Genomic DNA, 48653 nt, shown 5'->3' with positions numbered 1-48653 from the left:
CACCGACGACGCCACTCCACACTCGGCTACCTCAGCCCCGCCGACTACGAACAAACCCTCACACCAGCTACCCTGCACCAGATCGCGGCATAACCCGGTGTCCACATCCCGGGGGGAACCTCAAGTCACCGTCTCCCCACCAACGCATCCCCATTCGCGGATGGCACTGGGGCTCCGCCTGTCAATCCGCAGTTCAGAACCGCTCTGTCAGCGATCAGTCAGATGATCGTCGTTACCGCTGACGCGTCCGGTCCTCTCCGCGAGAGCGGCCAGCCACGGCGAAGCAGGAGACCGGCGCGGGAGCCGCGCTGTCAAAGGCGATCTGTCCATCAGGAGGCAATCGATGTCACAACACCCCTGCCAGTAACACGAGCGCCAGGTCGCTGACGGTCCTGGCGAGCTTAAGCTGTGACACGGGTGCGGTGCGACGCACGAATCGACCCCTGCCATCGTCGCTGCCCACTCGGCACGGGACGACAGCGCGTCCATGTCGGGGTAGGGGAGTTCACCACCAGCGACGCCTGACCCTGATCCCGCGTACGGGTATCTCGAGGGGCGTAGAGGGCATTCGACGACGGGGCGCATCGTGAGAGGTGTGATGCGGTCGCGTTCGTGCTCCTCGGCCAACCGGGCGGCCTGCTCGTGTTCGCCAAGGTTGTCCAGGGTCTTTGATGACCTTGGTGCTACTAGCGGCGTCGGATGTTCTCTCGGACACCTTCAAGCTCGCCAGGGAGCGAACCTTCACCGCCACGACGGTCGCTGAGCAACTGCGCAACAGCGCCCCAGACGCGAACAACCGACCAAAACGGCTCGTCGCGGCGAGAGCGCTCGTCCGACGGCACCGGGTCGCCGAGCGCGGTGGCAAGGAATTCACCGACTCGGCACCCGAATCTTGATTGTCTGGCGTTAGGTTCCCCTTCGCGGCCCAGCAACGCACGTGCTCCGCTTGGGTCATACCGCCGGTGACATGTCGACAACAAGGTCATTCGGTCTGCCGCTGTCCATGGTCGTCCAGATCAGCCGCTTGCCGGCTCCACCGGTGCTTAGCGGGGTAATGGCCCGGAACCCGATCGTGACCAGTTCCGGATCGACCACGTCGCCTCGTACTCCCGTCAACGTCTTCGGCCTGACCGAGGGATACAGGGTGAGTACCGCTGTGCAAGGTGCCGCCAGCGCGTCGGCGGCTGGGTCGCGGTCCGCTTTGAGACCCGCGATCCGGGCTGCGGCGTTGCGGTGGCGGCTTTCGCTGATGGCGCTGAGCGTGCCCGTATCGCTCCGCTTCCTGCCGAAGATGCTGAACGGTCCGTGCCCGAGGATCATGCGGCCGGTTGAGGGGTCCACCTGTTGGGGTAGTAGCACGACCCACTGCCGGAGCTGGGTCGGGGCGAGAGAGTTCAGCCAGGTACGTTCCGGAACGAAGATGTCATCGCGGAGCCACTGCAGACGGTTCAGCACCTCCATCATCTCGCCATGCGGCACCACCGCGTGGTACGCCGCATACGTTTTCTTCGATCCGGTTTCCCTGAAGGAGACCGCGCCGGTCGCCTCAGCGGCGGCAAGGACCGGCTTCCAGAGCCTGAGGTTCTGCAGAGCCGGCTTGCCCTTCTCCGGGTGCGCGACCGGCTCCATCGGTTCACCTGGTGCGCTGCGCGAGACCAGTCGGGCGTTCCACATCTTGTTACGTCCGGTCGGTCGCAGGTCAGGACGATGTTGTTCGACCAGCGGAGGAATGCGGCTCGGGGTCAACCGCGACTCCGGAGCGGTCTCGGACGAGTACTTGCGGAGGTCATCGCGTAGGGCCTGTTCGTCCTGACAGGCGGCACCGAACAGCGCGTGCAGATCCTGGGTCGTGTACAGGCGGACCAGGTCCCGGTAGCCGGACCGGAAGCCGAACCACCGGCCCATCTGCATCAGGGTGTCGACCTGTTTGGTCGCGCGGCGGTAGTAGGTCACGGTGAGGCCCTCGACGGTGAAGCCACGGGCGAGCTTGTTGCCCCCGACGAGGATCCGCCACACACCGCGTTGGTCGAAGTCGAGGTCCTCCTGGTGCCTTTCCAGGTCGGGGTCGCTGTTGACGATGATGACCGGAGTGCCGTGGCGGTCGGCCGGCTGGATCAGCCCGATCGCGGCGGCGATGTCCTCGTGCATTTCTTCGAAGCTGCCCGGCATGGCCGCCCCGGGTGCCTGCGCGGTGGTGACGGGGAGGATGTCGGATTCGTACAGCTCCCTGAGCCGCTGAAGACCTGCCGGGCCGTGGTAGCCGGCCGTCGCCCAGAGCTTCTCGATGACCCCTGCGGTCTCGCGGTGGGACTCGCGGCCCATCGCTTCGTGAACGAGCATGGTGTGGTGCCGGTAGCTACCGGCACCGGCCCGTTGGCGGTAGACCTTGAGTGCGCCGGTAAGTACGTACATGTCCAGGGCGGCTCGCAGCTCGTGATCGGTGGGCTCGTCGCTGAGCCAGCGGACGTGGGCCCGTTCCTTCGACGTCTCCAACGGCCGCTGTCCGACCGGGCGGTCGTCGTCGAAGTCGTGGAAGTCGTCGGCACCCATGTAGCCGAGCGGTCGGGGCAGCGAGACGATGAAGTCCTTGGGGAAGATGTCCTCGACGTCGGACGGATCGATGAAGACGTTGGCGTACGGGGTGGCGGTGTAGCCGACGTACTGGGCGCGGGGCAGCATCGTCAGGAGCTGGGCGATGAGCCGGTTGATCGCCGTGCGTTTCTTGCTGTCCTCCTTCCACTTGGCGGGGCTGGTGGTGTTGACGGACGCCTGGTCGGACTCGTCGTCGATGATGAGTACGGGGATCTCGCCGAGCCGTGCGCTGACCTTCTTCAGGTCGGCGACGAGGTTGGTGAGGACGGACGCGTTCTTCTTCGCCACGACCAGGCGGGCGTCGCTGGTGTAGAGGTTGGCGGGGTGGAAGAACTCCTTGGTGGAATCGTGCCTTTTGAACCGTAGCGCCGAGATGCCCTGTTTGAGGCGCTGGTAGTCGCCCGCGTAGTTGCTGAGCCGTTCGATGTCGGGGTGCCCGGAGTCGGACGGTCTGCCACCGTGGTTGATGAACTTGTGGCGTTTCCAGTCGTCGTCGTAGCGGTACTCGTGTGCGGTGGGATCGTGGTCCGGCTCGATGTTCTCGCGACCGCACAGTTCCATGTCGAGTCGTCGCTGGGTCTGGGCTCTGAGCATGTTGGTGGTGCCCGTCAGGACGATGACCATCCGGTAGCCGGCGTCGATGGCCTTGGCGATCACGCCGGTGAAGTTGGCGGTCTTCCCGCTCTGCACGTATCCGACGACGAGGCCCTTGGCCTGGTAGGCGACTTTGCGGGTGGGGTCGGAGATGCGGCGGACAACTTCTTCCGTGGCCTCGTCGATGCCGGCGACGGCGGTCGGGTCCCAGCCGTTGGCCAGCAGGTTGGCGCTGTAGTGGGCCCAGTAGAAGTCACGTTCGGTGCGCCGCTGCGGGGTGCGCCACTCCTCGAAGTGTTCGGCGATGACGATGGGAGCGTCGGTCGCGGCCCAGGGGATGATCTCGGAGAGGAGCTCCTCGGTGGCCCGGTCGAGGCCGAGTGCACGGCAGGCGGCGGCCCGCCGCTCGGCCGTGTGGGGCGCGGTGCCGGCGGCCCACGGTCCGTCGTCCGTGTGGTCCCAGGACGACAGCTGGTAGGCGAGGCGTTGGCGTAGGGCGTCGTCCGGACCGGCGTTCTGCAGATGCGCGAGTAGTGCCGCTCCGTCGGCCAGCGAGGTGTCCCTGGCGAAGAGCGCCGCGAACTGGTGCAACGGGCCGGGGCCGGCGGTCTTCATGCCGTCGAGGGCGGAGCTGTAGCCGGTGGTGACGGTGTCGCTCATGGCAGCTCCTGTTGTCCGGCGGTGAGGGCGGTGCGCAGCAGGTCCGGCGGGTTGTCCTCGGTCCGGCCGGTGAGGTCGGTGCGGTAGCGGACGTCGGTGACCCGGGCGAGGTCTGTCTGCGGTTGCAGCATGGCCGGTGTGATGCGGGGGAAACCGGCGCCGACGATGAAGGTCGCCGGTGATGTCCTGAGCCGCCAACGGGTGCCGCAGGAGGTGGCGTGGCGGTCCGCCCAGCCTGCCGCGTGGAGCAGGTCGTCGAACCGGATCCGGTCGGCTCCGGCGCTGAGCAGGGCGCGGCTCCGACCGATAAGTTCCGGCAGGGTGGCGCCGTCGTGGCCCGCGACGGTGACCTGGACGGAGACCAGCCACAGTGGCCGCGCGCCGGTCGGTACGAGCTGGGTGAGTGATTCGATGGTGTGCCGGCGCTGTTCGTAGGTGGTGGTCTTGACCTCCACGTCGTAGCCGGGGAAGCCGAAGTCGTGTTCCTCCGACAGGGCCCCGCGCCACGCCTGCAGTGCCACTGCCGGTCCCGCGGTCAGGGCGACGCCGTTGAACAGGCACAGCTCGCCGAGCATGCCGGTCTCGGTGGAACGCCGCAGGGTGGCTTCGGGCTGGAGAAGGTGGCCCAGCTGGCGGAGGGTGTCGCGGACCGCGGAGGTCATCGGCTGGTGGCCGAGCTGGATCCGGTCGGCGACGGCCCGCAGCAGGGGGTAGGCGTCGAGGAAGACCCGGGGGTCCGTGATGACCAGCTCGATCATCCGTCGCCCGCCATGGTGGACGGTGCGGACGGTGACATGTTCCAGACCGGTGGGTGCCGGTCGCTCCCCCGGGCGGGCCGGCCCGCGCAGGCCGACCCGGTCACCTGGAACGGTGAACAGCACCAGCCGGGGCTCACCGGGTACCGGGTGGTCCATCGGTGCCGTGTGACGCAGATGTCCGGCGAAGGTCTCGGTACTGAGATGGCGCTCGCTGGACGTGCTCACCTTCGCTCCTCGTAGGCGGCGCGTTCTGCGCGGGCGGCGGTGGTGAGCAGGTCCTGCCAGAGTTCGATGTTGTCCTTGTCCCTGGGGCCGAGGTGGGCTCCCTGGAACGTGTTCTCGGCGAGCAGGTACAGCAGCGTCTTGAGCACAGGCAGGTCGTTGAGCCCGCCGCGTCGGCCGCCGAGCAGCGCGGCACGGTAGTTCCTGTTCAGCCAGAGGGTGTTCGCCTCCCGGTCGACCTCGATGAACTGGCTGTCCGGCAGCGCCTTCCACAGGATGTTGACAGGCTCATCGGAGAGCTGCGGGAGTTCGTCGCGGATCTCGCGGGTGACCTTCGGGTGCAGACCGCGGCCGGGCGGGACGACCGGCCGGCGTCGGGCGGTGGTGCGCTGGTTCGTGCTCGTCCAGACGGCTTCGGCAGCCTGCAGGTAGGTGGTGATGTCGGTGCCGTCGTCGGCGCGGGCGCGGGCGACGGTTCCGGCGAACCGTGGACCGGCTGTCACCCGGGTCTTCTCCGGGTTCATGGTGAACAGTCCGGGGATGTCGCCATCGATGTCGATCTCCACGCGGGCGAGCTGGAGCCTGCGGTCCGCGGCGTGGACACCCTCCCATCCGCCGGCGTGCAGGAGCCGGTCGTGGCGGTACACGTAGAGGCCCTGGCGCTGCTCCGCACCGCCGGGGAGCCGGTACTGCGGCAGGCTCGACCGGCCGGGCCAGATGTGGCAGCGCAGGACGACGGGGTTGCCGTCGAGGTCGGCTCGTAGCTCCTTGGGCCAGCCGGGTGGTGTCCCGGGGTAGGCGAAGGGGTCCAGGGCGTTGACGGTGCTGGCGATGCCGGCACCGAGTCCGGTGTCCTCGACGTCGATGCTGATGCGGATGTTCCTCCGCGTGATGATGCGGTGGAAGGTGAGGCCGAGGTGTCCCTGCAGGTGGGAGATGGTACGGGTGAGGAACTCCTCGACCTGGGCCGGGTCGTCGGTCGAGGGGAATCCGGCCACGTCGTCCCAGCGCACTACGGTTCCGCTGGGCGTGGTGGGCACCGGCCAGTTGCGGTCGAGTTCCGCGGCGGCGAAGTCGCTGGCGACGATGTCGCACCGGTGGTCGCGGCGGCTGCCGTTCAGCAACCAACGGCGTCCGACGGGTGGGTGGCCCGCGGCGCGCGACATGACGGTGAGGCTGGCGGCCTGACTGAAGGACGCGGCCTTGAGGCCGACACCGAACCGTCCGAGGTCGGTTCCGGAGTAGTTCCGGCGTCCACCGACCGTCATCGCAGCGTCGATGGTGTCAGGTCTGATGCCAGTACCGTTGTCGACGACGTAGAGACCGACGAGCCTGGTGCGGTGCCGGATGAAGCGGATCCGGATGCGGTCGGCGTCAGCGTCTATGGAGTTGTCGACGAGGTCGGCGAGAGCGGTCTCGAGGGAGTGGTTGCGGCCGAGGGCGTCGAGGGCACGCGGGTCCGGTGGGAGTTCGGTCGTTCCCTCGACGGGTACGTCCCGGGTCCACACGGACATGGTGGCGCCACCTCTCGGTTATGGTTCGTGGCTCAGAATCCGGCAACGGGCCGGAAGCCGGTCCGGCGCGCGCGGCGCATGAGCGGTACCGCAGCGAGGACGTCTCTGCCGGCGGGTGTCCACCGCTCGCGCAGCGCCTCCGCGACGTTGGCGGCGGTGCGCTGCTCGGCTCCGTCGAGTGTGCCGGTGGAGCGCCCCCAGTCGACCAGGTCCGACCAGTCCTGCGCGGCGGTCGCCTGGATGAGCTGAAGGTCCTCGACGTAGGTGTCGACGTCGGCCAGCTCCGCCTCGAGCACCGGTGAGGGTTGCCAGTCCAGTTCACGGACCGTGTCCCAGCACTCCGGCCGTTTCGCCCACTCCCCGACGTGGACGCGCCCGTCGGGTGGGGAGGTGATCACCTTCTGGGCGAGCACCGACACTTCGGCGATGGCCTCCCTCAGCGCCGGCGAGAGGTCCTGGTCGCGCCAGATCCTGTCGAGGTCGATGCGGCCCCGGGTGGCGTGGACGAGGAACGCGATGGTGTACGCCACGATATTGATCTTGTATCCGCCGAAGTTCTGATCACGCACGATCCGGTCAGTGCGGCGGAACAGGATCGCCTTGGCGACGAGCCTGCGGCAGTAGGCCTTGTCCACAGCGACCGGCTCGTCCTTGAGGCGCCCCTGGAAGAGCACGAAGTTCTTCTCGCCGCCGCGGCTGACCAGGTGGGGGTAGCGTGCCCACGCCTGCTCGAACCTGGCCAGGTCCGCCTTGTCGAACTTCTGGTCGGGCGGGTTCGACGCGCGGAAGGTGGCCCGGCGTGCCGGTGTCGTCTCCCTGGCGATGGCGTCGGCGTACTGGCCGCGGGCCCGTTCGTAGTACCAGTGGGTGTCCACGCGGTGCACCGGCCCGGGTGGGGCGAGGAGCGTTCGCATGATCCGCTCCACGTCGATGTGGAAGCCGCTGTTGGCGCGGAGATCGGATGCGGTGACCTTGTTCTGGGTGTTCGAGTACTGGGAGATGCGGGGGACGATCTCCTCGAGCCGGTCCGGGGACACGACGGTGAGTTTCATCTGTACGTGCACGTTGTCGACCGGGATCCCGTTGCGGCGCGCGTGGTGGATCGAGGCGGTGGTCTGGCCTCCGTTGACGATCTGCAGGCCGTGGATCCGCCGGATGACGCTCTGGCCGTTGGTCCCCCGGTCCAGGTCCACCCGGGACGCCGTGGCCGCGATGCCGTTGTTGTAGGCGAGGAACCGGTCCGGTGTGGTCCGCAGCGTCTCCTGGATGCCCCGGTTGACCGCACCCTTCGTCTGCAGGAAGGACCGCACATTGAGCTCGAGAAGCCGGCCACCGTGCTCGGCGTACAACGCGGCCAGGTCCGCGCCGGGCACGATGGCCAGGAATACCGAGTAGTCCCCGGCCGTCAGTGGCGCGGTCAGACACGGCAGGCCGTCGGGAAACTCGGCGATGATCGGTTCCGCCTGGGTCCCGGACACCGACCATGCGGCAAGGCGACGCAGGTCCCACAGTTCCCGGACGACCTTGCGGCCTTCGATCTCCGTCGTCATGGCGGGTTCCCGCACGACGCTGCGCGCGTTGGTGACGATGATGAAGCGGATCCGGTCGACCTGGTGGAACTTCTCCGCAACCGCCCGTTCCATACCGAGCACCTCGGAGGAGGGGTTCCTGCGTCGTGGGGTGCCCGGAACGGCCCTCAGCAGAAAGTTCTGCAACCGCCGGGTCACCGCCTCCAGCTCAGGGCGGTTGATCTTGTGTGCCTCGTCCGCCCTGGGGCTGTACACCGTCGCGAACAGATCCAGGCACCGGTCATCGGAGGAGAGCCCGTAACCGCTGATCTCCACCCCGTGGTCGCGGTACATGACCACGGTCGCGTCCTCGGTGTAGCCGTCCAGGCTGAACCGGTCCAGCATCATCCGCGCGAACGCTTCCGCCAGGTCGCAGCCGTCGGCGTCCGCCTGCGCCCGGACGTCCTCGATGAGGGTGTGCGCGAATGCGCTCACGTCCACGTCAGGCATGATTCGACTCCAGCAGGGCGCACGCGACCGCCGTCACGGATAGGACCGCCAGGGGTGAGCATTCAGACATCGCGCAGTCTTCCGGGACGAGGGGCGGTTGCCGGGCGGGGCATGGGGGTGGTCGACATAAGTGGCAGGGCTCTTCAGCATATTCGTCCGACGGCTGAATGTGAGAAGCCCCGGAGCCCGGTGTTACGGCGACTTTCAACGTACCGGATCGCCCCCTGCTACATAGGCCGGCGGTCGCCGCGCCGGTACCGGCACCGGTCCGGCCATGGTCCGGGCCGCGCCACCGGTGAATCCGCCGGTTGTGCCACCGCGCCCCGGCCCGGGCCTTCGGTCCGTTCGGCTGACATCGATGTGTACGCAGATGCCGTCGCCCACTGGGCGGTTGGCCGGTCACGACCGGCGTGGTGCCACCGGATCCGTCCGGACGGCCGGAAGGCACCTCACCCACGACGGAGGGCGCTTTGACATCCACCGGTCGTCGACCGGCACCCCTCAACGCGCTGGTGTCGGCGCAGATGAGTCGGATGCCACGCTCCTCCACGCGCCCGGAACTCCTCATCCGTCGTGAACTTCACCGCCGGGGGATGCGCTACAGGGTCAACCTCAAACCGCTGCCCGGCCGGCCCGACATCGCCTTCACCAGAGCGAAGATCGCCGTATTCATCGACGGATGCTTCTGGCATCTGTGTCCGTTGCACGGCACGATCCCCAAGAACAACTCGGCTTGGTGGACCGCCAAACTGCAGCGCAACGTTCAACGTGACCGCGAGAAGGACCACCAGCTCTCCGCAATCGGCTGGACGGTGGCGCACTTCTGGGAACACGAGGACCCCGTGGACGTCGCGGACAGCATCGAAGCACTCTGGCACCGGAGACGGGGAGCACCGGAACGCGGTACAAGATCACCACGTGATGTGTGACATCCTGGTCCTGAAGCTGTCGTCGTACACCGGGGAGGAAGCCGATGCCGGCCGGATCATGGTTCCAGGTGCCACCCTCGGCCGCGAGACTGACCGGCTCCCTGCGCGACATCGGCTACGAGTTCCCCACCGCGGTGGCCGACATCGTCGACAACAGCATCGCCGCGGGAGCGACCCACGTCGACATCAGCATCGAGTTCGACGGCGCGGACTCGCGGGTCTTCATCACCGACGACGGTTCGGGCATGGCACCGAACGCGCTCCTCGAGGCCCTCCGGCTCGGGTCACGACGCGGCTACGCCGACGGCGACCTCGGTCGGTACGGGCTCGGACTGAAGACCGCGTCACTGTCGCAGTGCCGGTCCGTCACCGTGATCACCCGGAGCACGCCGAAGGTCTTCCGCACCCACGCCCGCAGCCTCGATCTCGACATCGTCGAGGAATGGGACGAGTGGGTCATCGTCGACCCCGGTGCCGATCCCGACGTCGTCCGTGCCCGGAAATGGCTCGCCGAGGGCACCGGCACGGTGGTGCTCTGGCGCAGCCTGGACAGGGTTCTCCCGGAGCGCCGGCCCGAAGGCGGCTGGGCGAAACGCCGCATCGAGACGCTCGCCACCCGCACCGCCGAACACCTCGGGATGGTGTTCCACCGATTCATTGAGGGCACCGCCGGGGACCGGCAGGTCGTGATCTCCGTCAACGGGCAGAAGGTCCGCGCCTGGAACCCGTTCGCACCGGACGAAGCAGCCCGGCAGGAACTACCGCCCCAACGCTTCGAGGTCACACTCGGCAACGCCGGGGGCCACGTGACCCTACGCCGCTATATCCTGCCCTCACGCGACGGCTTCAGCAGCCCGGGCGAGTTCGAACGGCACTCCGGACCGCTCAACTGGAACCGTCAGCAGGGCCTGTACATCTACCGGGCCGACCGCCTCGTCCAGTGGGGCGGTTGGGGCGGCATCCGCGGCATCGATGAACACACGAAGCTCGCCCGGGCCTCCGTCGACTTCGGCACCAGCCTCGACTCCGCGTTCAACATCAACGTCGCCAAGATGCGGGTGGCGATCCCCGCCCAGCTCCGCCAGATGCTCGAAGCACCGATCAACGAGCTGTGCATCTACGCCAATGACGCCTACCGCAAGACCCCCCGCACCACCGCGACGCGGCGGCCGGTCCCCGCCGGTCTAGGTGCCCCGCCCGAGGTCCGCGCCGCCACGCATGCCACCGCCGCTGCCGGCCTCGCCCTGCGGGCCGCAGCTATGCAGGCCGGGGAATGGACCGCCTGGCAACACATCACCGCCGTACTCCGGGAACAGTCGCCGGACGTGCTGAAGGCCCTCGGTCTGGACACCTGAAGCCGTCCGCAGAAGGACGGGCCGACTACCGGTCAGAAGAGCCGGAGGCTTCCGGCCTGGCTGCTGCGGCACACCTTCTGCAACGGGCACGCGTCACATGTCGGCTCAACCGGCCGGCACAGTGTGTTGGCCAGCTCGATGAGACCCAGATGCGCCCTGCGGGCCTCGCTGTCGTCACCGATCATGCGGGCCACCGCCAGCCGGCCGTCCGTGAGCCGATTCCTCCGGTCGACCGGCTCACCGAGGTAACGGGCAGCCACCCGCAGCACACCCTTGGTGGAAAGCACCGGTTCCTCCGAATCGTCCTCGCCCGCACTGGGCACGACCAGGATCGCCAGGTCCGCCAACGCCTCGTGCACCCCGGGGATGTTGCGTACCGCGGCGTCGTCATCGAGGACCGCCGGGTTGTCGGCCAGCCGCCCGGCCAGCTCGACGATCCGCCCCGCACGGACCTCCTTGCCCGTCCAACGCCCGATCTCGCCCAGCTCCGACTCCGCGAGCACCGTCGCCTGCGGGGACGTCCACCTCGCGATCAGCGGCCAGAGCGGACGTACGACGTCCACGGAGGCGCGGTCCAGCAGCATCTCCGCCTGGATAACCTGCCACCTCGTGGTCGCCCGCAGCCAGGGGAGGCCACGGACCTCAGCGCTGTCGAACCATCCGGCGAGCAACGCCGCGACCTCCCGCGTGGAGATCTCCGCCGGCCGCGCGGCGACGACGCTCCGGCGCACCGCGCCCGCCAGGTGCTCGGCGAACAACGGTGGCACCGCGTTGCCGATCTGGCGGAAGGCCGCCGAGGGGGGTCCGGCGAACCTGAACCAGTCGGGGAAGGTCTGCAACCTGGCCGCCTCCCGCACGGTCAGGGTCCGACCCTGCCGCGGATGGATGTACCAGTAGCCGTCCTTCGCGATGTGCGCAGTGATCGTCCGGGAGAGGCCGTCCTCGTCGAGGCGCTTGTACTTGTCGTCGAAGATGTCGTCGCGGTACCGCCTCATCTCCTCGGGCAGGTCCGAGTAACGGGTGGTGGCGTCCATCAACTCGAACGCACGGGCGTCGTCCTCACGGACAGGTCGGGTGACGTGATCGAACACCTTGCGCCTGTCAGCGTCCGTCACGTCGGCCCGCATGCTGCGCTGATACTCCGTCACCGGCTCCGCGTAATCGGTCCACCCCTCGGCGCCGCCCTCAGGGCGCCAGCCACCCTCCACCGGCGGAAGATCCCCGATTGCGTTCCATACGGTCACCCGCTCGAGCGCATGCGGCGGCCACTCGAACAGCGCGCCGTCGGCAAGAGCGACGACGATCAGGCGCTGCCGGAACTGCGGGACCCCGTACCGCCACGTGTCGACCACCTGAGCCTGAACGGCGTAGCCCATCGACTCCAGCTCATGGACCATCGTCCGGAAGATGAACATTTCCTTGTCCAAGGCCATGTCCGGAACGTTCTCCATCAGCACCGCCGGCGGCCTGGCGAGCCGGATCACCTCGATGAACGAGCGCCACAGGTCCCGACGCTCGTCGTACGGGTCGCGCTCCGCATAGCGGACCCGGTGACGGATCATCGACCGACCGGCTTTCGAGAACGGCTGGCAAGGAGGACCACCGGCGAGCAGCTCGATCCGGCAGTCCCGCACGAGATCAGCAACCGTGCGGATCACCGCGGGATCGCCCAGGTCCCAGTTGACGCTGAGGCCCCCATGGTGATGCCGGTGCGTCTCGACCGCCTCCGCATCGTGATCAACACTGAGCACGACCTCGTAGCCTGCCTTCTGCAGACCGAGGCTCAACCCGCCAGCACCGCTGAAGAGGTCAGCGGCCAGAGGTCTCCCTGTACGACGGACACCAGCGGCATAGGCGGGGAGATCGGCAGCGTCCTCGCAGCTGTCCGGATGGGGGGAGAGCCGCACGAACGGGCCCCTGACCAACTTCACGCCGTACCCTTCGCGCTTCCTGGGCTTACGGGTGCGGGCAGGTTCAGCGGCGGTCACGGTCACGCACGCTACCGTCGTCGGGGTGCCCAAAGCCAGCGCCGAGCCGAGCCCCGCGTAGGGTCGCGACCACCGCCCGCTTGCATGGGCAGAACACCAGGATGTGGGGCCGGCACCGGTCCGAACCTCACCATAGAGATGTGCCGCATCCTCGGCCTCTTGACCACCCGCCTACCGATGGTTGGGTAATCCGCTTCGACGAGTTCGGGCCCCTGAACCTGCAACCCCGACCCGGCCGCCTGGCGACCCGCCGGACACCCGGTGCGGCTGGGCAGGCCAGCGACGGTGCAGGATCTTGATTGCGGACTACCGAGCTGGCCAGATCGGATTGACCGCGAACTGGCAGGAATATGTCAAATGGTTCCTCGCATGCCATATCTGGCTGCGGATGGCGGTGTCGGACGTGTTCGGGTTCCTGCCCGGGACGGAGCGGTAATGGCACCGCGACCTGCCGACCGAAGCACCTACATCGACGGCCGGCAGGTCACTGAGCGAGAGCGAGGGCTGACAGATGGGAGGCCGACCCTGGATCATCCGCCACAAGCCAGCTTTCACAAGCGGTGGTGTCGAGCGTGAACCCAACGTCGGTGATTCCGGCGGGTAGGCCTTCGGGGAAAGACGCGGAGGTCAGTCGTGGAAACCCCTCGCTGACCTCGTAGAGAGCCTGGTGGAGCAGCCGCCACGGTCTGTCATAGCTACCGAGATCGGCCGGTGTCCACCCGGCTGAGGCAAGGCGCTGGTCGAGCTCATCGGCGAGGAGGTCGTCGTGCTCGGCCATCGCCCGGGCCTGCCGGATCAGGTCGTCGAGGGTGATCTCGCCCATGGGATCACCTGCCAATCGGAGCGACATCAGGTACAGGACGCCGGACACGGGCGGAGCCAGCTGATCGAGCGACCTGATCCGGTGGATGGTGGGTCCGGTCAGAGATCCGCTCGTCTTCACCTCGACCGACAGGCGGGAGCCGACGAAGTCGTGCCTACCGCCGAGCGGCCCTTGCCACGATCGGACCGCAGCTCGGGTGAGCGACGGCAACCACCGGGTAAGCAACCAGAGTTCACCGATCAGTCCGACCTGGAAATCGACGCTGAGGCCGTCAGTGGAAACGGACCAGAACTTGTGCCAGCGCTCCGCTGCTTCTGTAATCGGATCCGGGTTGGCTGACGCGCCGGCAACGAGCGTGCTGACGACCTCCTCCACAAAGGATGTGAACAGCCTCTGCAGGGCGGGCTCGGGGCAACTGAGGTCTATCCAGGTGTTCTCGTCAGCTCGGTGGACCTTCAGCCGGCGGACCTCAGCACGAAGACCGCGACTGGGTCTGGGTGCACGGAAGGCGTCGGCTGCAGGGAGCGCGATCAGCAGATGCCGGCGCCCTGCTGCATCGACCGCGGCCAGCAACGGTCCGCCCGGCCAGTCAGCGACGCGCTGCGCCTCCAAGAGCAGCCCGGCCGGAGTCGGCAGTGAGCGCCACAGGATTTCCAGACCATCCGGGTCCCTTGGGCGTTGCTCGGCATTGCCGGTCATCCGGTGACCGGACCGGGTGACCCGACGACGTACCGGATGGTGGCCGGGCTCTCCGAGGCCGGAAAGCTGATCGCCATTCCTATGACTGTCTCGCCATGCTCGTCGGGGTTGTCGAACAGGGGCCGCTTGGGCGGCCCCTTGCGCTCGACGGACGACGTCGATTCCTTTGGCTTGCTGTAGGCGCTGATCGGGTAGAGCAGGAGCAGTCCCTCCGTGGACGGCCGCCGGTGGCGCAGGGCGACGGGATAGCTCACATCGCTGCCCTCTGCGGCTGCCGCCGCCCATTTACGGTCCTCGTCGCCGAGGCCGATGTCCTCGTCACCGGCGCCAGGGTTGCCGCGGCTGACCGGGTTAACGAGCGTGCCGATGCTGGTCTCCGAGAGTCCATCGCGGGCGCGGCTGATGCAGGCCACCGGTCCGTAGCCCTGGATGTGCAGGTCCTCGCTGCCCAGGTCGGTGTCAATGTTCTGCCGGCCACGGACCGCCACCCTCCACCGGAAAAGTTCGCGGTGCTTGGCCTGTACCGCAATGTACTCGCGGAGGGCCAAGCTTGAGCGCTGGGAGCCGGGAGCTGTCCGGTACCCCGCGTCGCCGAGGAACTCCTCGATCTCCCGCCAGTCCACGTCCTTCCACGCGGGCAGGTCGTCAGGGCCCACTGCGTTCGGCGGTCCGAGCCTGCTCAGCAACCGGCGTGTCGCATCGACGTTATGCCGCAACCAGTCCTGGTCGTCGAGTCGGAAGAGGATCGTCTGAAACAACGTTCCCGAGAAGTCGTAACTAATCTCCCGCGCGCTGCCCATCCTGTTAGGCGCGGTGATGCGCATCGTCTCGTGCGCCCGGATCCGGGGACCGAAGTCGCGAGGGGTCTTTCCGAGAATCTCGTACAGCCGGATCTCGCGTCTGAGGTCTTCCTCTGCGGTGGCCAGGTCTCGGAAGCGCTGGTTGAGATCGGCCGTGGTCCACAGTCGGGTCAGGTCGACGTAGTCCTCGCGGTAGCCGAACCACCTGCCCATCTGCAGCAGAGTGTCGAAGTAATTGGCATTGCGGACGTAGTACGAAACGAGGAGGCCTTCGATAGTCAGGCCACGCGACAGTTTGTTGCCGCCGACGACCACCGCACGCAGATCCGGGTTGCGTTCGTAATCCAGTTCGTCCGTCGATCTGTTGTGCAGGACTAGGACGGGAAACTCCCCACGGAAAAGACGGGCAATTGCCGGCTCAATCTCGGAGAACTTGAGGTACCGGTCCGGCGCGATGGCACCGGTGACGGGGACGAACTGCTCCTCCCAACGGCGCTGAAACTCGGGTGCGGCGTGCTCGTTGTCGTAGCGCCAACGCTGCCGCAGCACGGACAGCCGTTCGCGGACCAGTGCCGCGATGGCGTCCTGCTGGTAGGTGTACTGGGAGCCGTGGATAAGCATCGCGGAGGCCGGTGAGCCGCCGGCACGAGTGTCGCGAGCCGCCATGGCGAGGATGAAGTCTGCGAGCGCGTCGTCGAAACTCTGCGGTAGGGCGTTCACCGGAGGTGCTCCCCGGGCCGGCGTGAGCAGGCGGGCCTCATGGTCACGTACCTTACGGATGACGTCGATCCCCTCGACGTTCTCGCCGCCCTCGCCGGCCAGCGCCTCACGTCCGAAGAGGCGTTCTGGGCCGTAGTAGCCGTGGGGCGGGGGGAGAGAGACGATGAAGTCCCGCGGATACAGATCCTCGGCGACCTCTCGGTCCATCGCCTCGTGATTGATCAGAACGTTGGCAAACGGGGTGGCCGTGTATCCGATATAGCTGACCCGCCTGAGGCGGTGCAGCAGCTGCCGGACAAGTCCGTTGATGACCGAGGGGTTGATCTCTTCGGCCTGGGTATGGGCCGACACCAGGTCCAGACCGTCTGCGGCGGCATCGACGTCTTCAGCGACCAGGTCGACAACCTCCTCGAGGAGTTGCCGGTTCCCGCCGGTGTTGATGCTGGCCTGGTCGGCCTCGTCGTCGATGACGAGCACCGGTGTGCTGACCGGTTGCCGCTCCTCAAGCCAGCCGACCAGGCGACGCAGCACGCTCGCGTTCTTCTTGATCACGAAGATCAGCGGGACGTTGCCCTGTAGGAGACTGGCATCGGCCGTGCCCGGGTGGAAGTCCTGCCAGACTTCCGCACCGGTCATGCGGATAATCTGGCGCCCGTGTTCGGGGGCGCCGACTCCCCGACGGCCGGTCTCGTCGGGGGCAAGGCCCAGTTCGTCCTCCAGCCTCAACTGCGTCTGCCGACGTAGCGAGTTGTGGATTCCGGAGAGCACGATGACGATGCGGTAGCCCGCGTCGTACGCCTTGGCGATCAGCGCGGTGAAGTTGGCGGTCTTTCCGCTCTGTACGTAGCCGACGACCAGGCCCCGGATCTGGAAGCTGCCGGACCCGCCGGGCCGGGGGTCTTCGAGCATCGACAGGATCTTGTCGGTGGCCGTGTCGATCGCGTCGATGGCGCTCTCAGTTCGTCCCTTCTCGACCAGCAGCCATTCGCGAATTCTCGGCCAGTAGTAGCCGGCAGCCGGGTCGTAGCTGTCGAACCATGCGCGCGGCCTGTCCTTGGACAGCACCGCGACCGGTTCAAGCGTCACCCGATCGGCATTCCAACGACGGCTGACCTCGTCCCGCAGCTCCTCCGGCACAAAGCCGGCCAATGCCTGCTCCAGTGTCAGACCGGTACTCATGACGGCGCGGATGGCCCGCAGGTAGGTTTCCGGCGAGTGTTGCCCCGTCCGTTCAGAGGCCGAGTTCACGAGCCACCTCCGGGTCATCTCGTCGTAGCTGGTCGAGAATCAGTTCCAGTGCGTCCGAGTGTCCGGCGCGCTCAGCCGCCCGTTGCAAGGCGGCGACGGCGGTCGGTCGCGCCAACGTCACCAGCGGCCCTTGGCCGCCGGATCCGCCCGAAGGCGGGCTCACGGCTCCACTGCCGTTGCCGCCGCCACCTGCCGGGAGCGTCGCGGACCGGGCTTCCTCAGCTCCGGCGCCCCGCCGCTCTCCGTCGACCGAGGCCGGAACGGCACCACTCCTAAAGGGCGGTGGCGGGGGTGGCGGCCCTGAGGGCGGCCGAGGGCGAGGGGACCTCTTGTCGCCCCCGCGGTAACGCTCCTGCGCTCTCTTAACCAGCTCGGCGACCGGTCGGTCCAGCTGTTCCCTGAGATCCTCTGGTAGCCGTACCCGCATCTTCGAGATGTTGATCTCGAAAGCCTCGTCCAGATCAGGCCAGAACTCCAGGGATGCGCGGGCCAGTTTGGTGTGTTCATCCTGTGTGCGCATCCGCGACCAGCCACCGGACTGGATCATACGGTCCGCCCGGTAGACGTAGAAGCCCTGCTGACGGTTCCAGTTCCGCGGACCGCTGGCCCGCCGCCAGGCAGCATCGCTAGTGAACTCACGCTGCGCTGGGACAACAAACGGACTGAACCTCACCAGTCCGCCGGCCACCGGAAACTCCTTTACCGGGAGCGATTCGGTCCTGGGTTCAGCCCGCACGAACGGATCCCACGCTTCGACCGGCGTGCCGTTGATGGTGATGTGGAGCCGCCTGCGCCACCGCGCCTGTCCGGACAGGAAGCGTCCAAAAACCATCCCGAGGTGGAGTTCGAGCTGTTCGGCCAGCGCCATCAGGTGCCGCTGCGCCCACCCACCCCAGGGGTCGCGGAAATTCAGGATGCGGTCGAGGTTCTCCCACATCACTACCGTCCCCGTCGCCTCCCTGAGCGGCGCGATCAGCGGCTCAGGGCGCTCGGTCCCAGTGAGGTGCAGGATCTCCCAGCGGTCCGTCTCCGTCACGTGGCCAAGATCGAGCCGCCGCGCCTCGATCCTCCGGCGGTTCGGAGCAGTACGGCTGGCTACGCTGATAACCCGGCATTGGGACAAGCTGGCAGTCTTGAGGCCGAGTCCAAACTTGCCAAGGTCACCCTCGCCGTAGTCCCGCGCGGCTCCTAGCCGCATCGCCTCCGAGATGCTCGCACCGGTCATGCCGGCACCGTCGTCGGCAACCCGGATCCAAGAGTCCGGGCCGTCGAAATGGATCGTGATGCTGACCCTGCCGGCTCCGGCGGCGACGCTGTTGTCAATGAGGTCTGCGACCGCACTAGAGAACTCGTACCCGAGGTCCCGAAGCGAGTTGGTCAACCTCGCCGCGCTCGGGATTATCTCTTCGCGTCTCATCCTGGCACTCCCTACACGCCGGCTTGTCGGGCTTGCCCGCGAAGTCGCCCAACCGCTGCCCGCCGCTGGGGTTCGCGCGATCGCCGGAACGTCGACCACCCCGATCTTCGACAGCACCGTCAGTATATGGACGGGCTACGACACGCGGCTGAGTCAAGGATCTATGCCGCGACTCGCCGTGCGCGCGTAGCCAGAGGATCGGGAAACCCGAGGATGCAAATCAGCTGGTCAAGCTGTCCCTCACGGCCATTCCGAAGTCGTGAGCATGGTTGAGTCACGGTTTGGCACCCTCGGCGTGTCACGCAAAGACGGCAAAGGCAGTTCTGGACGCCATCGGGCTCAGTCGCAGCGGTTGGAAGCCCTCGTCTTGTCGCCCCTGCCGATGCGGCAAACATCAGCGCCTTGCTGTCAAGCTCAGTGGGTGTTCTGAATGGCCGCCTGTCAACTACGCAACACGTCCAAAATGGACAACAAGTCGCACACCATGACGCAGCGGGCGTCGACCTCGTTGCCAGCGGTGCAGAATCCAGGATCAGGGCTGCAGCCAGCGCCACTGCGAGGGCTGGACTCGGCCTGGCGAGCGATCACCCGCTGAACTGGCACCAGCGCCGCCAAGGGCGTGTCCACACAGGCATTGCGATTGCGGACGGCATCTTGCAGGCCGTAGCCTCCCGAAACCCGTCCCCGTCATCGGCAGGTGATTCGATGGTTCGCGCTGCAGCGGCAGCCCCTGACGAACGGACCGCTCGTGCTGCTACCGCGGCCCTACGGTCGATCGATCCGGCATCCTGGCGTGCCCTTGCACCTTGCGGATGGGCGACGGACCGCATTTCGGTGACGGCTGCCCAATGGCAGACAGTACTCGAGGACTCCGAGCTACTCGCCCACGTCCGACGCGCCGTTCGTGCGACCGTTGACGTCCGCACCGCCGTGGGCGGGGATACCCGCGCCGTGGGTCGCAGGCTTGCACCTGCCACCGCCAGACTTATCGACAGCATTGACGTGCTCCGCCGGCACGCCTCCGACGTCCTATGGTTCGAACCACCTGACGCGGAATCACACACGGCGATCGCACTCTCCGTCGACGCCGCCTGTAACGGGACGGTCTATCTGCTGGACAGCATGGCTGCTGGACACGGAGCCGGCGATCGTGACGGCGGACCGGCACTCGCTGACGCGGAGGCCAGTCTCGTGGCGGCGTTGGAGGCTGATCCCGGCGACGAGGACCGAGTCGCCAGGGTGTACGGGGTGCCGGCCCGCGAGATCGTTGCCACGAGGATCAGGGCCAGCACGGCGCTGAGGGCCGCGTTCCACGGCCACCACGACCAGCTCCGCCAGATCACGATGCGGCTGCTCGGGTTCGCTTGCCGGGACCGTCGGGTCATTGATGAACTGGACGGAGGGCTACATCCTCTCGCCCTCGCCACGGACGCCCGCCCCCTCGTGGCTCACCGTGCCGCCCGATACGCATGCGATCTGGTCCATCGTTGTGCGGCGGAAGATGTCGCGACCACCGCAGCCGCGATCGTGGAGGCGATCGACCGTGACAGGGTCGTCTATTCGACCCATCTGGGCATCATGGATACCCAGCGCGCCATCATGACCGCGCCGGACGCCGACACCTACACGCGGACTGTCGCCGAGCTATACCGTGCTGTAAGCGAAGGCCCATTGCGGGTGGCGGCGGTGGGCGTCCTGCGGCTCTTGGGTGAGTCGACGCCCGCCTCCGCAGGCCTGAACGAGATCCGAAGCCGGCTGCTCGCTCGTCAGGAGGAAACACCCCTGTGCCTAATGATCGCCGAGGTGATCGTGCCGTTGTGGCGCAACGCCCGAGCTCACGAGGACCTGTACTGGGACCCTGAGGCGGAGACCGCCGTTTTCGGGAACCAAGTCGTTGACCTTGAGGACGTGCACAGAACCGCCACACGGGCCTGGGCCACGGCCCGGGGCTACCAGGCCGGTGTGGCGCTGGGCCGTAGCTGTCTGCCGGAACTCGGCCGTGTGGTCGACCGGACCGAACCGCCCCGTTCGGCGATCGGCAGAGACATCGATTTGGCGAAGCTGTTCAATGCCGCTGGACTCGTCATGGCCGCGGTCGACCGCGGCCCAGCCAGAATCAACGTCACCCTAGACCTCCGCCCGGGAGCCAACGGGCTCGGGCCGATCGGACTCGCTCTGGTCGAAGCTGCCGCCTTGGAACCGGCCGTCGAGCGATGGGCTGTCGTCTTGGGCGACGATATTCCTACCTTCGCGATCTCGGGTGCAACGGCACGTCTGGCGGCAAACCTCTACGGTCCGGGACCCAATGGCGAACCGATATTCCTGTACCCGACGACGTTCGCCCCGCTGCTCGCAGACGCGCTCGTCCAGTACGGAGCGCCTCCACAGGACGCGGCCAGCCAAGCCTGGGATCTTGTACTTCGCGACACCATCACGGCTACGGGACGGTTCATCCGCCAACGCCGAACACACCGGCCCAGCCACCTCCGGGATCTACGACGCGCAGCACGGCGCACCAACGACGCCGTACACACTGTCGCCCACCAACTGGAACTGCCTGCCCCGGGGGATCTTCTCCTGACCAAGTTGTGCGCAATTCTCAGGAAGCTCGAGCAATCCCCACTCAACGATGTACTCGGTGCTGCGCTCAGGCATGAGCACACCCGCCTTCAGACCGCTCTAGGACTGCCTCCAGCCGCCCACCCATGGACTCGGTTGACGGACTGAAGGCCCCCGGTAAAGAGACTGGGGGAGCGCTAAGTTAACGGCCGTGTCGCTACCTCGACGGTTGGGTGCTCAAGGGCCATGCCGAACGGGGGTTTGCTTGCATATCTAGTGCGGAGTGCAGAACCTTGAGCAGCCCGGTCAAAACCGACAGTTGTGTCTTGTTGACAAGAATGCAACGCGCGTGATGCCGCTGTCCATCCCGCCGCTGGGAGCATCGGACGAAGGCGGACGGCCGTTTCATAGGTCGGCGAAGAACTCTGTCTCGACAGTCACGTCCTCGACGGTGCGTGTCTCAGTACGGACGCCGAGGTCATATTCCTTCAGTAGGTCGCACAACCGCCGGCCGTCTATTAGGTCTACCGGTGGGGCTCCGTCGCGGGTTGCTTCTGCCTTCGCCTCAGCTGTAAACGTGCCCGTGGTGATCAGCAGCCCCTTATCGCCGCGACCAGCCATCGCGCCGCGGAAGTCTCGGACCGCGCTGGCTCCGACGCTGCCCCGATAGCGCTTGCACTGGAAGAAGACCGGGAACGACACCAGGGACATGCGGTAGATGCCGAGACCGTCAATGCCGCCGTCCCCAGTCCGGCCAGTCACTGTGGCGCTAATGAAGCCAGCTTCGCGTAGCAGCCGCTGCGACAGTCGCTCGAACGCGTCGGGCGCAATTGACATCAGTACATCAAGCAGCAGATCCCGCCAATCCTGCTCTTCGTCGATTTGTTGGCCGTCGCCGCTGGCGACGTTCTTAGCCTGCTGCGCCAGTCGCCGGGCCCGCTGCTCTTCACGTAGCCGCGCGACGACCTCACCATGTAGGCGAGGGATGGCGTCCTTGTCCACGGCTCGACCCTGTTCCGTAAGGGTCCATACTCCGCGACGGCTGTTAATCAGGAGGCCCATGAACTTCAGATAGGTGCGAGCCCAGGCAAGCCGGTATTCAATCTCGGTCTGAGGGCCATCACCGTGCAGGATTTGCTGCTGCTCGTCGGTGAAGTGTTGTTGCTGTAGGACAGCCTCCACGATCTCGTCAATCGAACCCGAGCCTCCAAGGGTTCGGACAGCCTCGGCGGTGGGCCAGAGCAGTTGCGAGTAGTCCGGTATGGACGTTCGTGCCATGGCCCTAGTTTGCCAGTCGGCTCACCAGCCCTGGATCACCGACCACACACAGACGCCGCATGGTCGACTTGGTTGAGCGCCTCGGCGTCGCGGACAACCGCCGAGAGATCAACGTGATCGGCGTACCCGGCACCAGGCTGGTCAGACACACGATCGCCCTGCCTGGACCGAAAGCCGCCCCCGCCCTGCCATCCGGATCCCCCCGACCGCAGCCCTCAACCGACCGAGCACCGACACCATTCGGCAGCGGCCATCGACCTTGAGACGGCGCATCCGCATCGAACAGTTCCTCGGCATCAAGCACCGGTCAACTCGGCGGCGGCCGACGCAAGCTCACCGGCACGGTGGACATCGCGCTGCTGCCCTCCCTCGCCCGGCGCGACGACGTCGCCACCCTGACCCAGGGATACGGGCACGTCATCGTCGACGAATGCCACCACCTCGGCGCCGCCGCCTACGAGCACTCGGTCAAACGGATCGCCGCGCAGTTCTGGCTCGGCCTCACCGCCACACCCACCCGACGCGACGGCCTCGGCCAGCTCGTCACCTGGCAACTCGGACCCGTCCGCCACACCCTGACCGACGAGGAACCAGGCACCCTCGCAGCCGCGATGCACACCGACGCCGGACCCCGGCGAGCGCTGTTCATCCACGAGACCACATTCCAACCCGGCGACATCAACCTGGACACGCCCGGCGCGCTCGCCGAGGTCCACCGAAGACTCGCCCTCGACGAGCCCCGTAACACCCAGATCGCCGATGACGTCGCCGCAGCCCTGACCCGCGGCCGTAACTGTCTCGTGCTGACCCGACGCGTCGCCCAGGTCGAGGCACTCACCGCTCTGCTCGCCGCACGCGGACATCAGGCACTCGTGCTCCAAGGCGGGATGAGCACCCGCGAACGGCGGGCCGTCGTTGACCGGCTCGACGGCGCCAAGGCCGGCGACGGCCTGCTCGTCATCGGCACCACACCGTTCATCGGTGAAGGCTTCGACGCCCCCGCCCTCGACACCCTGTTCCTCGCCGGCCCGATCTCCTACGACGGCCTACTCGTCCAATACGCCGGCCGAGTCATCCGCGCCGCACCCGGCAAGGACCTCGCCGAAGCCCACGACTACCACGACCCGGCCACACCCATCCTCGCCGCCTCACTCCCACGCCGCATGCCCGGATACCGGGCCCTCGGCTTCACCAGAACGTGAGTGCATCCCGACGCGATCACCACGCCTGGGCCCGCCGGTTACAGGGTGCGAATGAAAGGCCAAGCTTGCTGGGCCTAGCGTAGTAGGCTGATGGCCATGGGCCGGTTCTCGGAGGATGAGCTGCAGGCGGTTGTCTCCAGGTACGAGGCGACGCGGTCGCAGGCGTTGACCGAGCGGGACGAGCAGCTGCGGGCGTTCCACGCGGCTGGCTGGCGGCCGGTGGATCTGCAGCGGGTCACCGGATACAGCCGAGAGACCATCCGTCAGGCGCTCCGACCAGAAGTCCGACGGGCGACCAACATCAGCCGACGCAGGACGGCACCCCAGCCGCCGGCGGACTACCGACCCTACGGTGACCGGAAGCCCTACGTGGTGGCTGAAACCCTGGCCGCGCTGCACGGCCCGATTGGCGGCATGGTGACGCTTCCGCGTCACCTCGACTGGTCCGGGCACGCCGAGTACGACCTTGACCGGCCCGCACGCCTGGCCAGCATGTACAAGGTGGTACTCACCGAAGCCAGCACCGTCGAGGACCTGAACACCTGGCTCGACGCCGACCTCCTCCGGCGGCTCTGGCCCAGCCTCTGGCTGCCGCCCCAGCTCCGGCAGCGCTGGGAGGAAGCCTTCCCCGAACTCGCCGCGGCCCGCAGCACCGCGGCGTAGCAGTGGACCCCTTCCACGAACGCCTCGCCCGCACCGGGCTCGCGGCGGCCGATCGATACGGCTTCGCGCTGGCCGGCGGATACGCGGTCCAGGCCGCCGGGCTTGTCGAGCGGCCCAGCGAGGACGTCGACCTGTTCACCGCCTGGGACCGCCGCAACGAGTTCACCTCCGCGGTCACCGCCGTCGTGCACGCCTACCGAGACGACGGCCTCACCGTCGAGACCGAGCGCCAGTACGACACCTTCGCCCGACTGGCCGTCACCGACGGTGTGCGGACCTCCAAGGTCGAACTCGGCGTGGACTGGCGGGCCAACGAACCGATCCTCATGGCGATCGGCCCGGTACTCCACCCCGACGATGCGGTCGCGAACAAGATGAGCGCCCTCTACGGGCGGGCGTTCGCCCGGGACTTCATCGACATCGATGCCACCCTCCGCTCCGGCCGCTACACCCGCAACGCCCTTTTCGCCCTCGCGCAGCGTGCCGACCGTGGCTTCGACCCGCGCATCTTCGCCGACGCCCTCGGACAGGCCACCCACCTCGACCCCGACGACTTCGCCCAGTACGGCGTCACCGGCCCAGCGCTGGACGATCTCCGAAGCCGATTCGCGGAGTGGCGCCGCGAACTGCTCGACGACGAGGAACGATGACTCGGCCCCGACTCACGGCTACGTCATGCCGGCACCCACAGGGCCCACAACGTTCCAGCTGATCTTCGGCAAGCGATCGCAGCGAGCCCGCGAAGCGACCGGCACGTACCGGGGACGATAGGAAATCCGCAGGTCATCGGCCTGTGGACACCGGCGGAGGCCAGTCTTAGGAAACCGATGCTCTATCCCCTGAGCTACGAGGGCGCGAGCGCCTAGTCTAGCGACCGGCGGGTTCACCTGGGGTGGCAGGGAGTGGCCCACTTCCACCCACGTCACCCGGACCCCCGTTCGCCCAGCCCAGGACCACAGCCCGAGCACACGAACCCCCGTTTGCGACCACGAGCGGCTGCGGTGACCCGCGTCGGCACCGAATGACCCGGGTTGGCATCCGCTGGCGAGCACACGTCGCGTACATCATCGAAGATCAACGACGTCCCGTCTGTACAACCACCTTCGACGTCGCCACCGGAGGGCACGCCTTCCCCGAACTCGCCGCGACACACAACAACGCGACGTAGCCGTGGACCCCTTCCACGAACCGGCTCGACCGCGTGGCCCGCAGATCGAACACCAGATGACCGCGTACCGAACGCACCTTACGCCGCAGATCGAAAGCCCAGATCCTCGCAGATCGAAAACGCGGCCGTTATGATGATGCCGTGCCCACACCGCATCTGATCCCCCGCCGCGCCGCCGCGCAGGTCAACGCTGCCCTGGCGGACACCCGCGTCGTCTTGATCAGTGGAGCACGCCAAGCAGGCAAGAGCACCCTGGTTCGCCTCGTTGCCGGCGATCGTCTGGCCGAGCGCCGCGATCTTGATCGGGCGCAGGACCGGGCGGCGGCGATCGCCGACCCGGTCGGGTTCGTGGACTCCTCCGACCTCCTGGTCATCGACGAGATTCAGCGCGCTCCGGAACTACTGCTTGCCATCAAGGCAGCAGTCGACGAGGACCCTCGTCCGGGCCGGTACCTGCTCACCGGCTCGTCACGGTTGTTCGGCATGGTTGCCGCCCCGGACGCGTTGCCCGGCCGGATGGAGACCGTGGAACTCTGGCCGTTCTCCCAGGGAGAACTCGACGCTGAGCCGGACGGATTCATCGACGCCGTCTTCACGCTCGGTCCGGACCTGCGACACGAGTCGGAGGTGACCCGCGCCGACTACGCGGCCAGGATAGTGCGCGGCGGCCTACCCGAGGCCACCACCCGTACCGACCCGCGCCGCCGCCAACGGTTCCTCGACGCGTACGTCCAGGCGCTCATCGACCGCGACGTCCGGCAACTGTCCGACATCCAGCACAAGGGCGAGCTACGCAAACTGGTACGCCTGCTTGCGGCCAGGTCCGCGACCATCATCGCCGCCAACTCCCTCGAATCAGCCCTCGGGCTCAGTCGACCGACGATCGCCCGCTACCTCCAGGCGCTGGAAGAGATCTTCCTGATCAAGCGGATCCCGGGCTGGTCCCGCAACCTGGGCACCCGGGCCACCGCCGCGTCGAAACTGATCTTCGTCGACTCGGGTATCGCCGCCAACGAGATCGCGACCGACGCCCGCGCGCTGCTCCGGCCGGGCGCACCGTTCGGGCCGCTGCTCGAATCATTCGTCCTGTCCGAACTGTCCCGCCAGCTCACCTGGTCCGAGCAGCCCGTCGACCTGTCCCACTACCGCGACCAGAGCAGGTACGAAGTCGACGCGGTGCTCGAGAACCGAGTTGGTCAGGTGGTCGGGATCGAAGTCAAGGCAGCCAGCACCGTCGGACCCGACGACTTCCGCGGGCTACGCCGGCTCGCCGAGCGCCTCGGCGACGACTTCGTCGCCGGCATCGTCCTCTATACCGGCACCGCCACGCTGCCGTTCGGCGACAGGCTCCGCGCCATGCCGGTCAGTACCCTGTGGCAGGCTCCCGCCCCGACAGCAGACTGACCTCGCTCCCAGGCTGCTCCTCAGCCGTTTCTGGCCACCGACGACCGAGGCGCTGGTCGGCTGATCTTCGGCAAGCGATCGCAGCGAGCCCGCGAAGCGACCGGCACGTACCGGGGACGATAGGAAATCCGCAGGTCATCGACCTGCGGACACCGGCGGAGGCCAGCCTTAGGAAACCGATGCTCTATCCCCTGAGCACGTGACCGCAGAGCCATGGAACTCTAGAACGCGGACAGACCAAACCCTCCGGCATACGGAGAAACCCCCATCCCCCATGAACTCGAGCAAATCCGTGCCTGGCCCCGATGGCGCAGACGCCGCGACACCAGGCCCGGACCCGTCACCACCGACGACAACGTCATCCCTGACCAATTGCCGTTGCAGTACCGGGTCGTCACGGCACTGCGTGAGCCGCTGACAAGGTAGTTGGCCGGAGCCGTACCCGATCGTCACGACGACCGCGCCCCGGTGGGTACAGACCCGCCGGGGCGCGCGCTAGCTGGGAGGACGACAGGCGGGTGCGGTCAGACGGTGGATTCCGACACGAAGTCCGCGATGGCCGTCAGCGTCTTGGGGTCGGTGAGGATCTTGCTGTGTCCGAAGCCCTGAGTGGTGATCATCCGAGACTGGCCGGGGAACGCCGCAGCGATCTTCTTGGCCTGCGACATCTCGATCCGACGGTCATCCTCGTCGTGGATCACCAGCACCGGACCGGTCACCCGGTCCGCCTGGTACGGGACGGAGAAACGGCGATAGATGTCCTGCTCCTGCGGGAACAGGCCCTCGAACCGGCGGCTCAGATCCTTCCTCAGGCGCTCGGACAAACCGAGTTCCTCGCTGAACCGGTGGACCAGGTAGTCGAAGTCGCACACGGCGTTCACCGTCACCACGCGGTCGACCTTGACCCCTTTGCGCATGGCGTGGAAGAGCGCCAACGACCCGAACGAGTGGGCGACGGCCGCCTGGAAGGGGCCGTGCCGCTCGTACAGTTTCTCGATGATGTCCGCGTACTCCAGCAGCGTGGTGCGATTTCCCTCGGAGTCGCCGTTGCCGGGTGCGTCGAAGGTGACCGCGCTGTATCCGCGGGCGAGCAGCTCCGCCACCAGCGGTGCGTACCGCGAGCCGCGGGACTCCCAACCGTGGACCACCAGGACGGGCTTGGTGCCGTCCCCCCACTGGTAGGTGACGACCCGCCGACCGTTGTACTCGATGCTCTCCACCTGGGCCTGGGCGTGGATCTCGGCCTCGTTGGGGCGCACCCGCGACGGGGTGCGGAGCTTGCAGAACAGTGCGAACGTCCACTTCCCGGCGAGACCCGGTGCGACCACCGAGGCGACCCGCAGCCCGGCCTTCACCGTGGAGAGGGCGATGCTCATAGGAATCTCAATTCAGTTGACGTTGCGGTCCACATGCGCCCAGAACTGGTCCCGGAGGATCCGACGCAGAATCTTGCCACTGGGGTTACGGGGGACTTTGTCGATGATATCGTACTGGGCAGGAATCTTGAAGTCGGAGATCAGCCCCTTCAACGACAACATCAACTCACGCGGCGTCGCCTGCTGACCTGGGCGTAGTACCACAAAGGCCCGGACCGCCTCACCCCAGCGCTCGTCGGGGACGCCGATCACCGCCGCCTCCGCGACCGCGGGATGCTTGCACAACGCATTCTCGACCTCGGCGGGGTAGACGTTCTCCCCGGCCACAATGATCGTGTCCTTGATCCGGTCGGAAATGTAGAGATAGCCGTCCTGGTCGAGGTATCCGGCGTCACCGGTGCGGAACCAGCCGTCCACGAAGACCTCGTCGGTCGCCTCCTTGAGGCCCCAGTACTCGATCATGATCGCCGGGGTGCGCAGCCAGACCTCTCCCACCTCGCCTTGCGGCACCTCGACACCGTCCGCGTCGACCACCCTCAGGTCGACGCCGGGCATCGGTCGGCCGGCGGCCCGCATACGTGGGCTGCCCGGAACATGCTCGGCCGCCGGCAGACACACCGCGCAGTTCCCGGTCTCGGTAAGACCGTAGAGCTGGACGAACTCACAGCCCATCGCATCCAGGCTCTGCCGCAGCAGGCTCTCGGAGATCGGCGAGCCCCCGTAGGCGACCTTGCGCAGGCTGGCGAAGTCGTCCGACCCCACCCGGGGCTCAGCCAGGATCATCTGCAACATCGCCGGAACCACCAGGGTCGTGGTGATTCCCGACTCGCGGATCAGGGTGGCCGCCTCCGTGCTCAGGAACCGACGCATGGCCACGCTGGTGACGCCCGCGTTGAGCGCCTGCAACGCCCACCAGAGGCCGGCGACGTGGAAACCCGGGATGCCGATCAGGCTCTTGTCGTCCGACCGCCAGTCCAGCCAGTCCAGGTCGTTCTCGACCAACAGGTCGTTGATCCGGAAGAAGCTGCGGTGCGGCAGCACGACGCCCTTCGGAAGGCCCGTGGTGCCGCTGGTGTAGAGCTGCACGATCGGGTCCTCGGGCTGGACCGAGGTGTCCAGGTCGTCGGCGGAGTGCTCCGCGGTCCAGGCCCGGAAACCCGCACCCAACTCGCCCTCGCCGTCCATGTCGACCACGAGCCGTAGCTGATTCTGCTCCCGCTGGAGGTCCAGCGCGGTGGCGCGGAACTCGCGTTCGGTGAAGAGAAGCTCCGTGCCCGAGTCGCGCAGGATGTGCTCGATCTCCGTCGGCGTCAGCCGCCAGTTGATCGGCACGAGCACGGCCCCGCTCTTCGCGCAGGCGAAGACGATCTCGTAGTAGTACTCCGACTCCTTGCCCAGGTAGCCGACCCGTGATCCGGGTGTCACGCCGGCCGCGAGAATCGCGCGGGCCGACCTGTTGCTTCCCCGGTGCAGTTGCGCGAAGGTGACCTCGCGACCCTCGCATTCGATGGCGACACGGTCCGGATGCCGCTCGGCGTGAAAGGTCGCGGTGTCGACGACTGTCTTGAGGTTCGGGTAGTGCATCTGTGGCATCCCATCAGCTCGCGTCAGGACCATTGATAGCCTTCGGGCCAGTACCGTCTGCCGGTCAGGACCGGGCCGGGAAGGCGGCACAGTGCCTGCCCAGCCCGCGCCGACAGCTCGGTGAAGACGATCTCGGCGCCGGCCGCGTACTGCTCCCCCACCAGGTGCAGCCAGCCGGCCGCGTCCAGCTCGGCCAGCGGCACCGGCACGGCCTCGGCGGTCGCCGCCGCACCCAGCACCCACACGTTCCCGGTGACCGTCACGTCCGCCGCGCCCGGTCGCGGCGGTACGGCTCCCAGCGCACCGGCCTGCCACCGCGCGGCGACCTCGGTCGTTGCGGTACGCCCGGCCACCACATCGGACAGTACGTGGCGGTACCGACCGCCGAACAGTCCGCCGGACACCCGCAGCCCCACCGCCGTCAGCAGCTCGCACCAGCCCATCGCCCAGGCGAGCCAGGTGCCCTCCGGCAGTGCCTGACCGTCGGTGAGCAACCCGTCCAGGGCGGGCAGGCCCATGGCCTCGGCGCACCCGCGTAGCCGGGCGGCGAGCGGCTCGAACCCCGGACCCAGGCTGGTGGTCAGCACCGCCCTCAGCCGCGAGTCGTCAAGCTCGGGCAACTCGACGTGGATATCCGCCCGGGGCGCCCGCTCTACCGGGCCGGCGGCCAGTGCGTCGAGGAGTTCGGACCGGCCGGTGACGACGGCCGCGGAGCGGACCGGGAGATGGTCGCGACCGTGCGCCAACGTACGGCAGACCGTGTGGTGGTCCCACTCCGCGCGCTGGTCCAGGTGCCGGTGCAACCGGTCGGCGGTCGCCGCCAGCGCCGCGTCGTTGTGCGCCGAGAGGACCAGCAGGGCGGGGACACCCGGTGCCGTGGGGGCCGCCTCCGGCCGCCGCCGGCCCGGGACGCCCTCCAGGATGACGTGCGCGTTGATCCCGGTGAAGCCGAACGAGCTCACCCCGGCCAGGCGGCGGCCGTCCGACGGCCACGCCGTTGGTTTGTCCGCGAACCGCAGACCGGTCCGGTCCCACGCGACGCCGGGGTCGAGGTTCTCCGTGCCGACCTGCGGCGGCACCTCGCCGTGGGCGAGGGCGAGCACCGTCTTCATCAGGCCCACCGCCCCGGAGGCGGTCTCCAGGTAGCCGAGGTTGGCCTTGCACGATCCCAGGTACAGCGGCGGGGCCGTCGGTGACCGACGCTCGTACGCCTCGGCCAGTGACTCGGCCTCGATTATCCCGCCCAGCCGGGACCCGTTGGCCTGGGCCTCGACATACTGCACGTCGAGCGGTTCGACGCCAGCACTGCGCAGCGCCAACTCGATGACCGTCTTCTGCCCGGCGCCCGCGGTCACCGCCATCGAGGGGCGGTCACCGTGGGAGTGGACCGCGCTGCCGCGCAGCAGCGCGTACGGCAGGTCACCGTCGGCGACCGCGTCGGAATGCCGTTTGACGACCAGGATGCCGCAGCCCTCGCCCCGGACGTGGCCGTCGGCCTCGGTGGTGAACGGGCGGCTGCGCCCGGCGCTCGACAGCATGCCCGGCTTGCCCAGCACCGCGGTGGTGAACGGGGAGAGCAGCAACTGGCAGGCACCGACCAGGGCGACGTCGCACTCGCGTCGCCGGAGTGCCTGCGCGGCCAGGTGCATCGCGGTCAGCGCCGAGGACGACGACGTCTCGATGGTCATCGCCGGGCCGTTGACGCCCAGCATGAAACCGATCCGCCCCGACGTCGCGCTCAGGGTGTTGCCGAGCGCCATGTGCGGGGACAGGTCGTCGGCCGGCACCCGGTTTCGCACCCAGGCTATCGGGTACTCCACCGTGCTCGCTCCGATGAAGATCCCGACCCGCTGGCGGCGCAGGTCGGCGCGGGTCAGGTTCGCGTCGGCGAGCGCCTGCACGGTGACCTCGAGCAGCAGGCGCTGTTGCGGATCCATCCGCTCCGCCTCCTGCTCGGTGATGCCGAAGTAGTCGGCATCGAACAGGTCGACGTCGTTCAGGTAAGCACCGGAACGGAGCACGTCGGCGATGGGTGCCAGGTCGGGCGCGTCGAGGTTCCAGCGCGCCCGACCGAGGCTGTCGGTGGGCGGGCCGGCCGACTCCGTCGGCACGACCCGTCCCTCCCGCAACGTGGTCCACAGACTCCGCGGATCATCGATCCCCCCGGGGAGGCGGCAGCCGAGCCCGACCACCGCGATGCCCTGGGTCTCGTCCTGCCGCTGCCGGGCGAGCATCACCATGAGTTGCTTCTTGGACAGCGACTCAAGATAGTCGATGTAGTTCGTCAAAGTCCGTTCTCCACGTCGCGCCTGCCCTGGTTCTGTCGCTGCTAGACGAACTCGCGCAGGGCGTCGAGTTCCGCGTCCGCCGCACTGTCGTCGAGGTCCTCGACGTCGGCCTGGTCCGGCTCCGACCCGGCCCCGGACTCGGACTCGACCGACGCCAGTTGCTGACCGATGAACTCCGCCAGCGTCCCGACGGCCGGGTAGTCGAACAGGATCGACGTCGGCAGCGGCACCCGGAACACCGATTCGAGCGCGTTCTTCAACTCCACCGCCGCCAGCGAGTCGAGCCCCAGTTCCACGAACCTGGCGTCGGCCTCGATGTCGTCGAGGGAGTCGAAGTGCAGCACCGCGGCGACCTTCGCCCGCAGCAACGAACGGATCGCGGCGTCCCGGTCGCTGCGGGGCAGGCTCATCAACTCGTCGAGGTCGATCGTCTGCGCCGGTCCCACCTCGGTCGTCAGAACCTGCTTGAACAGCGCGTTGGCCACCGGCTGACCGGCGACGAACTTCTCCCAGTCGAACTCGCAGATGATGCTCTGCGGCGCCGTACGGCCCATCGCCCTGACCAGTGCCCGGGTGGCCTCGGCGGGCTTGACGAACTTGACGCCACGCTCCTCGATGCTCTTGATCTGCCCGGACGTCAGGTTGGCGGCCATACCCACCTCCGCCCACGGTCCCCAGTTGACGCTCAACCCGGGCAGCCCCTGGGCGACCCGCCAGTGCATCAGTCCGTCCATGAAGGCGTTGCCGGCGGCGTAGTTGCTCTGACCGGCCGCACCGATGATCGACGCGATCGAGGAGTACGCCGCGAAGAACCTCACGGTGGGTACGGCCGCCGCCGCCCGGTGCAGCAGCCACGTCCCGTACACCTTCGGGCTGAGCACCCGTTCGAAGCTCTCCCAGCTCTGGTTGGCGATGGGCGCGTCGGCGAGCACACCGGCGGCGTGGATGACCCCGCCGAGCGGGGCGTCCGACTCCGCGATCGCGGCCATGATCCGGTCCACGTCGGCGGCGTCGGACACGTCGCCCTGGTGCACGCGGACCCGCACGTCCGCACCGATCGCCGTGGTCAGCGCGGCCAACTCCTCGTCAGCCACGAGCCGCCGGCTGACCATCGCCACGTGCCGGGCGCCCTCCTGGGCGAGCCGACGTGCGGTGACCACGCCGAGGGCGCCCAGGCCACCGGTGATGAGGTACGTCTCATCCGGGCTGATCGTCAGCGGCCGTTCGACCGGTCGGGTGTCGCCGAGGGTGAGCACCAGCTTGCCGGTGTTGGCGCCCCGGCTGAGTACCCCGAACGCCTCCTCGACCTCGTCGAGCGAGTACGCGACGGTCGGCAGCGCGCCGACCTGCCCCGACTCCACCAGATCCACCACCGTCTGCAGGATCTGCTTGTTGAGGCGGTTGAGCTCGTCCTGCGGGAACTCGCTGAGGTCGAAGTTGTGGTAGTCGACGTCCGGACGCTCGGCCCGTACCTGCTCGGTGGACCAGATGCCGATCTTGCCGAGCTCGACGAACCGGCCGTCCTGCCCGAGGCAGCGCAGCCCGGCCGGGACGTACTCCTTGTTCAGGCTGTTGAGCACGATGTCGACGCCGCGCCCCTCGGTGATCCGCAGGATCTCGTCGGAGAACTCGAGGTTGCGCGAGTTCATGATGTGCCGCACGCCCTGCGACCGCAGCAGCGGCCACTTGCGCGGGCTGGCGGTCGCGTAGACCTCGGCACCCGCCAGCTGGGCGAGCTGCACGGCCGCCTGGCCGACCCCGCCGGCGGCGGCGTGGATGAGGATCTTGTCGCCCGACTTGATCTTCGCGAGGTTGTGCAGGGCGTAGTAGGCGGTGACGTACGCGGCGGAGAGCCCGGCGGCCTCGGCGAAACCGATCCCGGCCGGCTTGCGGACCGCCACCTGCGAGGACACGGTCATCCGCCTGCGCATGCAGCCGAGCTGGCTGAGCACGACGTCCTCGCCGACCGCGAACTCCGCGTCCGGACCGGCCGCCACGACGGTGCCGGCGGCCTCGAAGCCCAGCGGCAGCGGCTTGTACTCGATCCCGTTGTCCAGCGCGTACTGCTTGAGCATGCCGAGCGCGTTGAGCACGTCCTTGAAGTTGAGACCGGCGGCCTCGATCCGGACCTCGATCTCGTCACCGGTGGGCGCGACGTCCTGGACGGGGACCGGCTTGATGTTCGCGAACTGGCCGTACTCCACGATTGACAGCTCGAAGTTGTCGTCGTCGCCGGCGTCGACGGCCTGCGGAAGCACCCGCTTCACGAACCGGCTGCCACCCCGGTAGGCCACCTGGAACTCGCCGCCGCCGGTGTCCCCGGTGAGCAGCTCGTCGACCAGCGGCTGGAAGTCCACCCCGGCGCTGACCGGAGGCAGATCGAGCAGGGTCGCCCGCAGCGTCGGGTACTCGTTGAGCAGGACGTGGCCGAAGCCCCACAGCGAGGCGGCCACCAGGCTCTCGTCCGTACGGTCGTCGGCGACGTCGCCGGGCAGCCACTGCGCGCCCTGCGTCACCAGCGTGACCCGCAGGTCCCGGCCCAGCCCGAGGCCGTCCAGCTGCCCGACCAGCGTGAGCAGGTCCCGATAGTTGCGTTCGGTCTCGGTACGCAGGCGCTCCGCACCGACCTGGTCGGGCGCGGCACGCCAGAACCAGTACACGTCGGTGACGGTGGGCTCGGCGGCGAGGGTCTCGCGCACCTGCCCGGTGTCGGTGGCGAACCGCAGCCGTACGCCCGCATCCGCCAACGACGGCGCCACGGACGCGAACTCCTCCTCGGTGCGGTGCAGGACGAGCACGTCACCGCGTCCTTCGGCACCCGCCTTCGCGGCGACCAGCGAACGCCGCAGCCAGCGGGGTTCGTGGAGCAGCGTGCGTCCACCGTCCGACGAGGTGTTCGCGACGCGCTTGAGCCGCACCTCGTGCACGACGAACACCGGACGGTCGCCTTCGAGCACCACGATGTCGGCGGTGAGTTCCGAACCGGCGACCCCGTCCTGGGCGTCGCCTGGCAGGTTCAGCTGGAGCAGGGTACGCAGGTCACCCTTGGGCTTCTTCAGCAGCTCGACGCTGCCGAACCCGACCGGAAGGTAGGTGTCACCCAGCTCGGCGACCCCGGCCAGGGTCTGCATGGCGCAGTCCAGCACCGAGGCGGGCAGGGTCCCGACCGCGGGCGTGTCGATGCCCCGCAGATCCCCGATCGCGAACCCGTCGGCGTACTGCGCCACCGTGCGGATGCGCCGGAACTCCGGCCCGTACGGCAGCCCCAGCTCGACGAAGTCGGCGTAGATGTCGTCGGCCCGGTGTACGGCGATTGGGGTGTCGCACGCCCGCTCGGTCGACCGCAGCCGGCTGACGACGTCGGCCAGCGTGACCGCGTTCTCCGGCGGGCCACCGAGCGTGGCGGTGACGTGGCGACGCTCGATGACGCCGTTGCGGGCGGCGATGCGGCTGACGATCTCGGCCTGCCACCGCCCGTCCCCGTCCGACCGCAGTCGAGTACGCACCTCGGTGGGGGACTCCTCGGGCAGGAACAGGGGCTCAAGGATGCGGACGTCCTGGACCAGACGTCCGGTCTCGCCGAACACCGCGTCCTGCAACGCGAGCAGAACCTCGACGTAGCCCGCGCCGGGGAAGACGACCTGACCCATGACGATGTGGTCGGCGAGGTGGGCCGGACTCGTCGGGTGCAGCTGGGTGGAGAACTCACGCTCTCCCGCCGCGCGCTGCGCGTCGGTCGAGACCTCCGTACCCAGCAGCGGGTGCCGGTCGGTCGCCGTGGCCAGCGTCCCGGCCGGGGCGAAGATGCCACCGCGGTTGGGCACGGGCAACCAGTAGCGCCGCTTGTCGAACACGTAGGTCGGCAGGGTGATCCGGCGACGGTGCCGGCCCTCGTGGTAACCGGACCAGGAGATCGCCAGGCCGGACGTGTAGCAGCGGGCCAGCGCGCCCCGGATGGTCGAGCCGTCCTGGTCCGTCGGGGTCAGGCTGGACAGCCACAGGTGCGGGGCCGGGTCGCCGCACCGCTTGCCCATGTTGGTCAGCGCGGCGGACGGGCCGACCTCGATGAACACGTGCCGGCCCCGGGTCTGGACGAAGCGCATGCCGGCGGCGAAGTTCACCGGCTCGCCGATGTGGCGTACCCAGTAGTCCGGGTTGCCGACGTCGGCCAGGCTCGCGACCTTACCGGTCAGGTTGGAGACGAAACTCAGCTCGGGCTCGCTGAACGTGATGTCCTTGATCGCCTCGCGGAACGCGTCGAACACCTCGACCATCAGCGGCGAGTGGAAGGCGTGCGACACCGGTAGCTGCTTCGCCATGATCCCCTGGGCCAGCAGTTCCTCGGTGATCTTCGCCAGTGACTCGGTGCCGCCGGAGACGACGCACTGCTGCGGTGCGTTGATCGCGCCGAAGCTGACGTCGGCGTACCCTGCCAGCAGCGGAGCCACCTGCTCCGCGGCGGCCCGGACCGCCACCATGCCGCCCGGCGTGGTGACCGACTGCATCAGCCGGGCCCGCGCGGCGACCAGGGTGACCGCGTCCGGCAGGCTGAACAGCCCGGCGATGGTGGCCGCGACGATCTCGCCGACACTGTGCCCGAGCAGCACGGTCGGCTTCACACCCCACGAGATCCACAGCTGGGCGATGGCGTACTCGAGCGCGAACAGGGCCGGCTGGGTGTAGACGGTCTGGTCGATCTCCTGCGGGTCGCCGGACGCCTCACCGAAGGCGAGTTCCTTGATCGACCGACCGAGCGCCGGCGTGAAGAGGCGGTCGCACTCGTCCAAGTGGGCTCGGAAGACCGGGTACTGGGCATAGAGCGCGCGCCCCATGCCCGCGTACTGGGAGCCCTGACCGGTGAACAGGAACGCGACGTTCCCGCCACGGAACTCGCCTTCCGCGCCGGAATCCGACTCGGGTCGGGCGAGGTAGTTGTCCAGCAGCGCCTCGATGTCGGCCCGCGACGACACCGTGCCGGCCAGCCGCGCGTTCCAGTGGGTCCGACCGACGTTGCTGGTGTAGCAGAGGTCGGCCACGTCGATGTCGGCCTGCTCGTCCAGGAAGCGACGGTACCGCTCGGCCTGCGCCCGCAGGGACGACTGGCCCCGCGCGGAGAGCGTGAAGAGCAGCTCCTCGTCGGGCGCGACGGCGGACGTCGGGGAGGCCGGCGGCGGGGGCGCCTGCTCAAGGACGACCGACGCGATGGTGCCCGCGAACCCGAACGAGTTGACCAGTGCCCGCCTCGGGGCGCCCTCCCAGGTGACCTGCTTCGTCGGCACGGTCACCCGGTAGCGGTCCCAGGGGATGTGGCGCGACGGGGTCTCCAGGTTGATGTGCGGGTAGATGACCCCCTCCTGAAGCTGGAGGACGGTCTTCACCACGCCACCGACGCCCGCGGCGGCCTCCATGTGCCCGATGTTGGTCTTGACCGAGCCCACCACCACCGGCCGGTCCGCGTGCGACTCGGAGAGCACGGCGTCGATGGCACCCATCTCGATCGGGTCGCCGAGCGACGTCCCCGTGCCGTGCGCCTCGACGTACTGCACGTCACCGGGGTCGAGCATCGCGCTGGCCAGCGCCTCGCGCATGAGGATGGCCTGGGCGGTGCCGTTGGGTACGGTGAGGCCGCCGCTCTCGCCGTCCTGCCGGACCGACGAACCGCGTACCAGCGCGAGCACGGTGTCACCGTCGCGCCTGGCGTCGGAGAGTCGCTTGAGGACCATCACCGCGCAGCCCTCGCTGCGGCTGTAGCCGTCCGCGCTGTCGTCGAACGTCTTGCAGCGGCCGTCGGCGGCGAGCATGTTGGCCTGGGAGAACACGACGTGGTTACGCGGGTGGTGGACGGCGTTCACCCCGCCGAACAGGGCGATGTCACACTCGCCCCGCCGTAGTCCCTGGGCGGCCAGGTGCAGGGCCACCAGCGAGGAGGAGCACGCGGTGTCGATGCTCATGCACGGGCCGCGCCAGCCGAGGAAGTACGACAACCGTCCCGACATCGCGCTGTGTGCCGTACCGGCGGCGATGTGGGAGGTCAACTCGGTCGGGTCCAGCCGGTCCACCTCGATGGTGTAGTCCATCGAGCTGATGCCCATGTAGACGCCGCCGTTGCTGTCACGCAGGGTCGCCGGATCGATGTTCGCCGCTTCCAGCGCCTTCCACGCGCATTCGAGCACCAACCGGTGCTGCGGGTCGACGTAGGCCGCTTCCTTTGGCGAGATGTTGAAGAACTTGGGGTCGAACTGGTCAATTCCGCTGATGAATCCGCCCCCGGCGGTAAGGACCTTGCCCTTCTCCGCCGCATCGTCGCTGTACAGGCCCTGAACGTCCCAGCGATCGTCGGGAATCGGACCCGTGCCCGATCGCCCGGCCCGCAGGAACTCGGCGAACTCCTCCGGGGTCTCGTTGTTGCCGGGAAGCCGCAGACCCATGCCCACGATGGCGATCGGCTCGTACTTCTCCATCAAGAGCTTTCGGACCAGGTCGTCATTCCGGATCTGCGAAGCCGTCTCCGTCATGGTCATCCCCCATGGATCAGTCAATCCCGCGGTCAAGAAGAATAAAGGTCTTTGAGCATGTCATTGAGTAGGTCTTTCGGTGAAGTGTGGCCGTCACTGTACGAAGCCGGCACTTTCACCACATCTCTCTCGACCGGGGCCGTCGCACTGCCAGAAGACGACGAGGTCTGCGGAAACAGATCCGCCAGCACCTCGGTGCGCAGGTAGGTGAGCAGATGGGCCGCTGTCGGATTGTTGAACAAACTCGCCGCGTTGATCGGGCGACCGAGCCCGGCCACCAGTCGTTGCTGAATCTCGGTCGCGCCGAGCGAGCTGAGCCCCAACGCGAAGTAGCTCTCGTCGAGCGGGAAGACGTCCGCGTCGCCCATCAGGAGCCAGACCTTGAACTCCGCCACGACGAGGGTCTCGAGCGCGCTGGCGCGCTCGGACAGTGGGGTGTCAGCCAGCTGCTGGTACCAGGGCGGATTGACAGTCAAGATCGGTCCCCCTACGGACGTCGGGATTGAGGTCGCCGGCACTGGCAGCGAGCGTCTCCACGCAGGATCACCACGGAAGTGACCCGTTCCGACGCATGAATGTACTCACAATTTAGAGCCCATGTCAGTTCAGCTACTTCCCTACCAAAACACCCGTCGATGCCACACCGGGCGGGAACCGGGAACCCTTCCGCAACGCGATGAACAGGGGATTCAATGGCCGGGGCAAGGTGCCGCCCGGACGGCCGAGCAGGCATACCCGTGCGAGTGATAAACATCACATCGACGCCGGATGTGTCGGGTTGTTTCATGGCTCCGGTTGATTCGCCCGACCCACGTACGGGAAAGCGACCCCGCTCGACGGGAAACTGTCGCCATCCCGACTCACACATGACCATGGCCAGCATCTGGGACACCCGGCGGACGGACCCCGGCAGCACCCTGGGGGGAGCATTAGCCGATCGACATTCGACCGCACGGCGGCGAGCAGACAGACTGTCGGTAAACCGCACCTGTCACGCCGGCGGCGATTTTCTGCTTGACACCTGTTCCGGCCGTCGGATGCGTCCGACCCACGTATCACAAACAACGCCGGCGCACCCTGCGGGGACGCTCATCGGGAGAGCAAACCGGGCACCCCTGCACCTACACTGTGCCGTGGCTCCGCTACCGAACGAGATTGGATTTCCATGACAGCGCAGAAACAGTCGGACTCGCCGTCCGGGTCGCCCGCCACCGCGACGGCGGTCCGGCCACCGACGACACGGCAGTGGCTGACGCTGGCCGTGCTCACGATCGCGCAGCTCACCGCCTGGCTCGACAACACGATCCTGAACGTGGCGCTCAAGACGCTGGCCGATCCGGTGGCGGGGCTCGGCGCGACCACCAGCCAGCTACAGTGGTCGATCAGCTCGTACACGCTGGTCTTCGCCGGGCTGCTGTTCACCGGCGGAGTGCTCGGCGACCGGTTCGGTCACCGACGGCTGTTCCTGTTCGGCATGGCCTTGTTCGGCGTGTCATCCGCCTGGGCGGCGTACTCCGCCGACACCACCCAGCTCATCGTGGCCAGGGGCGTGATGGGCATCGGCAGTGCCCTGATCATGCCGGCGACCCTGGCGCTGGTCGCGAGGGTCTTCATCGGAGGACACCGGGCGGTGGCCATCGGCGTGTTCTCCGCCGCCAGCGGGCTCGCGGTGGCGGCCGGTCCGCTGGTCGGCGGGGCACTGCTGGAGCAGTTCTGGTGGGGATCGATCTTCCTGATCAACGTACCCTTCGCCGTCGCCGCGATCGTGGGCGCGCTCTGGCTGGTACCCACGGCCGAGAGCAGCAGGCAGCAGCGCTTCGACCCGCTCGGGGTACTGCTGTCCACCGTGGGCATCTTCATCCTGGTCTACGGGGTGATCGAGGGTGGCCACCGCAACGAGTGGACGCAGCTGCACGTGATCGGCCCGATCCTCGGTGGTCTCGTCCTGCTCACCGCGTTCGTCTTCGTCGAACTACGGGTGCCGAACCCCTGCTTCGACGTACGGCTGTTCCGCAACCGGCACTTCACCGGGGCGAGCGTGTCCGTCATGCTCACCTTCTTCGGACTGGCCGGCGCGATGTACTACTCGAACTTCTATCTCCAGGGCGCACGCGGGTACTCACCCCTGGAGAGCGGCGCGGCGATCGCCCCGGTCGCGATCGGAGTGGTGCTGGGAGCACCGCTCTCGGTCCGGCTGGTGCGACGGTTCGGCCTCCGGCCGGTCGTCGCGCTGGCCATGCTCCTCGCCGTCAGCACGTTCTTCGGCTTCGTCTTCTTCACGCTGGAGACGCCGATCATCTGGTTCTGCGTGCTGATGGTGGTCCAGGGCCTCGGCATGGGTGCGGTGATGGCCCCCACCACGGAGGCGATCATGGCCACGCTGCCCCCGGAGCGCACCGGTGCCGGCTCGGCCGCGAACAACTCGATGCGTCAGGTCGGCAGCGCCCTGGGCGTCGCCGTACTCGGTTCGGTGCTGTCGGGTGTCTACCAGGACGAGGTCGCCCCCAGCCTGGACGTCCTGCCACCGCAGGCCCAGGAGGCCGCGGGCGCCTCGGCCGAGGCCACCCGGATCGCCGCCCAGTCGTTCCACCTTCCCCAGTTGGTCGACCAGGCCAACGACGCGTTCATCACGGCGATGCACACGACAAGCATCGTGGCCGGCGCGGTGTCGTTCCTCGGCATCGTGGCGATCCTGGTCTTCCTGGGCCGGACCACCACCGGTCCGGCACGGTGAGCACGCGGGCCGGCACCACGGACACGACGCCCGGCGCGGGCCGGGCGACCTCGGTAGGAGCACCGACGTTGACGGACGACCCGACCACCCCGGACAAGCCCGGGGACAACGGCGCGGACGCCCGGGCCGCCGCGCAGGCCCGGGCCCGCGAGCTCTACGCCACCGACCTCACCTGCCAGACGCTGGGCATCGACCTTGAGCAGGTCGGCCCAGGGTACGCGCAGGTCCGGATGCGGGTCGCCCCGACAATGGTCAACGGACACGGGATGGCCCACGGAGGCTATCTGTTCCTCCTGGCCGACGCGGCGTTCGCCTTCGCCTGCAACACCCACGGCCCGGTCACCGTGGCCCAGAGCGCGCAGGTGACGTTCCTCCGACCGGCCGAGGTGGACGACGAGTTGCGGGCCGAGGCGGTGGAGCGGACCCGGTTCGGGCGTGCCGGGATCTACGACGTCACCGTTCGCCGTACCGACGGCGTGGTGATCGCCGAGTTCCGCGGACAGAGTCAGATGCTCGCCGGCAGGCCGGTCATCGGGACTCCCCCGGCTGACCGGGCACCCGGCGCAGCCGGCCCGCCGTGAGCACGGCCGCCTCGGCGGCCTCCGCAGCAAGCACCTCGACGAGCCGCCGGGCGGGAAGATCCCTGGTGAACCGGTGCCCCTGGCCGGCCCACAACGCCATCCCGTCCGGATCGCCGGCCGCGGCGGCGGCCTTCCGGATCGGCACGGTCAGATGGTGCACCTGCGGGTAGGCCGACGGGGCGGTGTTCCCGTACTCCCGGATGAAGCGGTTGGTCAGGCCACGCGCGGGTCGCCCGGAGAACGCGAGGGTCACCGACGTGCTGCTGAACCGGGGGTCCACCAGGGCGGCCTGGTGCCGGGGATGGGCGCCGCTCTCCGGGGTACGGAGGAACGCCGTGCCCAGTTGCGCGGCGCCCGCCCCGGCCGCCAGTACGGCGGCGACCGCACCACCGTCCATGATGCCGCCGGCCGCGATCAGGTCGAGGTCCACCGCGTCGCGGACCTCGGCGAGCAGGGGTAACAGGCCGACGCCGTTCCCCTGCGACGGCTCGGGCGTGAACGAGGCGCGGTGCCCGCCGGCCTCGGGTCCCTGGACGACCAACACGTCGACACCGGCCCGAGAGCAGGCCCTGGCCTCGTCGGCACTGGTCACCGTCCCCACCACAGCGGTGCCGACCTCGTGGAACCGGTCCACCACCGACGGGGACGGGCAGCCGAAGGTGAAGCTCACCAGCGGCACCCGTTCCTCGACCAGCAGCGCCAGCTTCTCCTCCCAGCCGTCGGTGTCACCGACCGGCGGGTCACCGAGCGTGACGCCGTACCGCTGTGCCTCGCCCGCGAGTGCCAGGCGGTAGCGGTCCAGCGCCACCGGATCGGTGGCCGACGTGGCGGGCACGAACACGTTGACGCCGAACAGCGCCCCGGTCCGGGCCCGCACCTGCACCAGGTCGGCCCGCAGGTCGGCCGGCGACCGGTAACCGGCGGCCAGAAAACCCAGGCCACCGGCCGCCGAAACCTCACCGACCAACGCGGGGGTCGAGGCGCCACCGGCCATCGGCGCCGCGACGATCGGGTGCCTGAGCCGCCCGAGCACGTCCCGGGTGGACGCGCCCACGGTCAGGCCGGCCAGGCCGGGGACCGACCGAGCAGCCGCAGCAGACGGTCCTGGTCCGAGCCCTCTGCCGGCAGCGGCGGCGCGAACGGTGAACCCGGCAGGCTGCGGGACGGACCGACGGGTACCGCCCGACGGGTGACCTCCAACGCCGCCTCGACGATGTCGTCGTCGAACTTCGGCGGCGCACCGAGCGCGGCGCCCACATCCCACCCGTGCACCACGTAGTCGAGGAAGTGGAAGCTGATCGCCATTCGGGCCGGGAAGCCGCCGACCCGCCGGATCTCCGGCAGCCAGAACTCCCGACCCATGACGTCCGGTCCGTCGAACGCGCTGATCACCCGTTCCGCCGACCGGAGGTAGTCACCGCCCGGGTCGGCCGTCGGCTGCTCCCGCCAGACCGAGTCGTCCTCGGTCTCGCCGTCGGCCGCCGCCGCGAAGCCGTTGTTCTGGGCGGTCATGTGGGCCAGCAACTGCCGCAGGTTCCACTGCGCGCACGGGGTGGGCAGATCCCACTGCTCCTCCCGCGCACTGGAGACGATCTCCACGCTCTGCCGCACCGCCCGGCGGTTCAGCTCCTGGATGTCCACCACAAACCCTCTTTCTGCTTCCCGCTGCTCCATCTGCCGTCCTACCCGTCCCGGTCAGTCCTCGAACTGGCCGTGCTCCCGCCACCAGCGCCGACCGGAGTCCGACAGGGAGGAGATCGGGTCGTAGTAGGCATAGCGACGGTCCAACCCGTGCTCCAGGTCGCCGGATTCCGCCGTCTCGATCCCGGTCCGGTAGTTCTTCGTCCAGTACGAGACACCGCGCTCGCGGTCGTACTCACTCACCTGGTGTACCCAACGCTTACCGACGTACGGGACGTCGCAGACGATCCGGGGCGTCGCGTACCCGGGCAGGTAGCCCATGATGTCGTGTTGCAGTTCCTGCGCCTCCCACACCGCGATCCGCCAGTGCTCCGCGTTCGGGATCATGTCACACATGTAGAAGTAGTACGGCAGGATGTTCGCCTCACCCTGCAACGCGAAGCACAGGTCGAGCAGGTCGGTCGCGGTGGCGTTGACGCCCCGCATGAGCACGCCCTGGTTGCGTACGTCCCGGACACCGGCGTCCAACGCGGCCCGGGTCGCCTCGGCGACCAGCGGGGTCACCGACTGCACGTGGTTCGCGTGCGTGTGGATGGCCAGGTTGACCGCGCGGCGTGCCGCGGTACCGGCCACCCGGGCCAGCCCCTCCCGGACGCTGGGCTGGAGCCAGTGCTGCGGCAGACCGACAAGCGCCTTGGTGGCCAACCGGATGTCGCGGATCGACTCGATCTCCAGCAGCCGCATGAGGAACGCCTCAAGCTGCGACCACGGTACGTTGGCCACGTCGCCGCCGGACACCACGACGTCACGGACGCCAGGCGTACGACGCAGGAAGTCGATCATCTGGCTCTGCCGGTCCGCCGGTTTGAGGGTGAGCCGGAGCTTCTCGATCTGCGGGGTCGAGTTGCCGACCAGGTCCATCCGGGTGCAGTGGCCGCAGTACTGGGGGCAGGTGGAGACCAGTTCGGCGAGCACCTTCGTCGGGTACCGGTGGGTCAGGCCCTCCACCACCCACATCTCCGCCTCGTGCAGCGAGTCACGCTCGGCGTACGGGTGGCTCGGGCCGTCGGGGTCCCGGTCGCTGTGCAGCGGAACCATGTACCGGCGGACCGGGTCGGCCACGAACGCCTCGCTGTAGGCACGGCGGTCGGTCCGGTCGTGCGGCGCCATCGTGTTCAGCATCTGCGGTGGCAGCAGCATCGACATGGTGGCGAAGTGCTTCTGGTCGGCGGCGAGATCGTCATAGACGTGGTCGTCGAGCAGATCGCCGACCACCGCGCTCAGTTGTCCGACGTTCTTCACACAGTGCGCGCGTTGCCACTGGGCGTCGCGCCACTGCTCGGCGGTGACGTCCCGCCAGCCAGGGAAGCGACGCCAGTCGGGTTCGACGAGTGGAGTCCGTACATACTGGTAGGGCTGCTGATTCCGCACCTCGTGCGGTACTTCGTGCACTGTGGCAGTCATCGGTCCTCTTGGCCGTACGAAGCATAGTGACGTCGCAACACACGGGCGACGACGTCCTCGGCGGCGCCGAGATAGTTGCTGGGGTCAAGCAGGTCGTGTATTGCCCGGTCCTCGCTGAAGCTCCCGGCCAGCTCGGGCGCCGCCGCCAACAGGTCGTCGAACGACCCGCCCCCGGACGCCGCCTCCAGCGAGATCCTGGCCAGCAACTGCTTCGCGACGACCTTGCCGAGCTGCGGCGCGAGGGCCACGTTGAGTCTTTCCGAGACGATGGTCCCGCCAGTGATCGCGAGGTTGCGCGACAGGTGCTCCGGGAACACGGTCAGTCCCTCGGTGAGCTCGACCGCGTTGCCGGCCGCACCGGCGGCGAGTCGCAGCGCCTCCCGCAACGGCTGCCACTCGGACTGCCAGCCGCCGGCCGACCGCTCGTCCTCGGCGAGCAGGCTCTGCCCGAGCATGAGTGCGTACCCGGGCACCTGCCGGGCCGCCGCGACGATGACGGTGGCCAGTACGGGATTGCGCTTCTGCGGCATCGCGGACGACACCCCCCGGCCCTGCGCGGCCGGCTCCACCACCTCGGCGACCTCGGTCCGTGACATACCCAGTACGTCCACCGCCAGCTTGCCGAGCGCGCCGGTGACCACCACCAGCGCCCATCCGATGTCGGCGAGCGGGGTGCGCTGGGCGTGCCACGGCGCCTCGGGCTCACGCAGGCCCAACTCGGCGGAGAACCCGGCCAGCAGGTCGACGCCGTGTCCCGGGCCGCCGGGGGTGCCGGTGATCCCGGCCGAGCGGGCGTACTCCTCGTACGCGGCGAGTGTTCCGGCCGCCCCGCCGAGCTGTGCGGGCAGGCTGGCGCGGACCTGCCGGACCCGGTCGACCGCGTCGAGTACCAGGGCGAGCCAGCCGGCCGCTTTGAGTCCGAAGGTGATGGGCGTCGCGTGCTGGGTGAGGGTGCGACCGGCCATCGGGGTGGCCCGGTGTTCCCGGGCCAGGGTCGCCAGCGCGTCCGCCACCCGGGCCAGGTCCCCCTCGATCCGGGTCAGGACCCGGGCGGTGAGCAGCATGCTCGCCGAGTCCAGGATGTCCTGGCTGGTACTGCCCCGGTGCACGTACTCCGCGGCGTCCGGGTCGGCCTCGGCGACGGCACGGGTGAGTTCCTGCACGAAGGGGACCACCGGGTTGGCGGCACCCCGGGCCCGGCGGGCGATGTCGGCGACGTCGAGGCGGGCCGAGGCGGCCACCCGCGCGATCACCTCGGCGGCCGGCGGCGGGATCACCCCGAGCCGGGCCTGCACCCGCGCCAGCGCGACCTCGACCTGCAGCATCGCCGCCACCCACGCCTCGTCGGACAGCAGCCCCCCAAGGCCCGCACCGGCCCACATCGGGCTGAGCAGGCCGGTGTCGGCACCCGGATCTACGCTGCGGTCGTTGCTGGTGGTCACGACGGCTCCTCTCTGGCGGACCGGTCAGGATGCGACGGGTGTCGACATCGTCGACGGCGCCTGAGGAACGGCCGGGATGGCCAGGCAGGCCCGTGCGATGGCGTCCGCGTCACCCAGGATGACCGAGTCCACGCCCGGTCGGATGCCCGCCGCGGTCGCCCAGTGCACGGTTTCAGTAGGTATGCTCAAGGCGTACCTGTTCGGGTGAATTCGGCCGGATCTGTCGATCAGCCGGCACGGTCGACGGGTCACCGCCATCGCCCCGGTCTGGTATTCCCCCCGCTCCGGGTCCGGTATCCGGTACGGGCGGCACTGTCCCCGGGCCACCAGGCTGCGCAGCAACCGGTCCTCGGTGGACCGGATGTCCACCTCCGGCAGTCGCGCCTCGATGAGCGCGGACACCTCCACCGTCGAGTCCGCGATCTGGCTGGAGCTCACCACGAGCCCCGTCCCGTGCCGGGTCGGGGTGACCGTCAACCCCGGCCCGATGACGTTGACCACGCCGGCCTCGATGAGCGCGATCAGCTCCTCGATCCGGCTCGGCGGCGGTCCGATCGACACGAACGCGTTCAGCGGCGTGTACCACGACTGCAACTCGCTGCGGTACGAGCTGCCGGTGATGCCGGCGTGGTCCACCACGAGCCGGATCTCGTTGCGCAGGTCCCGCATCACGTCCAGGGCGGCCTTCAGCGGGCCCCGCACGTTACCGAGCCGTGCCTCCACGACATCCTGGCGCAGATACCCGAGCAGCCAGTCCTGGAACTCCTGGTTACTACGGAACTCCTGATCACCGTACGGTCGGGCGACGCGGTCCCAGTTCCACCAGTCCGACTCGGGCATCCCGGAGTGCCGGAGCAGCTTCTCGTCGACCGACGGTGTCGTGGTCTGCCACTGGCAGAACTCCCACAGGAAGGAGTCCGCCGCCTCCTGCCCGTCCCGGGCAGCGATCAGCGCGTGGTAGTAGACGGCCCGGACCTCCCGGTCGACCAACGGCCACACGTCGGCGACGAACTCCACCGGGTCGCCGCCCTCGTGCCGGTCCCGCAGCTCGCCTATCACCTCGACGGTGAGGAACAGCGGCATGTGCCGGCCGAAGGCGCCCTTCTGGTTCTCGCCCCGGGAGTGGTACGGGACACCACGGCGTGAGCCGACGAACATCAGCGGCTCGTTGCCGGAGGGCAGGTAGGTCAACCCGTCGTCGCCGGGCACGAACCGTCCGCCGCGCCCGACGGTGAGCAACGCCATGTAGTCGAAGAAGTTCAGCCCCATGCCGCGCAACGCGACCCGCTGCCCCGGCGTGATCACGTCCAGGTCCACCTCGGCCGGATTCGCGGTGCGCAGATAGGTCACCCGCTGGGCCTCGGTGTAGGCGACCAGTTCCTCCTCGGAACCGCTCAGCGCCATGTCGACGTGCCCGAGGGTGAGCACCACCGAATCGATCCCGGTGAGCCGTTGCCCGTCGGCGAGGGTCACCGACTGGGTACCGTCGGGCGCGTCGTCCAGGGCGACTGCGGTGTCGGCGTGCAGGTGCACCGAGACGTGGGCCGGGGCGGTGCGCACCACGTGGTCGAGCACCCACTGTAGATAGTGCCCGTAGAACGCGCGGGTCGGGTACGAGTCCGGACCCAACCGCCTGGCCTCGTCCCGTACCGCCTCCGGGTACCTGTCCACCGACTCCATCAGGGTGACCAGTCCGGCCCACTCGTGCAGGCTGGGTCCGGGCCGGATCGGGCCGTCGCACTGCACACTCCCGTCGGTGAACATGGTCACCTGGGAGGCGACCGTGTTCATCAGCAGCACCGGCGACTGGGTGGACCGCCACACCCGTCCGCCCGCACCGAGGTACGGGTCGACGACGTGCAACACCACGCGTTGTCCGGTCACGGAGGCGTTGGCAGCGACCCGCTCGGCCACCGACAACCCGCGCGGTCCCATTCCGATGACACACAACGTGGTGATGTCGCTCTCCGTCACAGCTCTTCGTCTCCCCGAGTCTGAATTGAAGGTCTGAAGCGGTGCGAGCAAAGGGCGGTCAAACCTGGGCCACCCGGACGCGACCGACCGGCTCTGTGCCCTTGATCGGGCACAGAGCGGCGGCTTCGTCGATGTCAGTCCGAGTACTCGCTCCGACGCGCGGGATCCGTGAGCAGGGTGGACAGCCGGGTCCTGAGCTCACGCTTGAGTGACTTCCCGGTGACGCCGGTCGGGTAGTCCGCGTCGGTGCGGGCCACCAGCAGCGCCGCCAGGGGCGTCAGGTTCGCCTCGGTCAGGGCCTTGTTGGCGTGCTCCAGCAACTCGCTCAGCGGCGGGTCGCCGGCATCCTGCTGCAACCGGACCGTGGCGACCGGAACCTGACCGGCCCCGTCGGCCGACGGGACACCGACCACCGCGCAGTCCCAGAACAGCTCCGCGCAGTC

At 68.4% G+C, this 48653-nt stretch carries 29 protein-coding genes (1 of these 29 only partly in view); 9 read left to right on the top strand and 20 right to left on the bottom strand.

Features of this window, described 5'->3' with window-relative positions; genetic code table 11:
- Positions 1-951: 951 nt before the first annotated feature.
- Genes JQN84_RS14880 through JQN84_RS14865 form a run of 4 tightly spaced genes read right to left on the bottom strand, consistent with a single transcriptional unit; the run spans position 952 to position 8358 of the window.
- Positions 952-3846 carry a Z1 domain-containing protein gene (locus JQN84_RS14880; protein WP_204958907.1) on the bottom strand — a complete coding sequence of 965 codons (2895 nt, stop codon included), beginning with the start codon at positions 3844-3846 and terminating at the stop codon, positions 952-954.
- Positions 3843-4829: a PD-(D/E)XK motif protein gene (locus JQN84_RS14875; RefSeq protein WP_204958906.1), complete on the bottom strand. Its 987-nt coding sequence runs from the start codon at positions 4827-4829 to the stop codon at positions 3843-3845. The genes JQN84_RS14880 and JQN84_RS14875 overlap by 4 nt, the downstream gene beginning before the upstream one ends.
- Positions 4826-6340 carry an ATP-binding protein gene (locus tag JQN84_RS14870; RefSeq protein WP_204958905.1) on the bottom strand — a complete coding sequence of 505 codons (1515 nt, stop codon included), beginning with the start codon at positions 6338-6340 and terminating at the stop codon, positions 4826-4828. The genes JQN84_RS14875 and JQN84_RS14870 overlap by 4 nt, the downstream gene beginning before the upstream one ends.
- Positions 6341-6372: 32 nt before the next feature.
- Positions 6373-8358, bottom strand: coding sequence for an AIPR family protein (locus JQN84_RS14865; protein ID WP_204958904.1), 1986 nt, complete (start codon positions 8356-8358; stop codon positions 6373-6375).
- A 470-nt stretch (positions 8359-8828) separates the two neighbouring features.
- Here JQN84_RS14865 and JQN84_RS14860 point away from each other — a divergent pair, with 470 nt between their 5' ends.
- Both JQN84_RS14860 and JQN84_RS14855 read left to right on the top strand, forming a co-directional pair.
- Positions 8829-9287: a very short patch repair endonuclease gene (locus JQN84_RS14860; RefSeq protein WP_239485300.1), complete on the top strand. Its 459-nt coding sequence runs from the start codon at positions 8829-8831 to the stop codon at positions 9285-9287.
- 44 nt (positions 9288-9331) lie between these two features.
- The gene (locus JQN84_RS14855) at positions 9332-10642 is read left to right on the top strand and encodes an ATP-binding protein (RefSeq protein ID WP_204958903.1); all 1311 of its coding nucleotides are present in this window, start codon (positions 9332-9334) and stop codon (positions 10640-10642) included.
- Positions 10643-10674: 32 nt separating this feature from the next.
- Here the strand turns inward: JQN84_RS14855 and dcm are convergent, their stop codons facing one another.
- The 4 genes from dcm to JQN84_RS14835 form a co-directional block, all read right to left on the bottom strand.
- Entirely contained in the window at positions 10675-12636 is a 1962-nt protein-coding gene (gene dcm, locus JQN84_RS14850; protein WP_307821225.1) for a DNA (cytosine-5-)-methyltransferase, read from the bottom strand.
- A gap of 478 nt (positions 12637-13114) precedes the next feature.
- Positions 13115-14152 (bottom strand): PD-(D/E)XK motif protein, encoded by a 1038-nt coding sequence (locus JQN84_RS14845; RefSeq protein WP_204958902.1) that lies wholly within the window; start codon positions 14150-14152, stop codon positions 13115-13117.
- Complete coding sequence (locus JQN84_RS32285; protein ID WP_204958901.1) at positions 14149-16920, bottom strand: Z1 domain-containing protein; 2772 nt, start codon at positions 16918-16920, stop codon at positions 14149-14151. Before JQN84_RS32285 ends, JQN84_RS14845 begins: the two co-directional genes overlap by 4 nt.
- Positions 16904-18337, bottom strand: a complete 1434-nt coding sequence (locus tag JQN84_RS14835; protein ID WP_204958900.1) for an ATP-binding protein — start codon at positions 18335-18337, stop codon at positions 16904-16906. The genes JQN84_RS32285 and JQN84_RS14835 overlap by 17 nt, the downstream gene beginning before the upstream one ends.
- Before the next feature lie 951 nt (positions 18338-19288).
- Between JQN84_RS14835 and JQN84_RS14830 the strand changes: the two genes are divergently transcribed.
- On the top strand, positions 19289-21064 hold the full coding sequence (locus JQN84_RS14830) for a hypothetical protein (protein WP_204958899.1): 1776 nt from the start codon (positions 19289-19291) through the stop codon (positions 21062-21064).
- 237 nt (positions 21065-21301) lie between these two features.
- Here JQN84_RS14830 and JQN84_RS14825 read toward each other — a convergent pair whose 3' ends face one another.
- A complete protein-coding gene (locus JQN84_RS14825; protein ID WP_204958898.1) occupies positions 21302-22174 on the bottom strand; it encodes a restriction endonuclease in 873 nt (290 codons plus the stop codon).
- Positions 22175-22518: 344 nt separating this feature from the next.
- Between JQN84_RS14825 and JQN84_RS14820 the strand changes: the two genes are divergently transcribed.
- From JQN84_RS14820 to JQN84_RS14805, 4 genes are all read left to right on the top strand, one after another.
- The gene (locus tag JQN84_RS14820; RefSeq protein ID WP_307821223.1) at positions 22519-23376 is read left to right on the top strand and encodes a DEAD/DEAH box helicase; all 858 of its coding nucleotides are present in this window, start codon (positions 22519-22521) and stop codon (positions 23374-23376) included.
- 96 nt (positions 23377-23472) lie between these two features.
- Positions 23473-24039 carry a hypothetical protein gene (locus JQN84_RS14815; RefSeq protein WP_204958897.1) on the top strand — a complete coding sequence of 189 codons (567 nt, stop codon included), beginning with the start codon at positions 23473-23475 and terminating at the stop codon, positions 24037-24039.
- 2 nt (positions 24040-24041) lie between these two features.
- On the top strand, positions 24042-24689 hold the full coding sequence (locus JQN84_RS14810) for a nucleotidyl transferase AbiEii/AbiGii toxin family protein (protein ID WP_204958896.1): 648 nt from the start codon (positions 24042-24044) through the stop codon (positions 24687-24689).
- Positions 24690-25348: 659 nt separating this feature from the next.
- Positions 25349-26611: an ATP-binding protein gene (locus JQN84_RS14805; RefSeq protein ID WP_204958895.1), complete on the top strand. Its 1263-nt coding sequence runs from the start codon at positions 25349-25351 to the stop codon at positions 26609-26611.
- Positions 26612-27135: 524 nt separating this feature from the next.
- Here JQN84_RS14805 and JQN84_RS14800 read toward each other — a convergent pair.
- From JQN84_RS14800 to JQN84_RS14780, 5 genes are read right to left on the bottom strand one after another with little or no spacing between them, the layout of a single operon-like run.
- A complete protein-coding gene (locus tag JQN84_RS14800) occupies positions 27136-27987 on the bottom strand; it encodes an alpha/beta fold hydrolase (protein ID WP_204958894.1) in 852 nt (283 codons plus the stop codon).
- 12 nt (positions 27988-27999) lie between these two features.
- A complete protein-coding gene (locus tag JQN84_RS14795; RefSeq protein ID WP_239485299.1) occupies positions 28000-29580 on the bottom strand; it encodes a fatty acid--CoA ligase in 1581 nt (526 codons plus the stop codon).
- A 14-nt stretch (positions 29581-29594) separates the two neighbouring features.
- A complete protein-coding gene (locus JQN84_RS14790; protein WP_204958893.1) occupies positions 29595-31859 on the bottom strand; it encodes a polyketide synthase in 2265 nt (754 codons plus the stop codon).
- A gap of 41 nt (positions 31860-31900) precedes the next feature.
- Complete coding sequence (locus JQN84_RS14785; RefSeq protein ID WP_239485298.1) at positions 31901-38374, bottom strand: type I polyketide synthase; 6474 nt, start codon at positions 38372-38374, stop codon at positions 31901-31903.
- A 32-nt stretch (positions 38375-38406) separates the two neighbouring features.
- Positions 38407-38850, bottom strand: a complete 444-nt coding sequence (locus JQN84_RS14780; protein WP_239485297.1) for an acyl carrier protein — start codon at positions 38848-38850, stop codon at positions 38407-38409.
- Positions 38851-39539: 689 nt separating this feature from the next.
- Here JQN84_RS14780 and JQN84_RS14775 point away from each other — a divergent pair.
- Together JQN84_RS14775 and paaI are read left to right on the top strand one after the other, a co-directional pair.
- Positions 39540-41108, top strand: coding sequence for an MFS transporter (locus JQN84_RS14775; protein WP_204958892.1), 1569 nt, complete (start codon positions 39540-39542; stop codon positions 41106-41108).
- 68 nt (positions 41109-41176) lie between these two features.
- A complete protein-coding gene (paaI, locus tag JQN84_RS14770; RefSeq protein ID WP_204958891.1) occupies positions 41177-41689 on the top strand; it encodes a hydroxyphenylacetyl-CoA thioesterase PaaI in 513 nt (170 codons plus the stop codon).
- On the opposite strand, the gene JQN84_RS14765 is transcribed toward paaI, so the two are convergent.
- The 6 genes from JQN84_RS14765 to JQN84_RS14740 all read right to left on the bottom strand — a co-directional run.
- Positions 41637-42743: a nitronate monooxygenase gene (locus JQN84_RS14765; protein ID WP_307821221.1), complete on the bottom strand. Its 1107-nt coding sequence runs from the start codon at positions 42741-42743 to the stop codon at positions 41637-41639. The genes paaI and JQN84_RS14765 overlap by 53 nt on opposite strands.
- 2 nt (positions 42744-42745) lie before the next feature.
- The gene (locus JQN84_RS14760; protein WP_204958890.1) at positions 42746-43363 is read right to left on the bottom strand and encodes a TIGR03086 family metal-binding protein; all 618 of its coding nucleotides are present in this window, start codon (positions 43361-43363) and stop codon (positions 42746-42748) included.
- A gap of 21 nt (positions 43364-43384) precedes the next feature.
- Positions 43385-44794, bottom strand: a complete 1410-nt coding sequence (locus JQN84_RS14755; RefSeq protein WP_204958889.1) for a KamA family radical SAM protein — start codon at positions 44792-44794, stop codon at positions 43385-43387.
- Complete coding sequence (gene pcaB, locus JQN84_RS14750; RefSeq protein WP_307821219.1) at positions 44791-46236, bottom strand: 3-carboxy-cis,cis-muconate cycloisomerase; 1446 nt, start codon at positions 46234-46236, stop codon at positions 44791-44793. The genes JQN84_RS14755 and pcaB overlap by 4 nt, the downstream gene beginning before the upstream one ends.
- Before the next feature lie 24 nt (positions 46237-46260).
- Positions 46261-48171 (bottom strand): FAD/NAD(P)-binding protein, encoded by a 1911-nt coding sequence (locus JQN84_RS14745; protein WP_204958990.1) that lies wholly within the window; start codon positions 48169-48171, stop codon positions 46261-46263.
- A gap of 173 nt (positions 48172-48344) precedes the next feature.
- Positions 48345-48653, bottom strand: the 3' portion of a protein-coding gene (locus JQN84_RS14740) for a class I adenylate-forming enzyme family protein (RefSeq protein WP_204958888.1). It continues 1419 nt past the right edge of the window; only the last 309 of its 1728 coding nucleotides appear in the window; its start codon lies off the right edge, out of view; it ends in the stop codon at positions 48345-48347.

Source organism: Micromonospora humidisoli, from assembly GCF_016900955.1.
Taxonomy (GTDB): domain Bacteria; phylum Actinomycetota; class Actinomycetes; order Mycobacteriales; family Micromonosporaceae; genus Micromonospora; species Micromonospora wenchangensis.
This window is presented reverse-complemented; position numbering and strand designations above follow the sequence as displayed.

Coding starts and splice junctions, on each gene's coding strand:
- JQN84_RS14880 (WP_204958907.1), bottom strand. CDS start 3,846: ATGAGCGACACCGTCACCACCGGCTACAGCTCCGCCCTCGACGGCATG.
- JQN84_RS14870 (WP_204958905.1), bottom strand. CDS start 6,340: ATGTCCGTGTGGACCCGGGACGTACCCGTCGAGGGAACGACCGAACTC.
- JQN84_RS14865 (WP_204958904.1), bottom strand. CDS start 8,358: ATGCCTGACGTGGACGTGAGCGCATTCGCGCACACCCTCATCGAGGAC.
- JQN84_RS14855 (WP_204958903.1), top strand. CDS start 9,332: ATGCCGGCCGGATCATGGTTCCAGGTGCCACCCTCGGCCGCGAGACTG.
- JQN84_RS14845 (WP_204958902.1), bottom strand. CDS start 14,152: ATGACCGGCAATGCCGAGCAACGCCCAAGGGACCCGGATGGTCTGGAA.
- JQN84_RS14835 (WP_204958900.1), bottom strand. CDS start 18,337: ATGAGACGCGAAGAGATAATCCCGAGCGCGGCGAGGTTGACCAACTCG.
- JQN84_RS14825 (WP_204958898.1), bottom strand. CDS start 22,174: ATGGCACGAACGTCCATACCGGACTACTCGCAACTGCTCTGGCCCACC.
- JQN84_RS14815 (WP_204958897.1), top strand. CDS start 23,473: ATGGGCCGGTTCTCGGAGGATGAGCTGCAGGCGGTTGTCTCCAGGTAC.
- JQN84_RS14800 (WP_204958894.1), bottom strand. CDS start 27,987: ATGAGCATCGCCCTCTCCACGGTGAAGGCCGGGCTGCGGGTCGCCTCG.
- JQN84_RS14795 (WP_239485299.1), bottom strand. CDS start 29,580: ATGCCACAGATGCACTACCCGAACCTCAAGACAGTCGTCGACACCGCG.
- JQN84_RS14785 (WP_239485298.1), bottom strand. CDS start 38,374: ATGACGGAGACGGCTTCGCAGATCCGGAATGACGACCTGGTCCGAAAG.
- JQN84_RS14775 (WP_204958892.1), top strand. CDS start 39,540: ATGACAGCGCAGAAACAGTCGGACTCGCCGTCCGGGTCGCCCGCCACC.
- JQN84_RS14760 (WP_204958890.1), bottom strand. CDS start 43,363: ATGGAGCAGCGGGAAGCAGAAAGAGGGTTTGTGGTGGACATCCAGGAG.
- JQN84_RS14755 (WP_204958889.1), bottom strand. CDS start 44,794: ATGACTGCCACAGTGCACGAAGTACCGCACGAGGTGCGGAATCAGCAG.
- JQN84_RS14745 (WP_204958990.1), bottom strand. CDS start 48,171: ATGGGACCGCGCGGGTTGTCGGTGGCCGAGCGGGTCGCTGCCAACGCC.